This is a genomic window from Microbacterium barkeri, assembly GCF_027921765.1.
Lineage (GTDB): Bacteria > Actinomycetota > Actinomycetes > Actinomycetales > Microbacteriaceae > Microbacterium > Microbacterium barkeri.
Genome location: NZ_BSEJ01000005.1, coordinates 57,672 through 115,342, shown reverse-complemented (window position 1 = coordinate 115,342; position 57,671 = coordinate 57,672). Strand labels below are relative to the sequence as shown.

Annotated in this window: 48 protein-coding genes (2 of these 48 cut by a window edge); 34 read left to right on the top strand and 14 right to left on the bottom strand. The window is 72.4% G+C overall.

The features are described from left to right. From PKE79_RS06930 to PKE79_RS06920, 3 genes are all read left to right on the top strand, one after another. Positions 1–384 carry the final stretch of a thiolase family protein gene (locus tag PKE79_RS06930; protein WP_271172951.1) on the top strand. Its footprint begins 783 nt before the window's first position, so the window shows 384 of its 1,167 coding nt (coding positions 784–1,167); its start codon lies off the left edge, out of view; the stop codon is at positions 382–384. Positions 385–673: 289 nt separating this feature from the next. Further along, complete coding sequence (locus PKE79_RS06925; RefSeq protein WP_271172950.1) at positions 674–1,456, top strand: IclR family transcriptional regulator domain-containing protein; 783 nt, start codon at positions 674–676, stop codon at positions 1,454–1,456. Positions 1,457–1,557: 101 nt separating this feature from the next. Continuing rightward, complete coding sequence (locus PKE79_RS06920; RefSeq protein ID WP_271172949.1) at positions 1,558–2,499, top strand: alpha/beta hydrolase; 942 nt, start codon at positions 1,558–1,560, stop codon at positions 2,497–2,499. A 12-nt stretch (positions 2,500–2,511) separates the two neighbouring features. On the opposite strand, the gene PKE79_RS06915 is transcribed toward PKE79_RS06920, so the two are convergent. Beyond that, positions 2,512–3,945, bottom strand: coding sequence for an MFS transporter (locus PKE79_RS06915; RefSeq protein WP_271172948.1), 1,434 nt, complete (start codon positions 3,943–3,945; stop codon positions 2,512–2,514). Positions 3,946–3,997: 52 nt separating this feature from the next. Here PKE79_RS06915 and PKE79_RS06910 point away from each other — a divergent pair, with 52 nt between their 5' ends. Further along, complete coding sequence (locus tag PKE79_RS06910) at positions 3,998–4,405, top strand: hypothetical protein (RefSeq protein WP_271172947.1); 408 nt, start codon at positions 3,998–4,000, stop codon at positions 4,403–4,405. 28 nt (positions 4,406–4,433) lie between these two features. Here PKE79_RS06910 and PKE79_RS06905 read toward each other — a convergent pair whose 3' ends face one another. After that, a complete protein-coding gene (locus PKE79_RS06905; RefSeq protein ID WP_271172946.1) occupies positions 4,434–5,339 on the bottom strand; it encodes an LLM class flavin-dependent oxidoreductase in 906 nt (301 codons plus the stop codon). 9 nt (positions 5,340–5,348) lie between these two features. Here PKE79_RS06905 and PKE79_RS06900 point away from each other — a divergent pair, with 9 nt between their 5' ends. Continuing rightward, a complete protein-coding gene (locus PKE79_RS06900) occupies positions 5,349–6,017 on the top strand; it encodes a YdeI/OmpD-associated family protein (RefSeq protein ID WP_271172945.1) in 669 nt (222 codons plus the stop codon). A 12-nt stretch (positions 6,018–6,029) separates the two neighbouring features. On the opposite strand, the gene PKE79_RS06895 is transcribed toward PKE79_RS06900, so the two are convergent. Further along, the gene (locus PKE79_RS06895; protein WP_271172944.1) at positions 6,030–6,527 is read right to left on the bottom strand and encodes a DUF2306 domain-containing protein; all 498 of its coding nucleotides are present in this window, start codon (positions 6,525–6,527) and stop codon (positions 6,030–6,032) included. Between the two features lie 76 nt (positions 6,528–6,603). Here PKE79_RS06895 and PKE79_RS06890 point away from each other — a divergent pair, with 76 nt between their 5' ends. Then, positions 6,604–7,281: a MerR family transcriptional regulator gene (locus tag PKE79_RS06890; protein WP_271172943.1), complete on the top strand. Its 678-nt coding sequence runs from the start codon at positions 6,604–6,606 to the stop codon at positions 7,279–7,281. A 76-nt stretch (positions 7,282–7,357) separates the two neighbouring features. After that, positions 7,358–8,743, top strand: coding sequence for a glycine--tRNA ligase (locus tag PKE79_RS06885; RefSeq protein WP_271172942.1), 1,386 nt, complete (start codon positions 7,358–7,360; stop codon positions 8,741–8,743). 72 nt (positions 8,744–8,815) lie between these two features. Here PKE79_RS06885 and PKE79_RS06880 read toward each other — a convergent pair whose 3' ends face one another. Continuing rightward, positions 8,816–10,021, bottom strand: coding sequence for an MFS transporter (locus PKE79_RS06880; RefSeq protein WP_271172941.1), 1,206 nt, complete (start codon positions 10,019–10,021; stop codon positions 8,816–8,818). A 295-nt stretch (positions 10,022–10,316) separates the two neighbouring features. On the opposite strand from PKE79_RS06880, the gene PKE79_RS06875 reads away from it, so the two are divergent. Genes PKE79_RS06875 through PKE79_RS06860 form a run of 4 tightly spaced genes read left to right on the top strand, consistent with a single transcriptional unit; the run spans position 10,317 to position 14,342 of the window. Beyond that, positions 10,317–11,393: an ABC transporter substrate-binding protein gene (locus tag PKE79_RS06875; protein ID WP_271172940.1), complete on the top strand. Its 1,077-nt coding sequence runs from the start codon at positions 10,317–10,319 to the stop codon at positions 11,391–11,393. Next, on the top strand, positions 11,390–12,253 hold the full coding sequence (locus PKE79_RS06870; protein ID WP_271172939.1) for an ABC transporter permease: 864 nt from the start codon (positions 11,390–11,392) through the stop codon (positions 12,251–12,253). Before PKE79_RS06875 ends, PKE79_RS06870 begins: the two co-directional genes overlap by 4 nt. Continuing rightward, positions 12,229–12,990, top strand: coding sequence for an ABC transporter ATP-binding protein (locus PKE79_RS06865; protein WP_374727752.1), 762 nt, complete (start codon positions 12,229–12,231; stop codon positions 12,988–12,990). The genes PKE79_RS06870 and PKE79_RS06865 overlap by 25 nt, the downstream gene beginning before the upstream one ends. Continuing rightward, positions 12,987–14,342, top strand: coding sequence for an LLM class flavin-dependent oxidoreductase (locus tag PKE79_RS06860; RefSeq protein WP_271172938.1), 1,356 nt, complete (start codon positions 12,987–12,989; stop codon positions 14,340–14,342). The genes PKE79_RS06865 and PKE79_RS06860 overlap by 4 nt, the downstream gene beginning before the upstream one ends. On the opposite strand, the gene PKE79_RS06855 is transcribed toward PKE79_RS06860, so the two are convergent. The 3 genes from PKE79_RS06855 to PKE79_RS06845 all read right to left on the bottom strand — a co-directional run bounded on the left by PKE79_RS06855 (position 14,332) and on the right by PKE79_RS06845 (position 16,824). Next, the gene (locus PKE79_RS06855; RefSeq protein ID WP_271172937.1) at positions 14,332–14,757 is read right to left on the bottom strand and encodes a DUF1801 domain-containing protein; all 426 of its coding nucleotides are present in this window, start codon (positions 14,755–14,757) and stop codon (positions 14,332–14,334) included. The two genes, PKE79_RS06860 and PKE79_RS06855, sit on opposite strands and share 11 nt — an antisense overlap. Further along, positions 14,757–15,329 carry an HhH-GPD-type base excision DNA repair protein gene (locus PKE79_RS06850; RefSeq protein WP_271172936.1) on the bottom strand — a complete coding sequence of 191 codons (573 nt, stop codon included), beginning with the start codon at positions 15,327–15,329 and terminating at the stop codon, positions 14,757–14,759. The genes PKE79_RS06855 and PKE79_RS06850 overlap by 1 nt, the downstream gene beginning before the upstream one ends. A 199-nt stretch (positions 15,330–15,528) precedes the next feature. Beyond that, positions 15,529–16,824, bottom strand: a complete 1,296-nt coding sequence (locus tag PKE79_RS06845) for a glutamyl-tRNA reductase (protein WP_271172935.1) — start codon at positions 16,822–16,824, stop codon at positions 15,529–15,531. 111 nt (positions 16,825–16,935) lie between these two features. Here PKE79_RS06845 and hemE point away from each other — a divergent pair, with 111 nt between their 5' ends. The 11 genes from hemE to PKE79_RS06790 all read left to right on the top strand — a co-directional run bounded on the left by hemE (position 16,936) and on the right by PKE79_RS06790 (position 26,552). Beyond that, positions 16,936–17,970: a uroporphyrinogen decarboxylase gene (hemE, locus tag PKE79_RS06840; RefSeq protein WP_271172934.1), complete on the top strand. Its 1,035-nt coding sequence runs from the start codon at positions 16,936–16,938 to the stop codon at positions 17,968–17,970. Between the two features lie 19 nt (positions 17,971–17,989). Then, positions 17,990–19,483: a protoporphyrinogen/coproporphyrinogen oxidase gene (locus tag PKE79_RS06835; protein WP_271172933.1), complete on the top strand. Its 1,494-nt coding sequence runs from the start codon at positions 17,990–17,992 to the stop codon at positions 19,481–19,483. Between the two features lie 112 nt (positions 19,484–19,595). Beyond that, the gene (locus tag PKE79_RS06830; protein ID WP_271172932.1) at positions 19,596–19,925 is read left to right on the top strand and encodes a hypothetical protein; all 330 of its coding nucleotides are present in this window, start codon (positions 19,596–19,598) and stop codon (positions 19,923–19,925) included. Continuing rightward, positions 19,925–20,341, top strand: coding sequence for a phage holin family protein (locus PKE79_RS06825; protein ID WP_271172931.1), 417 nt, complete (start codon positions 19,925–19,927; stop codon positions 20,339–20,341). Before PKE79_RS06830 ends, PKE79_RS06825 begins: the two co-directional genes overlap by 1 nt. Beyond that, positions 20,331–20,618, top strand: coding sequence for a hypothetical protein (locus PKE79_RS06820; protein ID WP_271172930.1), 288 nt, complete (start codon positions 20,331–20,333; stop codon positions 20,616–20,618). The genes PKE79_RS06825 and PKE79_RS06820 overlap by 11 nt, the downstream gene beginning before the upstream one ends. Before the next feature lie 80 nt (positions 20,619–20,698). After that, complete coding sequence (gene hemQ, locus PKE79_RS06815) at positions 20,699–21,376, top strand: hydrogen peroxide-dependent heme synthase (RefSeq protein WP_271172929.1); 678 nt, start codon at positions 20,699–20,701, stop codon at positions 21,374–21,376. Continuing rightward, on the top strand, positions 21,373–22,365 hold the full coding sequence (gene hemC / locus PKE79_RS06810) for a hydroxymethylbilane synthase (protein ID WP_271172928.1): 993 nt from the start codon (positions 21,373–21,375) through the stop codon (positions 22,363–22,365). Before hemQ ends, hemC begins: the two co-directional genes overlap by 4 nt. Before the next feature lie 17 nt (positions 22,366–22,382). Continuing rightward, the gene (locus PKE79_RS06805) at positions 22,383–23,219 is read left to right on the top strand and encodes a uroporphyrinogen-III synthase (RefSeq protein WP_271172927.1); all 837 of its coding nucleotides are present in this window, start codon (positions 22,383–22,385) and stop codon (positions 23,217–23,219) included. Beyond that, positions 23,216–24,190, top strand: a complete 975-nt coding sequence (hemB, locus tag PKE79_RS06800; protein ID WP_271172926.1) for a porphobilinogen synthase — start codon at positions 23,216–23,218, stop codon at positions 24,188–24,190. The genes PKE79_RS06805 and hemB overlap by 4 nt, the downstream gene beginning before the upstream one ends. Positions 24,191–24,385: 195 nt before the next feature. Further along, positions 24,386–25,708 (top strand): glutamate-1-semialdehyde 2,1-aminomutase, encoded by a 1,323-nt coding sequence (hemL, locus tag PKE79_RS06795; protein WP_271172925.1) that lies wholly within the window; start codon positions 24,386–24,388, stop codon positions 25,706–25,708. Positions 25,709–25,829: 121 nt separating this feature from the next. Further along, positions 25,830–26,552, top strand: coding sequence for a DUF2786 domain-containing protein (locus tag PKE79_RS06790; protein ID WP_271172924.1), 723 nt, complete (start codon positions 25,830–25,832; stop codon positions 26,550–26,552). 24 nt (positions 26,553–26,576) lie between these two features. Here the strand turns inward: PKE79_RS06790 and cofC are convergent, their stop codons facing one another. From cofC to cofG, 4 genes are read right to left on the bottom strand one after another with little or no spacing between them, the layout of a single operon-like run. Further along, on the bottom strand, positions 26,577–27,230 hold the full coding sequence (gene cofC, locus PKE79_RS06785) for a 2-phospho-L-lactate guanylyltransferase (protein ID WP_271172923.1): 654 nt from the start codon (positions 27,228–27,230) through the stop codon (positions 26,577–26,579). Then, positions 27,227–28,240: a glucose-6-phosphate dehydrogenase (coenzyme-F420) gene (gene fgd / locus PKE79_RS06780; RefSeq protein ID WP_271172922.1), complete on the bottom strand. Its 1,014-nt coding sequence runs from the start codon at positions 28,238–28,240 to the stop codon at positions 27,227–27,229. The genes cofC and fgd overlap by 4 nt, the downstream gene beginning before the upstream one ends. Next, a complete protein-coding gene (locus PKE79_RS06775; protein ID WP_271172921.1) occupies positions 28,237–29,784 on the bottom strand; it encodes a flavin-containing monooxygenase in 1,548 nt (515 codons plus the stop codon). The genes fgd and PKE79_RS06775 overlap by 4 nt, the downstream gene beginning before the upstream one ends. Further along, positions 29,781–32,192 (bottom strand): 7,8-didemethyl-8-hydroxy-5-deazariboflavin synthase CofG, encoded by a 2,412-nt coding sequence (gene cofG / locus PKE79_RS06770; protein ID WP_271172920.1) that lies wholly within the window; start codon positions 32,190–32,192, stop codon positions 29,781–29,783. The genes PKE79_RS06775 and cofG overlap by 4 nt, the downstream gene beginning before the upstream one ends. Before the next feature lie 115 nt (positions 32,193–32,307). On the opposite strand from cofG, the gene PKE79_RS06765 reads away from it, so the two are divergent. Beyond that, positions 32,308–32,757, top strand: a complete 450-nt coding sequence (locus tag PKE79_RS06765) for a hypothetical protein (protein WP_271172919.1) — start codon at positions 32,308–32,310, stop codon at positions 32,755–32,757. Between the two features lie 16 nt (positions 32,758–32,773). On the opposite strand, the gene PKE79_RS06760 is transcribed toward PKE79_RS06765, so the two are convergent. Beyond that, the gene (locus PKE79_RS06760; protein ID WP_271172918.1) at positions 32,774–35,176 is read right to left on the bottom strand and encodes an ATP-binding cassette domain-containing protein; all 2,403 of its coding nucleotides are present in this window, start codon (positions 35,174–35,176) and stop codon (positions 32,774–32,776) included. A gap of 138 nt (positions 35,177–35,314) precedes the next feature. Between PKE79_RS06760 and PKE79_RS06755 the strand changes: the two genes are divergently transcribed. Together PKE79_RS06755 and PKE79_RS06750 are read left to right on the top strand one after the other, a co-directional pair. Further along, positions 35,315–36,412: an enoyl-CoA hydratase/isomerase family protein gene (locus PKE79_RS06755; protein ID WP_271172917.1), complete on the top strand. Its 1,098-nt coding sequence runs from the start codon at positions 35,315–35,317 to the stop codon at positions 36,410–36,412. Positions 36,413–36,414: 2 nt separating this feature from the next. Further along, positions 36,415–37,257: a TIGR03620 family F420-dependent LLM class oxidoreductase gene (locus tag PKE79_RS06750; RefSeq protein ID WP_271172916.1), complete on the top strand. Its 843-nt coding sequence runs from the start codon at positions 36,415–36,417 to the stop codon at positions 37,255–37,257. 31 nt (positions 37,258–37,288) lie between these two features. On the opposite strand, the gene PKE79_RS06745 is transcribed toward PKE79_RS06750, so the two are convergent. Together PKE79_RS06745 and PKE79_RS06740 are read right to left on the bottom strand one after the other, a co-directional pair. After that, entirely contained in the window at positions 37,289–38,380 is a 1,092-nt protein-coding gene (locus PKE79_RS06745) for a substrate-binding domain-containing protein (RefSeq protein ID WP_271172915.1), read from the bottom strand. Continuing rightward, positions 38,377–40,275 carry a heparinase II/III domain-containing protein gene (locus PKE79_RS06740; RefSeq protein ID WP_271172914.1) on the bottom strand — a complete coding sequence of 633 codons (1,899 nt, stop codon included), beginning with the start codon at positions 40,273–40,275 and terminating at the stop codon, positions 38,377–38,379. Before PKE79_RS06740 ends, PKE79_RS06745 begins: the two co-directional genes overlap by 4 nt. 143 nt (positions 40,276–40,418) lie before the next feature. On the opposite strand from PKE79_RS06740, the gene PKE79_RS06735 reads away from it, so the two are divergent. The 9 genes from PKE79_RS06735 to PKE79_RS06695 form a co-directional block, all read left to right on the top strand. After that, complete coding sequence (locus PKE79_RS06735) at positions 40,419–42,374, top strand: DUF2264 domain-containing protein (RefSeq protein ID WP_271172913.1); 1,956 nt, start codon at positions 40,419–40,421, stop codon at positions 42,372–42,374. A gap of 44 nt (positions 42,375–42,418) precedes the next feature. Next, positions 42,419–43,717, top strand: a complete 1,299-nt coding sequence (locus tag PKE79_RS06730; RefSeq protein ID WP_271172912.1) for an ABC transporter substrate-binding protein — start codon at positions 42,419–42,421, stop codon at positions 43,715–43,717. Between the two features lie 234 nt (positions 43,718–43,951). Next, positions 43,952–44,866: a carbohydrate ABC transporter permease gene (locus tag PKE79_RS06725; RefSeq protein WP_271172911.1), complete on the top strand. Its 915-nt coding sequence runs from the start codon at positions 43,952–43,954 to the stop codon at positions 44,864–44,866. Continuing rightward, the gene (locus PKE79_RS06720) at positions 44,866–45,780 is read left to right on the top strand and encodes a carbohydrate ABC transporter permease (protein ID WP_271172910.1); all 915 of its coding nucleotides are present in this window, start codon (positions 44,866–44,868) and stop codon (positions 45,778–45,780) included. The genes PKE79_RS06725 and PKE79_RS06720 overlap by 1 nt, the downstream gene beginning before the upstream one ends. Before the next feature lie 2 nt (positions 45,781–45,782). Further along, positions 45,783–46,445 carry a ferredoxin-NADPH reductase gene (locus PKE79_RS06715; protein ID WP_271172909.1) on the top strand — a complete coding sequence of 221 codons (663 nt, stop codon included), beginning with the start codon at positions 45,783–45,785 and terminating at the stop codon, positions 46,443–46,445. A gap of 27 nt (positions 46,446–46,472) precedes the next feature. Further along, positions 46,473–47,489: a hydroxyacid dehydrogenase gene (locus PKE79_RS06710; protein ID WP_271172908.1), complete on the top strand. Its 1,017-nt coding sequence runs from the start codon at positions 46,473–46,475 to the stop codon at positions 47,487–47,489. A gap of 82 nt (positions 47,490–47,571) precedes the next feature. Then, positions 47,572–51,543 (top strand): hypothetical protein, encoded by a 3,972-nt coding sequence (locus tag PKE79_RS06705; protein ID WP_271172907.1) that lies wholly within the window; start codon positions 47,572–47,574, stop codon positions 51,541–51,543. Positions 51,544–51,888: 345 nt separating this feature from the next. After that, positions 51,889–56,325: an Ig-like domain-containing protein gene (locus tag PKE79_RS06700; protein WP_271172906.1), complete on the top strand. Its 4,437-nt coding sequence runs from the start codon at positions 51,889–51,891 to the stop codon at positions 56,323–56,325. A 351-nt stretch (positions 56,326–56,676) separates the two neighbouring features. Next, positions 56,677–57,671 carry the start of a discoidin domain-containing protein gene (locus PKE79_RS06695; protein ID WP_271172905.1) on the top strand. It continues 1,798 nt past the right edge of the window, so only the first 995 of its 2,793 coding nucleotides appear in the window; the start codon lies at positions 56,677–56,679; its stop codon lies beyond the right edge, outside the window.

The following is a 57,671-nucleotide window of genomic DNA, read 5'->3' as shown; positions in this document are numbered from 1 at the left end:
GGGGCGATCGACGCCGAGCCGCTCGCGCGCATCGCCGGCCGAGGCGTCTTCGGAAACGAGCCGCACCTCTTCGGCGTCGCGCCGGTCGAGGCGGCGAACATCGCCCTCCGCCGAGCGGGGAAGACGTGGGCCGACGTCGACCTCGTCGAGCTCAACGAGGCGTTCGCCTCCCAGAGCCTCGCATGCATCCGCCAGTGGGATATCGACCCCGAGCGCGTGAACATCCACGGCGGTGCGATCGCGATCGGGCATCCGCTCGGCGCCTCGGGCGGACGCATCATCGGGCACGCCGCGCATGAGCTCAAGCGCCGGGGCGGGGGAGTGGCGGTCGCCGCTCTCTGCATCGGCGTCGGGCAGGGGCTGGCCGTCGTCCTCGAGCGCTGAGCCGCAGCCGTGCGTGCGCGGGACCGGGGGTCGTGCATGTCTCGGTTGGCGTGGGAATGGAGCCCGGATGGCCGCACCGCGTGAGACACGGAAGCCCCGCCACCGCCCCCATGTCTCATTCCACGCGGGTTTCGGGCCCGGATGGCCGCACCACGTGAGACACGGAGGTCCCCGGCACCGCACGGAAGCCCCGCCACCACCCCCATGTCTCATTCCACGCGGGTTTCGGGCCCGGATGGCCGCACCGCGTGAGACACGGGGTGGTCCGGAGGGCGATAGGGTCGCGAGGATGAGCACGAACGACGTCGAAGAGGGCCGCGGCGACTTCGTCCAGTCCTTCGCGCGCGGCCTCGCGGTCATCCGCTCGTTCGACGCGGAGCACCCGAGCCTCACCCTGAGCGAGGTCGCCGCCCGGACGGAGATGACCCGCGCAGCCGCCCGGCGGTTCCTGCTCACCCTCGAGACGCTCGGGTACGTCCGCAGCACGGGGCGGGAGTTCGCGCTCACCCCGCGCGTCCTCGAGCTCGGCTTCAGCTACCTCTCGGCGCTGTCGCTGCCCGAGATCGTCCAGCCCCACCTCGAGCGGCTCTCGCGCGAGGTCGACGAGAGCGTCTCGGCGGCCGTCCTCGACGGCGGCGATATCGTCTACGTCGCGCGCGTTCCGACGCGTCGGATCATGAGCGTCGCGATCACGATCGGCACCCGCTTCCCGGCCTACGCCACGAGCATGGGCCGCGTGCTGCTCGCGCACCTGCCGCAGGATGAGCGCGATGCCCTGCTCGCGGCATCCGCTCTCGAGCCCCTCACCGAGCGCACGATCACCGACCGATCGGCCCTCGCGCGCCGGCTCGACGAGGTCGCGGCCGCGGGATTCGCGATTACGGATGGCGAGCTCGAGTCGGGCGTGCGATCGGTCGCGGCTCCCGTGCGCGGCCGGGATGGCCGGGTCGTCGCGGCGGTGAACGTGTCCGCGAGCGCCGCGCGCGTTCCGATCGAGCGTCTCCGGGACGAGCACCTCCCGCGGCTGATCGCGGCGACGCAGGCGATCGAGGCAGATCTGCGTCTCGTGTGAGCCGTCGCCTCATGCGCATGCGGGAGAGGCGAATGGCGCCGATCGCGCGGTGACGCGATGCTGGAGACGCCGCACCCGCGGCATGACTGCGAAGGAGCACCATGAAGCACGAGCGCATCGCCCTCCACGACGGACGCGACGACGTGACCCTCACGACGTACGTCCTCGACGACTCCCCGGAGCTGCTCGACGGCCGCGCCCGCCCCGCCGTGCTGATCCTGCCCGGGGGAGCGTACATGGGCTGCTCCGATCGCGAGGCCGAGCCGGTCGCCCTCGCGTTCGCCGCGCTCGGGTATCACGCGTTCGTGCTGCGCTACTCGGTGTACGGAGCGGGCGGGCCGCTCGACTGGAACGTCGATGCGCGCGCGATGGAGCCCCGCGCGCACAGCGTCTTCCCGAACCCGCTCATCGACGTCGCCCTCGCGATGAAGCACATCCGGTCGCGGGCGGCGGAGTGGCTCGTCGACGCCGACCGCATCGCGGTCGCGGGGTTCTCCGCCGGCGGCCACAACGCCGGCATGTACGGCACGCGATGGCATGACGCCCTCGTCACCGAGGCGGTCGACGCGACGCCGGACGAGCTGCGGCCCGCCGCGCTCATCATGGGCTACGCGCTCAGCGACTACCGCTTCCAGCACGCCCGTCTGGATGCCATGCCGCCCGCGGAGCGCGCCGTCCGCGAGATGGCCGCCGTCGCGTACTTCGGCGAGATCGACCCGGCGCCTGAGCTGCTCGACGCGGCGAGCCCCGCGCTGCACGTGAGCGCACAGACCCCGCCGACCTTCCTGTGGCACACGGTCGCCGACGCGCTCGTGCCCGTCGAGCACTCCCTCCGGTTCGCGTCGGCATGCGCCGCGCACGGCGTGCCCTTCGAGCTCCACGCCTTCGAGGCGGGCCAGCACGGCCTCTCGCTCGCGACGCGCGCCACCGCGTCTGCCGAGCCGATGATCGACGACGATGCCGCGCACTGGGTGCCGCTGGCGGCCGCGTGGCTGGCCAAGCGCTTCTCCGTCGAGCTCCCCGCGGCGATGCCCTGGGACTGAGCCGGACGGCCGTCAGCTCGGCAGCGACGGATGGGCTGAGGTCGGGTGGCGCGGGATGAAGAGCGACAGCGCCACCGCGACCGCGGCCGCGATGATCGCGAGCCAGTAGCAGACGTCGAACGCCTCGCGCGTGGGGATGGTCGCGCCCCCGACCTCGACGCTCATGGCCGCGAGCACGCCGCCCATGACGGCGGACGCGCTCGACGTCCCCACCGAGCGGAAGAGCGCGTTGAGGCCGTTCGACGCCCCGGTCTCGTCGGCGGGAACGGCGCGCATGATGATCATCGGCATGGCGGCGAACGTGAACCCGATCCCGACGCCGATGAGGAGGTTCGCCACGAAGATGTGCCAGATCTCGCTCGACCACAGCAGCACGAACACGTAGGCCAGGACGATGAACGACGCGCCGCCCGTGAACAGCGGCCGCGGCCCGATCGTCCGCTCGAGCCATCCGGACAGCGGCGAGATCACCATCATCACGAGGCCCGCGGGCATGACGATGAGCGCGGCGCCGACCATGTCCATCCCGAAACCGGACCCGGTCTCCGTCGGCAGCTCGAGCATCTGCGGGAACGTCACGTTCGACGAGAACAGCGCGAAGCCCATCCCGATCGCGGCGATGTTCGTGAACAGCACCGCCGGACGAGCCGCGACGCGCAGGTCGAGGAGCGGGTCGCGCGTGCGCAGCTGGTACGCGCCCCACACGCCGAGCACCACGAGCCCGCCGATGACACTGGTGAGCGCGGCGGGCGACGTCCATCCCCATTCCGCGCCGCGGGAGACGAACAGCAGCAGCCCGGTGAGCCCGAGGGCGAGGCCGATCGCGCCCACCACGTCGAGGCGGCCCGGCGCTCGCAGGATGTCCTCCGGGACGTAGACCAGGACGAGCGCGAGCCCGACGACGCCGAGAGCGGCCGCGAGCCAGAACAGGGAGTGCCAGTCGGCGTTGAGCGCGAGGTACGCCGCGACCGGCATGCCGACGGCTCCGCCGACCCCCATCGTCGCGCTCATGAGCGCGACGGAGGTCCCGAGGCGGTCGGGAGGCAGAACATCGCGCATGATCGCGATGCCGAGCGGCACGACGCCGGTCACCGCTCCCTGCAGGGCACGGCCGATGATCACCCCGACGATCGAGCTCGAGAGGGCTGCGACGAGGGAGCCCACGATGAGCAGCGCGAGCAGGACGACGATCACCCGCCGCTTCCCGTACATGTCGCCGAGACGCCCGGAGATGGGCGTCGCGACGGCGGCGACGAGCAGGGTGATCGTGATGACCCACGACGTGTCCTCGCGCGACGCGTCGAGGAGCGTCGGCAGCTCGGCCTGGAGCGGCACGACGAGCGTGAACATGAACGCGGAGCACAGGCCCGCGAACGCGAGCACGGCGACCGTGAGCCAGCGCGGCGGGTGGGCGAGCCTGCTTCGGGGTCTGTCGTCGTCGCGCACCTTCTCCACCCTAGGCTCCGCTCCGGACACGGGCTCCGCCTAGGGTGAGGACATGATCACGCCCGACTGGATCCCGCACCGCCGCGCCTCGGACGGCGAGCTCGTGGGCTGGGTGCGTCCGGATGGCGACGGCTGGGTCGCCGTGTCGCTCTTCGGCGCCGATGTCACGAGCTCGGTCGACTGGCTCGAGGCGGAGGAGGCGCTCGAGCGCCAGGGTCTGTCGTGGATGGCGGATGTGTGGATGCTGCGCCGGCCGGATGGCCGCGACGTGCGCGTCCGCCTGGTCGAGTTCTCTCCCGATCGGCTCGAGGGCGGCGTCGTCGCTCCCGGACGCGTCGTCGTGAAGACCGACGACTTCGGCGCGATCGACGTGCCCTATGAGCTCATCGAGCTGCCGTGGCCGCCGCCGCGCGACCTCCGCCCGCTCACGACGGGCGAGGGCGGGAGCCCCTGGGACTGACCCGTGCGGCTCAGCCCGGGCGCGCGGCTCAGTCCGGGAGCGCGTCGAGCAGGGGCCTCGGGTCGGGCGCCTCATCCGTTCCCTGGAACGCGACGGCGTCGGCCCCGGCGTCGACGAGCTCGGCGATGCGGTCGGCGATGCGGTTCTCGAGCGCATCGGCGCGAGGGTCGATCTCCGTGTAGACGCGCACGCGGGCGCGGCCTCCGCGCCCCGAGGCCTCGCGTCCCTCGTCGATGATCGCCCGTGCGCGGCGGAGGCCTTCGACGTCGATCGAGGCGTCGAGCAGGACCGAGTCGCCGATCTCTCCGGCCAGGCGCAGGGTCTTCGGCCCGCTCCCTCCGATCGTGATCTCGGGCGCGGTGGCGGGCGGCCATCCGAGCGAGACGCCGTCGAGCTTCACGTACCGCCCGGCCACGTCGACGGTCTCCCCGTCGAGGAGCGAGCGCACGGCGCCGACGTACTCGCGCAGCAGCGTCAGGGGCGACGCGACCCTCGCGCCGACCTGGCCCATCCACGGGAGTACGCCGTGGCCGAAGCCGGCGATGAACCGGCCCGGCGCGAGTCGCTCGATCGTGGCGACCTCCATCGCCGCGAGTGCGGGGTTCCGCAGCGGCACGGGAAGCAGGCCGATGCCGACCTTCAGCCGCTCGGTCGCGACGAGCGCCGCGGTCGCGGTCGCGAGGCCGCCTTCGAGGAAGCAGTCCTCCCAGAGCCACAGCTCCGCGACGCCCGCGGCGTCGGCGGCACGCGCGACGGCGACGAGCTCCTCGGGCGGGGACTGGGGACGGAACACGATGCCGATCGGGGGAGAGGACGTCGCAGCCGCTGCCATGCCCCCATCGTGCCATCCGCCCCGGACATCGGCGCCCGCCATCCGCCCTCCATCGGCACCCGCCATCCGCACCGTCGCGTCGGTGTCGGCGCCGCGTGCCATCCTGTTCGCGTGAGCACTTCCCCCGAGCCCGGCACTCCGGGAGGGACCCCCGAGCGGCCCGCCGTGTTCTTCCGCGACGCCGCGGAGTTCCGCGCGTGGCTCGAGCGGAACCACGACACCGCGACCGAGCTGTGGATGGGCCTGCGGCTCGCGCATGTGCCCGACCGCGGGCTCACGTGGGGCGATGCCGTGATCGAGGCGCTGTGCTTCGGATGGATCGACTCGGTCTCGCAGAGGATCGACGACGACTCGAGGCGGCAGCGCTGGACCCCGCGCAAGCGCGGGAGCACCTGGTCGCGCGTCAACATCGCGCACGTCGAGCGGCTGCTCGCGGAGGGGCGGATGCACCCCGCCGGGATCGCGGCGTTCGAGCGCCGCACCGAGGCGCGCACCGGGACGTACTCGCACGAGAATCCCGAGGCCGAGCTCACGGCCCCGCTACAGGCGATCGTCGACGCCTCGCCGGGCGCGGTCGCCTTCCTCGCCGAGGCGACGCCGGGCTACCGCAAGGCCGTCCGCCATTGGATCATGTCGGCGAAGCAGGAGACCACGCGCGAACGCCGGGCGCGTCAGCTCGTCGAGGACTGCGAGGCGGGGCGGCTCGTGCCGCCGCAGCGGCCCGGCGCGACGCCCGCGTGGCTCGCGCGTGCCGCGGCAGCGGCGCAGGCGGCCCGGTGACGCCTCCCGCCGTCAGCGGATGAGCGCTGCCCGCGGCATGCGACGGCGGGCCGGGGCGCCGAAGCGCGCGAGCACGAACGCGACCCACGCCGTCGCGGCGATGACGATCGCGGCGACGGCTGACCAGAGCACCACGGGGTCCGACACGGCGAGCGTGGGGATGAAGCGGCCGGGGACGAATGCCGCGAACGCGCCGGCGGCGAGTGCGCCCAGCCAGGAGCCCACCATGTTGCCGATGTGCGAGCGCACATTGCCGCGGCGGATGGCGATCACGCCGAGGGTCGTGGTGGCGAACGTGAAGATCGCGAGCGCGTGGAAGACGGTGAAGCCGCCGATCGTGTAGATGAACATCCCCGAGACGCAGACGAGGTACATGGCGATGACCCACGTGCGGCCGAGGGCCTTGTGGGCGCGGTCCTTGCGACGACGGAGGATGTTGACCGGCGCGAGGAGGATGACGAGCGATGCCGCGATCGCGTGGATCGGGATGAGGAGCGCGTGCGGGTCCATGCTCACAAGATAGAGTCGCTATCCAATGCGGCGCATCCTGGATAGCGCTGGGCCGCCGCGCTATCCGAGGAGGGGCATGAAGCTCAGCGAACTGGCCGCGCGCACCCGCACATCGACCGCGACGCTCAAGTTCTGGATCCGGGAAGGGATCCTGCCGCCCGGCGAGCTCCGCAACCAGACCACCGCCGTCTACGGCGAGGGGCACGTCGAGCGGATCGCGCTCGTGCGCACGCTGCGGGAGGAGTTCGACCTGCCGATCGCGCGGATCCGGGCGCTCGTCGTGCGCATCGACGACCCCCGCGTCCCGCTCCTGGACATCATGGAGGAGTGCCAGCTCATCGCGACGGGGCTGCGCGCGGGTGACGCCGGGCAGGACGCGCGCGTGCCGAGGCTGCTCGCCGATGTCGGATGGCCCGACGCGACGAGCGTCGCGCGCGACGCGCTCTCCGCGGCCCTGCGCGATGCGGAGGCGGTCGGCGTCACGTTCGGGCGGGAGGCCCTCGCCCGGTACGCGCGGATGCTCGCCGAGTTCGCCCGTGAGGACATCGCGTCCATCCGCACGGACGGCACCCGGGATGCCGTCGCGCGGGCGCTGCTGCAGGGCGCGGCGGCGCAGACGCGCGTCCTCGTCGCCCTGAACCAGCTCGCGCACACGTCCGCTGCGATCTCGGACGCGCTCGCCCGCGCGCAGGCCGGCGGCACGGCGCTCGGCGCGGGTCCGGCGGAGGCCGACCCCGCCGGACCCGCGGACTAGGATTGAGGGGGTGCCCGGATCCCGTCGCGGAACCGCTCACGGCGCCCTCGCCCCCTTTCCGACCATTGGAGCCACCGTGGCCGAGCAGTCCCGCCTCGACAAAGTCATCGCCCTCGCCCGTCATCGCGGGTTCGTGTTCCAAGCGGGCGAGATCTACGGCGGTTCGAGGTCCGCGTGGGACTACGGCCCCCTCGGCACCGAGCTCAAGGAGAACATCCGCCGTCAGTGGTGGCAGACGTTCGTGCGCGGCCGCGGCGACATGGTGGGCCTCGACTCGTCGATCATCCTGCCGACCAAGGTCTGGCAGGCGTCCGGCCACGTCGCGACCTTCACCGACCCGCTCGTCGAGTGCCTGCAGTGCCACAAGCGCCACCGCGAGGACCACCTCATCGAGGCGTACGAGGCCAAGAAGGGCCGTGCCCCCGAGAACGGGATGGCCGACATCGTGTGCCCCGACTGCGGTACGCGCGGCCAGTGGACCGAGCCGCGCTCGTTCTCGGGCCTCATGAAGACCTACGTGGGCGTCGTCGACGACGAGTCGGGCCTGCACTACCTGCGCCCCGAGACGGCCCAGGGCATCTTCGTGAACTTCGCGAACGTCGTGACGGCCGCGCGCAAGAAGCCCCCGTTCGGCGTCGGCCAGGTCGGCAAGGCGTTCCGCAACGAGATCACGCCCGGCAACTTCATCTTCCGCACCCGCGAGTTCGAGCAGATGGAGATCGAGTTCTTCGTGCCCCCGGCCGAGGCCGGCGAGTGGTTCGAGCACTGGGTCGACGCATGCTGGAACTGGTTCGTTGACCTCGGCATCGACCCGGCGCACATGCGCAAGTTCGACGTCCCGGACGGCGAGCGCGCGCACTACTCCGACCGCACGATCGACGTCGAGTACGAGTTCGGCTTCGCGGGCAAGGGCTGGGGCGAGCTCATGGGCATCGCCAACCGCACCGACTTCGACCTGTCGAACCACATCGAGAACTCCGGCTCGAACCTCTCGTTCTTCGACCAGGCCTCGGGTGAGAAGTACGTGCCGTACGTCATCGAGCCGTCGTTCGGCCTCACCCGCTCGATGATGGCGTTCCTCGTCGACGCGTACCGCGAGGAGGAGGTGCCGAACGCGAAGGGCGGCACCGACACCCGCACCGTGCTGCGCCTCGACCCGCGCCTCGCCCCGGTCAAGGTCGCCGTCCTCCCGCTGTCGCGCAACGAGCGCCTCTCGCCGCTCGCCCGCGAGGTCGCCGATCAGCTGCGGGTCTCGTGGAACGTCGACTTCGACGACGCCGGTGCGATCGGCCGCCGCTACCGCCGTCAGGACGAGATCGGCACGCCGTTCTGCGTCACGGTCGACTTCGACTCGCTCGAGGACCGCGCGGTCACGGTCCGCGACCGCGACACGATGGGCCAGGAGCGCATCCCGCTCGAGGGCCTGCACGCCTACCTCGCCGAGCGCCTCCGCGGCGCCTGATCGGCGCAGAAGCGCCCCGTCCGGCCGAGCGGGTCACCCGGAGCCGGACGGGGCGCTTCTGCGTGTCCGCCCTCAGGGGCGGGCGCCGGGCCTCGGGATCTGCAGCACGGCGAGCACGGCCAGCACCGCGGCACCGGCGTAGAGGTAGAACGCCCCGGGGTAGGCGGTTCCGGCCGCGACCATGAGCCCGGTCGCCCAGGGGCCCGCGATCGCGCCGAAACGGCCGATGCCCGAGGTGAGCCCGATGCCGGTCGCGACGAGGGTGCGCGGATAGACGTGCCCCGCGAACGCGTACATGAGGGTCTGGGCGCTGAAGACGAAGACCCCCGTGACGAAGATCGCCGTCGTGAGCACGAGCTGCGAGTCGAACGGGATCGACAGCACGACGAGGAGCACCGCCGCGGCGCCGAACCAGATCATGCCGACGCCCTTGATGCCGCGGGCGTCGGCCGCGAAGGCGCTGATGACGAGCCCGGCGATGGCCCCGAGGTTCAGCACGAACAGCATGATGAGCGAGTCGGCGACCGGGTAGCCCGCTGCCCCCATGATCTTCGGCAGCCACGCGTTCAGGCCGTACACGAGCACGAGGCCCATGAACGTCGCGACCCAGAGTCCGATCGAGGAGCGCACGTAGCGCGGCTTCAGGACGTCGGCGATCGACGTGCGCTCGGCCTGCGCGCGCAGCTCGGCGGGGGCCGTCTCGGGCAGCCGCAGCCAGAGCACGGCGAAGAGGACGACGCCGAGCCCACCGCCCAGGTAGTAGAGGAGCGACCACTCCGCGCCGGCGAACCGCCCCGCGAGTGAGGCGAGCACCGCCCCGAGGTGGTAGCCGATCATGGGGATGTTGTTCGCGAGCGCGCGCCGCCCCGTCGGAGCGACCTCCTGCATCATCGCGAGGGCCACGGGCATGCAGCCGCCGAGCCCGAGGCCCGCGATGAGGCGGCTCGCGCCCATCCACACCGCATCGGGCATGAGCGGGAACGCGATCGTGAAGACGGAGAAGACGGCGACCGCGATGAGAAGCGGCGTGCGGCGGCCGAAGCGGTCTGCGATGCGCCCCATCATCGCCGCGCCGAGCCCGACCCCGACGAGCGAGACCGTGTTCACGAGGTTCATCTCGCCGACCGAGAAGCCCCCGATGGCGGGATCGGTCAGCACCGGGATCGTGGCGCCCAGGGCGACGATGTCGTACCCCTCGAACACCACGATGAGGAAGCAGAGGATGCCGATCCAGGTGCGGCTGCGGGTGCGCGCGGATGGCGCGGCGGTCTCGGTCATGACGTCGTCGTCTCCTCGGGTCGTCTCGCCGCGCCCCCGTGCGCGACGATGCACCGGGACATGCTGTCAGAGCCCCGCCGCGGAGCCGGGCCGTTCTCCCGGTGAGTGGGATTCAGCGCCGCCCGATGAGCGCTCGCCCGCCGTCGACGGGCCCCTCGGCAGCGCGTCACATGCCGCAATGCGCAGACACGCGACTTCATGAGGCGTCTCCCGACTTCACGGCATTGGACGGCGGCTGACGCGGCTTCCAGGATCTCTCCCAACGCACTCGACGACAGGCACGGGAAGGACAGCAATGAACGGGACACTCCGCACATCGACGATCAGCCGACGGGCGGTCGTGATGATGACCGCGGCGGCGCTCGTGGCCCTGACGGGCTGCGCGACGGCCAGCCAGGGGGCGACGGCCGGCGCCGAGCGCGACACGACCGCCCTGCCGTCCGGCGCGCCCGAAGCGGACACGACGCTGCGCGTCGCCGGCCGCACGACGCAGCTCCAGCTCGAGGCGGCGGGCGCCGACCTCGAGGGCCCCGCGTTCACGGTCGGCGAGTGGGTCAACGTCTCTGCCGGGCCCGACGTCATCCAGGCGTTCCGGGCGGGCGCCGCAGACATCGCGCAGAACGCCATCATCCCGCCGATCCAGGCGCACGCGATCGGGTTCGACGCGACGATCGTCGCGGTGCTCGAGCGCCCCGAGCCGTCGTACGTCTACGCGACGGCCGCCGGCTCCTCCATCGACGGCTTCGACGACTTCCGCGGCAAGAAGATCGCGTTCTCGCAGGGGCAGTCGCAGGGCGACACGGTGCTCCGCACTCTCCGGACAGCGGGGATCGCGAACGACGAGGTCGAGCTCGTCCCCCTCCCGAGCACGCAGTTCCTCACCGCGCTGCAGTCGGGGCAGGTCGACGTCGCGCCACTCAGCGAGCCGGCCGTCACGAAGTACATCGATCAGTACGGGGCGGATGGCGCCATCGCCATCCCCTCGGAGGAACCGGACCTGCTCAGCGTCCTCTGGGTGCCGACCGAGCTGCTCGCCGACGAGGAGAACGTGCGCGCGGTGCGCGACTACATCCGCGTCTGGGCGCAGGGCCAGGTCTGGGCTTGGGAGAACGCCGACGCGTGGAAGCAGTTCTACTACGTCGACACCGAGGGAGTGACGGCCGCGGACGCCGACCGCATCTGGGAGACGGCCAACCGCCCCCTGTTCCCCGAGGACTGGGATGTCGCCGTCGACTGGGCGCAGTCGTCGATCGATCTCCTCGCGGAGGGCGGTTTCGTCGAGACCTTCGACGCCGAGGTGCTGTTCGACCGCCGGTTCGAGGGCGACGCGGCCGCGGCCGTGGCCGCCGAGTACCGAGGAGGCGCACGATGACCACCATCGCCCGCCCCGTGGGGCGCATCGCGATCGCCCCCGCGCCCGTCGGCGCGGCGCCCGGGCTCGTCCGCCAGGGCCGTCGCCGTCGACTCGGTCGCCGCCCCGGCCTCCCCGGCGCGCGCCTGCTGGGGCCTCTGCTCGTGCTCATCGTCTGGCAGGCCGCCGCGTGGGCGGGCCTCCTCGATCCGCGTCTGCTGACCGGGCCGGATGCCGTGCTCCGCACCGCCGGCGAGCTCATCGCCGACGGCCGGCTGGGGGAGAGCATCGCCACCTCGCTGGGGCGCGCGCTGCTCGGTCTCGCGGTGGGGACCGTCACGGGCGTCGTGCTCGCCGTGCTCGCGGGTCTGAGCAGGCTCGGCGACTCCCTCATCGACGGGACGCTGCAGGTGAAGCGGGCGGTCCCGAACCTCGCGCTGATCCCGCTCCTCATCCTGTGGCTCGGCATCGGCGAGGAGTTCAAGGTCGTCGTCGTCGCGCTCGGGGTCCTCGTGCCGGTCTACATCAACACCTACAGCGGGCTGACCGGCATCGACCGGCGCTACATCGAGCTCGCGGAATCCCTCGGGCTGAGCCGACGCCAGTACGTGCGCTCGGTCCTCCTGCCGGGCGCCCTCCCCGGGTTCTTCGTCGGATTCCGGCTCGCCGTCGTCGGCTCGTGGACGGCGCTCATCGTCGTCGAGACCATCAACGCCACGTCGGGAATCGGCTACATGATGTCTCAGGCGCAGCTGTACGCGCAGTCCGACATCATCCTCGTCGGCCTCGTCGTGTACGGCGCATTCGGCTTCGCCTCGGATGCGCTCGTCCGCCTGCTCGAGAGGAGGGCGCTCTCGTGGCGACGCACCCTGGGCAGCTGACCGCGGCGGTCGAGATCTCGAGCCTGACGCGGAGGTTCGACGGCCGGACCGTCCTCGACGGCATCGACCTGCGAATCGGGCGGGGCGAGTTCGTCGCCCTCATCGGGCGCAGCGGGTCGGGGAAGAGCACCCTCCTGCGCGCCGTGGCCGGCCTCGACGACGGGGTGGACGGCGGCGGGGACGTCCTCGTCCCCGAGCGCGTCTCGCTCGTGTTCCAGGACTCCCGGCTGCTGCCGTGGCTCCGCGTGCTCGAGAACGTGACCCTCGGGCAGAGCGGGGCGGGCGCCGCCGAACGCGGACGCGGCGTCCTCGCCGAGGTCGGGCTGGCGGGGCGCGAGCGCGCCTGGCCGCATGAGCTGTCCGGCGGCGAGCAGCAGCGCGCGGCGCTCGCGCGGTCGCTCGTGAGCGAGCCGCAGCTGCTCCTCGCAGACGAGCCGTTCGGCGCGCTCGACGCGCTCACGCGCATCCGGATGCACGCCCTCCTGCGGAACCTCCTCGATGTCCACCATCCCGCGGTGCTCCTCGTCACGCACGACGTCGACGAGGCGGTCCTGCTCGCCGACCGCGTCCTCGTCATCGAGAAGGGCCGCTTCGCCCTCGACGTCCCGATCGAGCTCCCGCGCGACCGGAGTCCGCACGATCCTGCGTTCGCGCGCTACCGCGAGCAGCTGCTCGCGTCTCTGGGGGTCTCCCCGCAACCCGGTGCCGCCACCGCGGCCGACAAGGAGGAAAGATGACCACGCGACAGCTGCACCTGAACCTGTTCCTGCACGACACGGGGCACCACGAGGCGTCCTGGCGGCTGCCCGATGCGGATCCGCACGCGCTGCTCGACCTCGCCTATCACCAGCGGCTCGCCCGGATCGCGGAGGACGCGCGCTTCGACTCGCTGTTCCTCGCGGACTCGCCCGTGCTCTTCGGGGACGTCGGGCGCCGCCCGCAGGGGCGCATCGAGCCGACCGTCCTGCTCGCGGCCCTCGCCGTGACGACCTCGCGCATCGGGCTCATCGCGACGGCGTCGACGTCGTACAACGAGCCGTTCAATCTCGCCCGGCGCCTCTCGTCGGTCGACTGGATCTCGGATGGCCGGGCGGGATGGAACATCGTCACCACCGCGGGGGAGGCGGCCGCTCGGAACTTCGGCCTGGAGGACCAGCCGCTGCACCGCGACCGCTACGCGCGCGCCTCGGAGTTCCTCGAGGTCGCGACGAAGCTCTGGGACTCGTGGGAGGACGACGCGGTCGTGGCCGACAAGGCGGCGGGCGTCCACACGCTCGCCGACCGGGTCCGCGCGATCGACCATCGCGGTCCGCACTTCCGCGTGGACGGCCCGCTCAACGCGCCGCGGAGCCCCCAGGCGTACCCCGTGCTCGTCCAGGCCGGCTCGAGCGAGGACGGCAAGGCGTTCGCGGGGCGCTGGGCCGAGGCGGTCTTCACCGCCCAGCCCACGATCGAGGAGGCGCGGGCCTTCGCCGACGACGTCAAGCGGCGCGCCGTCGAGAACGGCCGCGACCCCGAGCACGTGAAGATCCTCCCGGGCATCGTCCCGATCCTCGGCGACACGGAGGAGGAGGCCCGCGAGCTGGAGGCCGAGCTCGATCGGCTCATCCGACCGGAGTATGCGCGCGAGCAGCTCGCGAGGACTCTCCGCGTCGACCCCGAGTCGCTCGCGTTCGACCGCCCGCTGCCCGACGACCTCCCTGACGAGGACGAGATCGAGGGGGCGAAGAGCCGCTATACGCTCATCGTCCAGCTCGCCCGGCGCGAGAGCCTGACCGTCCGCGAGCTGATCGGGCGACTGGGCGGGGGTCGCGGGCACCGGACCTTCACCGGCACCCCCGTTCAGGTCGCCGACACGATCCAGGAGTGGTTCGAGACCGGCGCGGCGGACGGGTTCAACATCATGCCCGCCGTGCTGCCGTCCGGGCTCGAGGCGTTCGCGGAGAAGGTCGTGCCGATCCTGCAGGAGCGCGGGCTGTTCCGCACGGAGTACACGGGGCGCACCCTGCGCGAGCACTACGGCCTGCCGCGCCCGGCGAACCGCCTCTCCGCCGAGGTCGCGTCGCGCGACGCGGTCCTCAGCTCGTGACCTCCAGGGCCATCCCCTCGCTCCCGCCCGCCTCGGCCCAGGCGAGTGAGCGCATGAGAATGCCCCGGAGGACATCGAGATCGGCGTCGGCCAGGCTCTTCAGATAGAGGCAGCCCGCGCCGGTCGTGTGCGGTCCGAGCTGGGCGAGCGCCTCCGTGTGGGCCGCGACGCCGTCGAGCAGGTAGACGGTCGTCGCGGCCCGCCGCGGCGCGAACGCGAGCAGCGCGGTCTCGCCCTCCGTCCCCGTCGCATAGCGGTAGCGGCACGATCCGAATCCGATGATCGTGCCCCAGCGCACGGGCTCGCGGCCGGACACCTCGCGCATGAGGTCGACGAGCGTGTGGGCATCGTCTCGGCGGCGAGCGGGGATGACCGCGGCGAGGAGCTCCTCGACGTCGCCGCCGGTCGGCTGCATCAGGCCTTCGCCTTCGCGGCGGCCTTCATCGCCCGCTTGTGCTCGCGCACCTTGGCGAGCGACTCGGGGCTCGTGATGTCGGCGACCGAGCGGAACGAGCCCTCCTCTCCGTACGCGCCCGCGGCCTCGCGCCATCCGGAGCCGTCGAAGCCGCACTGCTTGCCGAGGAGCGCGAGGAAGATGCGCGCCTTCTGGTCGCCGAATCCGGGCAGGGCCTTCAGCCGCTTCAGGACCTCGGCGCCCGAAGGGTCACCGCGGGTCCAGAGCTGCGCGGCGTCGCCGTCCCAGTCCTCGACGATCGCGCGGCACAGCTGCTGCACGCGCTCGGCCATCGAGCCGGGGTAGCGGTGCACGGCCGGCGTCTGGCGGAACGCCTCGACGAGCGCCTCGGGGTCATGCGACGCGATGGTCGCGGCGTCGACCGCGCCGATCCGCTCGCGGATCTTCTCGGGCCCCGCGAACGCCGTCTCCATCGCGACCTGCTGGTCGAGAAGCATGCCGATGAGGAGCGCGAGGGGGTTCTCGCTGAGAAGCGTGTCTGCGGCGTCGTCGCCCGTGATCGTGAGAGCCATGCTCCTATGGTCTCAGGCCGTGCCGCGACCGCGAGGACCGGACCGGGCGGGACAGAGCGCAGGAGAATTGAGCGGATGGCGGCAGCGCGTGCGCGGGATCGTGCGGATGGTCGACGGTGCGGCCCGCGGATCTCCTGCAATGTGTCCCGGGGGAGGGGTCAGGAAGTCCCGGGGGAGGGCCCGGAAGTCCCGGAAGGGGTCAGGAGGCCTGCGCGTCGCCCGTGAACGGGCAGACCGGCGCCTCGGCCGCGGCCGCAGCGGGGCGCGCGTCGATGCCGAACAGGGTCTCGAGCGCGTCGAAGACCTCGTCGGAGCGTCCCTCGGCCGCCAGCTGACCCGCACGCGCGGTCGGCGTGTGCAGCAGGACGCCCACGAGGTGGCGCAGCGCCTGCTCGACCTGCTCGCCGTCGCCGCGACGTCGGGCACGGTCGACCTCGGCCTGGGTGAGCTCGAACACGTGCTGGCGCAGCGCGACGATCGCGGGCTGCGCGCTCTGCTGGCGGCTCGCGAGGTGGAAGCGCGCCGCGGCGTCCTGCACGATCGCGCGCGCGGCCTCCGTCGCCTGGAGCTCCTCGAGCGGCGCGTGGAGGCGGATGGTCTCGAGGTCGAGCAGCGTGACGCCCGGCACGGTCGCGACGTCGGGGGCGACGTTGCGCGGCATGCCGAGGTCGATGATCATCGCGGCGCCGTCGAACCCGGCGCCCTGCAGGAGGGCCGCGTCGATGACCGGCTCCTCGCGCGACGTGCAGGTGATGACGAGGTCGGACGACGCGGCCACCGCGGCGAACTCGTCGCTCGCGACGCTGAGCAGGCCGTGCTTCGCGGCGAAGCGCGCGCCCCGGCCGGAGGGCGAGTGGACCGTGATGTCGGTCACGCCGTGGTCGCGCAGGGCGGCGAGCGTCGCGGCGGCGTAGGAGCCGGTTCCGACGAGCAGCGTGCGCTCGGTGGTCCAGTCGGCGATGCGGCTGCCCGCGAGGTCGAGCGCCAGCCGCACGAGCGAGCGGCCTGCTCGGCCGAGGGCGGTGCCGTTCTTGACGCCCTTCTGCGTCTCGGTCGCGCGCTGGAAGAGGCGCTCGAGCTCGCTCGAGGTGGTGCCGTGCTCGCGCGCCTCGTCGAGGGCGCGGCGTACCTGGCCGCCGATCTCGCCCTCGCCGACGATGACCGACTCGAGTCCCGAGGCGACGGAGAAGAGGTGCTCGGCGACCTTCGTGCCCGCGGTCACCTCGCAGGCGCCCTCGAGGTCTTCGGGCGTGACGCCCGTGGCCGTGCGGATGGCCTCGTGCGCGGCGGCGAGGCCGGCCTCGCGCGCGGCGCCGGACGGCACGTCGAGGTCGATGTACGCCTCGAAGCGGTTGCACGTCGAGAGCACGACGGTGCCCTTGACGTCCTCGCTGTGGCCCGCGATGAGCGGGGCGACGGCGGTCGTGTGCGTGCTCAGGCGCTCGAGGAGATCGAACGGCGCGGTCTTGTGACTCGCAGACAGGCAGAACAGCACGACAGCCATTCTACCCCGCGTAAAAGTCTCTTCTGAATGATTCATGAAAAGGAAGGGTTGCCTAACCGGCGCTTTCCGCGACTCCGAAGGCGCGGATGGGAGGATGGGGGCATGCCTTCCCCCGATGCGCCGCTGCTGCGCGCCCTGCGCGGCGAGCGCCCCGATACCGCTCCGATCTGGTTCATGCGACAGGCAGGCCGCTCGCTTCCCGAGTACCGCGAGCTCCGCGTCGGCACGCGCATGCTCGACGCGTGCCTCACGCCCGACCTCGCGGCGGAGATCACGCTGCAGCCCGTGCGGCGGCACGGGGTCGACGCGGGCATCTTCTTCAGCGACATCGTCGTGCCGCTCCGGCTCGCGGGCATCGAGGTCGAGATCGTCCCCGGGCGCGGGCCCGTCTTCGCCGACCCCGTGCGCACGCGCGCCGACGTCGACCGCGTGACGGCCATCGACCCCGCGGAGGTCGCGGCGGCCGCCGAGCCCGTGCGCGCCGCGGTGCGCGCCGTCGTCTCGGAGCTCGACGGCGCCCGCACGCCGCTCATCGGCTTCGCGGGGGCGCCCTTCACGCTCGCGGCCTATCTCGTCGAGGGCGGTCCGTCGAAGGAGCACCTGCGCGCCCGTGCCCTGATGCACGCCGACCCCGGCGCGTGGCACGCGCTCGCCGGATGGCTCGCGCAGGTCTCGCGCGCGTTCCTCCAGGCGCAGATCGAGTCGGGGGCTGCGGCCGTGCAGCTGTTCGACTCGTGGGCGGGCTCGCTCGCGCCATCCGATCTGCGCGCGTTCGTGCTCCCGCACTCGACGGCCGCCGTTCAGGGCCTCGACGTGCCGGTCATCCACTTCGGCGTCGGCACGGGCCCCGTGCTCGCCGACATGCGCCTCGGGGGCATCGCGTCCGCGGTCGGCGTCGACTGGCGCGTGCCGCTCGACGAGGCCGCGCGCACCGTCGGCGGCGAGACGACCCTGCAGGGCAACATCGACCCCGCCCTGCTCGCCGCGCCCTGGGAGGTGCTCGAGGCGCACGTCCGCGACGTGCTCGAACGCGGGCGCGCTGCCCGTGCGCACATCGTCAACCTCGGCCACGGCGTCCCGCCGGAGACCGACCCGACGGTGCTGACGCGCATCGTCGAGCTCGTCCACTCGGTCTGATCGTCGGAGGAGGCACACCGTGACGGAGCAGCTCGACGAGCTCTACGCCCACGCTCATGAGAAGCACGTCGTCGTCGTGGGCGGCGGCGTCGCGGGCCTGATCGCCGCGTGGGAGTGCGCCAAGGTGGGCATGCGCGTGACCGTGCTCGAGGCCGGCGAGCGCCCGGGCGGCGTGCTGCGCTCGGCCGAGGTGGGCGGCGTCGTCCTCGATCTCGGAGCGGAGAGCTTCGCGACCCGCGGCGGCCACGTCCGCGCGCTGATCGACGAGCTCGGGCTGTCGGACGACGTCGTGGCGCCGGGCACGGGCGCTGGGGGCGCGTGGGTCGCCGGCGTGCCCGGCGTGGGGGCGGCCCCGCTGCCGAAGGGCGGCGTGCTCGGCATCCCCGCCAACCCCTTCGCGGAGGACGTCCGACGGATCCTCGGCTGGGGCGGCGCCTGGCGCGCCTACCTCGACCGGCTGAAGCCCGTGCTCACGATCGGCCACGAGCACAGCCTGGGGCGCCTCGTGCGGTCGCGGCTCGGCGAGAAGGCCCTCGATCGGCTCGTCGCGCCCGTCACGACCGGGGTGTACTCGGCGCATCCCGACGACATCGACCCCGACGTCGCGGCGCCGGGGCTCAACGCGGCGCTCACCCGCACCGGATCGCTCACCGGCGCCGTCGCCGACCTCGCGGGCGCGCGCACGTCCGCTCCGGGAGGTGCCGTGCTCGGTCTGCGCGGCGGGATGGCGCGGCTCGCGGACGCGCTCGTCGAGCGTCTGGAGGTGCTCGGCGCCGAGGTCAGGACCCGCGCCGCCGTCGACGGGCTCGAGCGCGCGGGCGCGACCTGGACCATCCGCCTCGCGGCCCGCGAGGAGCGCGACGAGGACGACGCCGTGAGCGGTCCCGCTGTCGACGTCGGGCCGCTCGAGGCGGACGTGGTCGTCGTCGCGATCGGTGAGGCGGGTGCACGTCGCCTCCTCGCGCCGCACGTGACCGGCCTCGCCGCCGAGCCGGCACGCCCCGGCCCGGTCGTCGAGATCGTCACGCTCGTCCTCGACGCCCCGGAGCTCGACGCGAAGCCGCGGGGGACGGGCGTGCTCACCGTTCCGGGATCGCACCGTGCGAAGGCCCTCACCCACGCGACCGCGAAATGGCAGTGGGTCGCGGAGGCCGCCGGCGCGCACCGTCACGTCGTCCGGGTCTCGTTCGGCACCCAGAACGAGGAGCCGGCCACCGCGGGCCTCGACGACGACGAGGCGGCGGCCCTCGCGCTGGAGGAGGCGAGCGCCCTGCTCGGCGTCGCACTCGCACCGCATCAGCTCGCAGGCGCCCGGCGTGAGCGCTTCCTCCAGGCGCAGCCGGCCGCGACCGTCGGACTCAAGGCGGCGACCGCGCAGGCGCGCGCGGCCATCCAGACCGCTCCTGGCATCGGCGCCGTCGGCGCCTGGCTCGCAGGGACGGGACTCGCTCAGGTCGTGCCCGACGCGATCGCGGAGGCGGAGCGGGTGCGACGCCGCGCGCTCTTCTCGTGACCTGACCCGAGTACACCCGCGGGCGCTCTCGCGCAAGGCGGATGCCGAAAGCGGCATACACGGTTACTGTGGGACACCAGGGCAGCACCCGAAACGACGTGAGGAGAACCCGATGCGGGGGAAGCTGGGACTCGTGATCGGCCTCGGAGTGGGCTACGTGCTCGGCACGCGAGCCGGCCGCGAGCGCTACGAGCAGATCAAGGAGAAGGCGCAGGAGGTGTGGGAGCTCCCCATCGTCCAGGCGCAGGCCGAGAAGGCGACGAAGCTCGCCAAGTCGAGCGCGCTCGCGATCCCCCGCGCCGCCTGGAACGGCGCGATCAAGGTCGTCAAGGCGGCCACGACGCCCGGCACCCCGGGGCAGCGTCTCGATGCGGCGCTCGGCGAGGCGGAGGACGCCGCCGACGACGTCAAGCAGGAGGCGCAGCGGAAGGCTGCCGGCTGATGGCGCAGCTTCCGCCGTCGCCGGTGCGGGACCGCGCCGACGACAGTCTCTTCTCGCTGATCGGCGACCTGCCGGAGCTCGTCCGCAACCTCGTCGTCGCCGAGGTCAACGCGGCGAAGAAGTGGGCGATCGCCGCCGCGAAGGACGCGGGCTTCGGCACCGGCTGGATGATCGTCGCGCTGTTCTTCGTGTTCTGGGCGATCCCGGCCTTCCTCGCGTTCGTCATCGCGCTCCTGTCGCTGTGGCTGCCGGTGTGGGCGTCGGCCCTCATCGTGTTCGGCGTCGGCCTCGTGCTCGCTGCGGTGTTCGCGCTGCTCGGCCTGCTCCGGTTCAAGCACCTCGCGAAGAGCGAGAACCCCGCCCGCGCCGTGCAGACGGACGTCGCCATCGTCAAGGAGGTCGCAGATGAGTTCTGACCGTGCACGCGCCGAGGAGCGGCTCGCGAAGACGGTCGTGCCCAGCGGGATCTCCGACCCGGTCGAGCTCGCGCGGGCGGAGCTCAAGGCCGCGCTCGCCGCGATCGAGGTCAAGGGCAACCTGCCGCGTCGAGCGGCCGAGGCCAGCCAGCGCGGCGCGGTGAAGGCGCGGGCGTTCGCGCAGCGCAGCCCCGTGGCGGCAGCGGCCGCCGCGGCGGGCGTCGCCGCGGCCGTCGGGCTCGCGATCTGGGGCGTCGCGCGGATCATCGCGCGCTGATCGGTGGCGAGGCCCTCCGCTCCCGTCAAGGGGGAGGGCCTCGTTTTCGCCTTCTCGCGACGCGGGAGCATGATGGAGTCATGTCTGCAGCACCCGAGACGACCGGCGACAACTACAGCCTCTGGGCGGTGTGGCGGCGGAACCCCGACCGCCCCGTGACGGAGCCCGACGCGACCGAGCTCGAGGACATCGTCGCCCTGCTCGAGGGCGAGGGCGTGACGATCCGCGGCTTCTACGACGTCAGCGGCCTGCGCGCCGACGCCGACCTCATGGTCTGGCTGCACGGCGCCGTCGCCGAGGACCTGCAGCGGGCCGTGCGCCGGCTGCGCCGCACCGAGCTGCTCAAGGACCTCCTGCCGACGTGGAACGCGATGGCCGTCCACCGCGACGCGGAGTTCAACAAGCGGCACATCCCCGGCTACCTCCGCGGCATCCCCGCGAAGGGCTGGCTCACGGTGTACCCGTTCGTGCGCAGCCACGAGTGGTACCTGCTGCCCGAGGACGAGCGCCGCACGATGCTCGCCGACCACGGCCGCAAGGGCGCCGCGTTCTCGGGAGTCGTCGCGAACACGATGGCGTCGTTCGCCCTGGGCGACTACGAGTGGATGCTCCCGATGGAGTCGGACGAGCTCAACGAGCTCGTCGACATGATGCGCGAGCTGCGCTACACCGAGGCCCGTCGCCACGTGCGCGAGGAGGTGCCGTTCTTCACGGGTCGACGCATCCCCGCGTCGGCCGTGCCCGAGGTGCTCCAGTGACCAGGCCCATCCGTCTCGGCACGCGCCGGAGCGCTCTCGCGACGGCGCAGTCGTCACAGATCGCCCGCGCTCTCGAGCAGCAGGCGGGGCGGCCCGTCGAGCTCGTGCCGATCGTCTCGGAGGGCGACACATCGCGCGCGTCGCTGTCGCAGCTCGGCGGGACGGGCGTCTTCGCGACGCGCCTGCGCGAGGCGCTGCTGCGCGACGAATGCGATCTCCTCGTGCACTCCCTGAAGGACCTCCCGACCGCCGACGCCCCCGGCCTCGTCATCGCGGCGACCCCCGCGCGGGCGGACGCGCGCGACGTCGTGCTCACGCGCGACGGCGTGCGGCTGGGCGACCTCGCCCCCGGTGCGCGGATCGGCACGGGCTCGCCTCGCCGCATCGCGCAGGTCCGGCGCGCGAACGCGGGTGTCGAGCTCCACGACATCCGCGGCAACGTCGACTCCCGCATGCAGCGCGTGCGCGACGGCGAGCTCGACGCGATCGTGCTGGCCGCGGCGGGCCTGTCGCGCCTCGGAGCCGACATCGACCTCGCTCTCGAGCCGCAGGACCTGAGCGGATGGCCGACGGCCGCGGGGCAGGGAGCTCTCGCCGTCGAGACCCGCAGCGACATCGACGAGGACCTCTTCGCGGCCATCCGCGCCCTCGACGACCCCGCGACCCGCTTCGCCGTGACGGTCGAACGGGCGATCCTCGCGGGCGTCGAAGCCGGGTGCCATGCGCCCCTCGGGATCCACGCCGTCCTCCGGGGCGAGCAGCTCTCGGTCACGGCGGTCGCGTACGGCCGCGAGCCGGGCGAGGAGATCGCCGTCGAGCACGCCGAGGCCGTGGCGCAGGAGTATATTCGTCCTGAGGGCGGAAGCGACGGTGCGGACTCCGCCCGGCGCGTCGTCCCCCGACGAGCGAGCGAGATCGGCACCGCTGTCGCCGGTCGGCTTCTCGACCGAGGGGCGTCCGACCTCGTCTCCCCCTCGACCACACCATGACGAAGCCAGTGGAACACATGACCGGAAAGCCTCTCGCCGGATGGCGGGTGCTCGTGCCTCGCGGCGGCCCGTGGGGCGATGGCGTCGCGGCGCGTCTGCGTGCCGACGGCGCGACGCCGGTCATCGCGCCGCTCATCAACTTCGCCCCGACGGAGGACAAGGCCGCCCTCGAGCAGGCGCTGCGCGACCTCGCCGACGGCATGTTCGACTGGCTCACCGTGACGAGCGCGACGACCGTCGACGTCCTCTACTCCTACGGCGCGACCATCCCCGAGAGCACGAAGGTCGCGGCGGTCGGCGAGACGACCGCGACCGCGCTGCAGGCCGTCGGGTACGGCGTGGACCTCGTGCCCGACACCGACAACTCCGCAGCCGGACTCGCAAGGCAGCTCCTCGCCCGGGAGTCTGAGCCCCGCCGCATCCTGACCCTGCGCAGCGAGATCGCCAAGCCCGTTCTCACCGACGCCCTCATCGCCGCGGGGCACGACGTGCACAGCGTCGTCGCGTACCGCACGGTGGGCGTGCCCGCCCCGGAGCGCGCGCACCGCGACGTGCTCAACGGCCGCATCAACGCCATCCTCGTGACGAGCGGCTCGGTCGCCGAGCAGGTGCGCGAGCAGTTCCCCGACATCCCCGATCAGACGATCATCGCTGCGATCGGCCCCCGCACCGCGCGCGACGCCGACGCCGTCGGGCTGCCGATCCACCTCGTCGCACCGCGGCAGACCATCGAGTCGCTCATCGACTCCCTCGCGAAGATCCCGGTGCCCGAGCCGACCGAGGAGGCCAGGGCCATCCCGCCCACGACGCCGACCGACGTCGTCCGGATCCCCGGGATGAAGGCGCGCCGATGACCTTCCCCGTGCACCGGCCGCGGCGCCTCCGCCAGTCGCCGGCCGTCCGCCGGCTCATGCGCGAGACGCACCTCGCGCCATCCCAGCTCGTGCTGCCCGCCTTCGTGCGGGAGGGCATCGCCGAGCCCGTCGAGATCTCGTCGATGCCCGGCGTGCGCCAGCACACGCTCGACTCCCTCCGCCGGGCCGCCGTCGAGGCGGCGGAGGCCGGAGTCGGCGGCATCATGCTCTTCGGCGTGCCGGCCGTGCGCGACGCGGTGGGATCGGGAGCCGACGATCCCGAGGGCATCCTCAACGTCGCCGTGTCGGCGCTCGCATCGGAGGTCGGCGACGCCCTCGTCGTGCAGGCCGACCTGTGCCTCGACGAGTTCACCGACCACGGGCACTGCGGCGTGCTGACGCCCGACGGCGGTGTCGACAACGACGCGACGCTCGAGCGATACGCCGCGATGGCCCTCGCTCAGGCGCGCGCGGGTGCGACGCTGCTCGGACTCTCGGGCATGATGGATGGCCAGGTTGCGGCCGTCCGCGAGGCGCTCGAGTCCGAGGGCTTCGTCGACGCGATCGTGATGGCGTACTCGGCGAAGTACGCGGGCGCGTTCTACGGGCCGTTCCGCGAGGCGGTCGACTCGCAGCTGAAGGGCGACCGGCGCACCTACCAGATGGACCCCGGCAACGCGCGCGAGGGAGTTCGCGAGGCGGTGATCGACGTCGAGGAGGGCGCCGACATCGTCATGGTCAAGCCCGCGCTGCCGTACCTCGACGTGCTCGCCGACGTGCGTGCGGCCGTCGACGTGCCCGTCTGGGCGTACCAGGTGTCGGGCGAGTACGCGATGATCGAGGCCGCGAGCGCGAACGGCTGGATCGACCGCCGCGGCGCGATCGAGGAGTCGCTCCTCGGCATCCGCCGCGCCGGCGCCGACGCCATCCTCACGTACTGGGCCGTCGAGGCCGCGCGCTGGCTCCGCTGATCTGGTAGGCGCGGCGTCGTCCGGGCGCGGCGGGTTCGCCGCGTTTCGGGGCGGACGGGGGCGGGTTCGCCGCGTTTCGGGGAAGCACGCCGTGAGCGCTGCCGCGAATCGCGTCCATTCGGCCCGGGTTCGCCGCGTTTCGCGGCGGACGTCCTCGCACGCTTCGCCCATCCGCGGCGCGGGAGAATGGGACGCATGACCGATCGCAACGACGTCCTGTTCGAGCACGCCCGCGAAGTGATCCCGGGCGGCGTGAACTCGCCCGTGCGGGCGTACGGCTCGGTCGGCGGGACGCCCCGGTTCCTCGCGTCGGCGCGCGGGGCATACGTGACGGATGCCGCTGGCCGCGAGTACGTCGACCTGGTCGCCTCGTGGGGCCCGGCTCTGCTCGGTCATGCGCATCCTGAGGTCGTCGCCGCGGTGCAGGAGGCGGCGGCGCGCGGTCTGTCATTCGGCGCTCCGACCGAGGGCGAGGTCGAGCTGGCCGATCTCATCGTCGACCGGGTGCAGGCCGGCGGCCTCCGTCCGGTCGAGCAGGTGCGCCTCGTCTCGACGGGCACCGAGGCGACCATGACCGCCATCCGCCTCGCGCGCGGCGTCACGGGCCGCGACCTCGTGCTCAAGTTCGACGGCAACTACCACGGGCACTCCGACGGGCTCCTCGCGGCGGCGGGCTCCGGCGTCGCGACGCTCGCCCTCCCCGGCACGGCGGGGGTGCCCGCGCCGATCGCGGCGCAGACGCTCGTCGCCCCGTACGGCGACCTCGACGCGGTGCGCGAGATCTTCGCGGTCCGCGGCGACGAGATCGCCGCGATCATCGTGGAGGCCGCGCCCGCCAACATGGGGGTCGTGCGGCCGGCGCCCGGCTACAACGCGGCGCTCGCGCAGATCGCGCACGACGCGGGAGCGCTGCTCATCCTCGACGAGGTGCTCACGGGCTTCCGCGTGCACCCGGCGGGGCACTGGGGGCTCCAGGTCGAGGCGGGCGAGGCCTTCGAGCCCGACATCATCACGTTCGGCAAGGTCGTGGGCGGCGGCATGCCTCTCGCAGCGCTCGGCGGCAAGCGCGCCGTCATGGACCAGCTCGCTCCCGTCGGCCCCGTCTACCAGGCCGGCACCCTCTCGGGGAACCCGCTGTCCGTCGCCGCCGGCATCGCGACGCTGCGTCTGGCCACTCCCGAGGTCTACGCGGCCGTCGACGCCGCCGCGGCCACGGTCGCCGACGCGCTGGCCGCCGCGCTCTCGGCGGAGGGCGTCGTCCACGCGATCCCGCGCGCCGGCAACCTCTTCGGGCTCGCGTTCCTGCCCGAGGCGCCCGCCGACTACGCGACCGCGAAGACACAGGAGGCGTTCCGCTACACGCCGTTCTTCCACGCGATGCTGGAGGCGGGCGTCGCGCTGCCCCCGAGCGTGTTCGAGGCGTGGTTCCTCACGGTGGCGCACGACGACGAGGCGCTCGCTCGCATCGTCGACGCGCTGCCCGCAGCCGCGCGGGCCGCCGCGGCCGCGACCTCCTGAGCCGCGACGCCCTCTGCACAGGCGGCTCCCGCCGGCGCGCCCTCCCCAGGCGAACCGTGTGCGCGCCGCCGACGGGGGTGGTCCCTCCGAGGATGTGACGCATCCGACCGAGGAGGAGACCATGACCGACGCCAAGCTCGACCTCATCGCGAAGCTGCTCGCGAAGGCCGAGAGCACGACACCCGAAGAGGCTGAGGCGCTCACCGAGCACGCCGAGCGCCTCATGGTGAAGTACGGGATCGGGCAGGCGCTGCTCGATGAGAGACGTGCTCGACAGGGCGAGACGCAGGACCCCGTCGTCGAGGAGCAGATGCTCTTCACGGGCGCCTACGCGCGCGACCTCCGAGAGCTCGGCGGCGGGGTCGCGCGCGCCCTCGGCACGATCCGGCCGCTCATCGCCGACTCCGCTCGCGGATCGGTGCTGTATCTCGTCGGGTTCGCGTCCGACGTGCAGCAGGCGCGCGTTCTCATCGCGAGCCTGCGCGTCCAGGCGCTCGTGGCGATGCGCGCATGGTGGCTCATCGAGCGAGCGTCGTATGACTGGTGCTTGGACAGCGACCGCCGTCGCGCGCGCAGCGGGTTCGTCCGCGGATTCGGGGCCGGCGCCGCGGCGCGGATCGCCGAGAACCGCCGCGCGATCATCGAGGAGGCGGGGAGCGGAACCGACCTCGTCCTCGCGTCACGTCGAAGCCGGGTCGATGCCTACGTCGACGCGCTCTCCCCGAGGAGAGGGCGCCGGCGCCAGGGGGCCGACGCGGGCGCGTTCGCGTCGGGGCACCGCTCCGGCCGTCAGGCGAACACGGGCGAGGCCGCGATCGGCGCGAGAAGGGGCCTCCCGCGATGAGGCACCGCGGTGGCGCGACGCTGTTCAGCCCAGCAGCGTCGCGGTCCGCGAGCCGAGGCCGAGTGCGGCGGCGGCGCGCAGCTGCTCGACGGTGTCGACGTCGCGGCGCAGCGTCGATTCCTGCGCCACCCCGAGGTCGACGTGCCCCGCCGCCCGGTGCGCCGCGGCCGAGTCCGCTCCGAAGGCCGGCACGAGTGCGGTGCCCGCGCGCGCCGTGATGAGGGTGGATCCCGTGCCCTCGGCGTCCGCGACGAGCCCGAGCCGCGCCGCGCCGGCGAGCGCGAGCGCGGCATCGAGGTCTGCCGGTCGGAGCGCGGGCAGGTCGCCCAGGAGCACCGCCCGCGGGAGGACGCGGTCGATCGTCGCGAGCCCGCGGCGGATGGCGGCGTTCAGCCCCGCGGGCTCGGACTCGCGGACGATGCGGATGGGGGCGGATGGCCGTGCGCGCGCGGGCGGGGGTGTGCTGTCTGCGAGGCCCTCCGGCCATCCGGAGGCCGCCGTGACGACGACGACCTCGGCGACCCGCGAGGCGCGCGCGACCGCGTCGACCGTGTCACGCGCGATCGCGTCGGCGAGCGCCGCGCGATCGACGCCGGGCGCCTCGAGCCGCGACTTCCCCCGTGCGGGCGGCTTCACGGGGATGACGACGTGCCAGGCGAAGCCCGCGTCGCCGTTCACGCCCCGTACTCGGCGCGGAGCCGAGGCAGCACCTCCTCGCCGTAGAGGCGCAGGAAGGTCTCCTGGTCGTGACCGGGGTCGTGGAATACGAGGTGCCGGAAGCCCAGGTCGATCCAGGTGCGGATCGCCGCGAGGTGCTCGTCGACGTCGTCCGACACGATGAATCGCGAGGCGGCGCGCTCGGTGGGCAGCTGCTCGGCGAGGCGCTGCATCTCGAGCGGGTCGTCCACGCCCATCTTCTCCTCGGGGCTCAGGGCGAGCGGGGCCCAGAAGCGCGTGTTCTCGAGCGCCTGGGCGCGGTCGTGGCGGAAGGAGACCTTGACCTCGAGAAGCGTGTCGACGTCTGACCGGTCGCGGCCCGCCTTGGCGAGCCCTTCGTCGAATGCCGGCAGGAGCTTCTCACGGTACAGCTCGGGAGCCTTGCCGCTCGTCGTGATGTAGCCGTCGGCGATCCGACCGGCGAGCCGCGTCGCCGCGGGGCCCGAGGCGCCGATGTAGATGGGCACGAGCTCGTCCGGGCGGTCGTAGATCGTGGCGTTGCGCACCGAGTAGTACGTGCCGTCGAAGGTCACGCGATCGTCGGTCCACAGCCGGCGGATGAGCGTGATCGCCTCCTTCATGCGCTGGAACCGCTCGGGCGACTCGGGCCAGTCGAGTCCGAGGGTGACCTCGTTGAGCGCCTCGCCCGTGCCGACGCCGAGGATCATCCGCCCGGGGTGCATGGCGCCGAGTGTGCCGAACGCCTGGGCCACGACGCCGGGGTGGTAGCGGAAGGTCGGCGTGAGCACTGACGTGCCGAGCAGCACGCGCGAGGTGCGCTCGGCCGCGGCGCCGAGCCAGGGCAGCGCGGCGGGCGCGTGGCCTCCCTCGTGCATCCACGGCTGAAGGTGGTCGCTGAGGAACACCGAGTCGAACCCGACCTCCTCGGCGAGGATCGCGTAGTCGAGCAGCTCGCGCGGCCCGAACTGCTCGGACGAGGCCTTGTAGCCGAACCGGAAGGGGATGGTCATGACAGGGCTCCTTCGGAGGTGAGGACGGCGGATGGCTCGAGCAGGTCGCGCGCGACGCGCGCGAGACGCTCGCGGAAGGCGGCGACGGTCCCCGGCCAGAGGAGCGTGAGCCGGCCGCTGCGGGAGTCGACGTACCAGCTCTCGCAGCCGCCCGACACCCACGGGGTCCCGGTCGAGCGCTCGACGATCTCCCGCGTGTAGGCGGCCTCGTCCTGCGCGCTCACGCGCACGTCGAGTCCCCGGGTGATGAGAGCCGCGGCGAAGGCGGCCTGCTCCTCGAGGATGAGCACGGCCGAGTTGTGGCCGAGCGCCGCGTTCGGCCCGCCGAGGATGAAGAGGTTCGGGAAGCCGTGCACGAGGGTCGAGCCGACCGAGCGCATGCCGTCGGACCAGTGCGCATCGAGGGATCGACCGTGCTCTCCGGTCACGAGGGGAGCGTAGGGCTGGCGGGTGGAGGCGAAGCCCGTGGCGAGGACGACCGCGTCGGCCGCGTGCCGCGTGCCGTCGGCCGCGACGAGCGCGCCGTTCTCCACGGCGGCCAGGGCCGACGGCACGAGACGCACGGCATCCGAGGCGACGGCCGGGTAGAACGCGTCGCTCAGGAGCACGCGCTTGCAGCCGAACGCGTAATCCGGGGTGAGAGCGGCGCGCAGGGCCGGGTCCGCCACCTGCGAGGCGAGGTGGGCGCGCGCGACGGCCTCGGCTTCGGCGGCCGCCGCGCGGTCGCCGGAGCGCGACGCGAAGCGCGCCTCGCCCTCGCGGAGCAGCTCGTCGCGCAGGTGCGCGGCGGCCGACGGCTCGCGCAGGGCGGCGCGCTCCTCGGGGCCGTACACCCGGTCGCCCTTGGGGACGATCCACGCGGGCGTGCGCTGGAAGAGCACGACCTCGGCGCCCGCATCGACGAGGGCGGGCACGAGCTGCACCGCGCTCGCCCCTGCGCCGACGACCGCGATCCGGCGCCCCGCGACGTCCTGGGTGTGATCCCACCGTGCGGAGTGGAAGAGCGGGCTGGGGAAGGTCTCGAGCCCCACGACGTCAGGGATCCGCGGCTCGGTGAGCCGCCCGCACGCGAGGACGAGATGTCGCGCCCGGATCTCCTCGGGACACGACGCAGGATCCTCTCGGCCCGCCGCACCGGGAATCCGGTTCCCGCGCGCGGAGCCGCTCGGAGGTCCTGCGATGTGTCCCGGGCCGGTGCGCACGGCCCACTCGTCGCCGTCCCACCGTGCGTCGATCAGCGCGGTGCCGAAGCGGATCCGCGTGTCGAGCCCCTCGTCGCGCGCGATCCGCTCGAGGTACTCCCGGATCTCCGCGCCGGGAGCGAACACGCGCGTCCAGTCGGGGGACGGATGGCTCGCGAGCCCGTACAGATGAGAGGGCACGTCGCACGCGACGCCGGGGTAGGTGTTGTCGCGCCACGTGCCGCCGACTCCGTCGGCGCGCTCGATGATCGCGAAGTCGTCGACGCCCTGGGCTCGGAGGGCGAGCGCGGCCGCGAGGCCTGCGAAGCCGGCGCCGACGATGAGCGTGCCGACGCGGATCATCCGCCGCTCCGCTGGACGTCTCCGTAGGTCGTCGTCCGCTGCCGGAACGGCCGGAACAGCCGCTTCGCGATGCCGCGCGCCGTGTCGAGCGGCAGCTCGAGGCCGGCCTCGACCCCCGCGCGAGGCGCGACGCGTCCGTCGAGCAGCGTTCCGCCGAGGTCGTCGCCGCCCGCGCGCAGGAGGTCGGCCGACAGCTCGAGGCCGTGACGCGTCCACGGGATCTGCACGTGCGCGATGGCGCCCGACAGCATGAGGCGAGACACCGCGACCATGGCACGGTGCTCATCGCGCGGGCTGCGGCCGTCGACGAGCGGCCGGCCCCAGCCCGGCATCGGGATCGGCACGAACTCGGAGAACCCTCCGGTCTCGCGCTGGATGGCCAGGAGCCTGCGGAGGTGGGCGATGCGCTCCGCGGCGGTCTCGACGTGCCCGTAGAACAGGACGGATGTCGAGCGGAAGCCCGCGCGGTGGGCGGCCGTGATGGTCTCGATCCAGCGGTCGATCTCGAGGTCGCCGGGCGCGACCTCGGCGCGCACGCGCTCGCTCAGGATCTTGACTCCCGTTCCCGGCACCGTGTCGACTCCCGCCTCGCGCAGCGCGGCGAGAGCGCCGTCGACCCCGAGCCCCGCGCGGTCGGCGAGGTCGGCGACATCCTGCGGGCGGAAGGCGTGGAGATGGATGGCCGGGGCCGCGCGCTTCACGGCGCGAGCGATCTCGAGGTACGCCTCGGGCTCCTCGCCCGGCGCGAGGAGGCCCTGCACGCAGATCTCCGTGAGACCGAGGTCGACCGCGTCGCGCGCGGCGTCCTCGAGGAGCGGGAGGTCGAACTCGTCATCCGCCCGGCCGCCTCGCGCGCGGAAGCCGGTCGAGGCGATGTTGCGGTTCGCGACGATGCTCACGGTCTCGCCGACGGTGTACCGGCGCACGTCGTCGGCCGTCTGCACGAGGGCCTCGAGCTCGTCGCCGGTCGCGGTGAGGAGGCGCTCCCACTCCGCGTCGTCGAGCGCTCCAGGGTCCTGCGCGGCGCGCTCGATGACGGCGGCGATGAGCCCGCCGGGCGACCACAGTGCAGGAGTCTCGACCGCGCCCGCATCGGGGGAGCGGTCTCCCGGCTCCTGCGGGCGCGGAACTCCTGCGTCGTGTCCCGCTCGGGGCGAGCGCGCCTCGGGGCGCACGATGCCGCCATCCGCCGCGCGTCGCGCGAGCCCGCTCTCGTCGGCGAGGGCGCGCGTCGCACCGCGGATGGCCGCGTCGACCCAGGCGTCCGCGTGCACGTACTCGGGGTGGGCCGTGAGGCGCTCGCGCAGCGTGAAGCCGAGCTCGGCCGTGCGCGCCGCGAGATCGTCGAGGTGCGGCCACGGGCGCTCGGGGTTCACGTGGTCGGCGGTGAGCGGTGAGACGCCGCCCCAGTCGTCGGCGCCCGCGCGGAGGAGGAGCGCGAACTCCTGCGGGTCGGACAGGTTCGGCGGCACCTGCACGCGCATGCGCGGCCCCAGGACGAGCCGCGTCACGGCGACGGCCATCGCGTGCTCGTGGAGGGCGGCGTCGGGCGCGTCCTGCATCGCGGTCCGCGGCTTCGCGCGGAAGTTCTGGACGATGACCTCCTGCACGTGCCCGTGGCGCTCGTGCACGTCGCGGAGGGCGATCATCGACTCCGCGCGGTCGCGGAGCGTCTCGCCGATCCCGACGAGGATGCCCGAGGTGAAGGGGATGCGGGCGCGGCCGGCGTTCTCGAGCAGCTCGAGCCGGACGAGGGGGTCCTTGTCGGGCGAGCCGTGGTGCACGCGCCCCGGCTCCGTGAAGAGCGCGCGCGAGGTCGTCTCGAGCATGACGCCCATCGAGGGGGCGAACGGGCGCAGCGCCGCGAGCTCGTCGGGGCTCATCACGCCGGGGTTCAGGTGGGGGAGGAGACCCGTCTCGTCGACGATCAGCTCGGCCATCGCGCCGACGTACTCGAGAGTCGACGCGTAGCCGTGCTCGTCGAGCCAGGCGCGCGCCTCGGGCCACCGGTCCTCGGGGCGATCGCCGAGCGTGAGCAGCGCCTCCTTGCAGCCGAGCGCCTGCCCCTGTCGGGCGACGGCGAGCACCTGCTCGGGCGACATGTACGCGGGCTTCGCCTTCTTGAGCAGCTGGCCGGGGGTGTCGACGAAGACGCAGTAGTGGCAGCGGTCGCGGCACAGCGTCGTGAGGGGGATGAACACCTTGCGCGAGTACGTCACGACACCGGGTCGGCCCGCGAGGGCGAGCCCCTCGTCGCGCGTGCGCGCGGCGAGATCGAACACGCACTCGGCATCGGGGCCCGTCGCCTCGAGGAGCGCGAGCGCGTCGTCGGCGTCGAGGCGCTCCCCGCGCTCGGCCTTTCGCAGAGCGGCGGCGAGAGCCGGAGCGTTCGCGCTGAGCAGGGTCACCGATCCAGTCTCGCACCGTGCGCGGCGACGGGCGCCGCCGCGGACAGCGCGGCCGCGGCGAAGCTGTGCGAACTCACCAGCCTCTCGGGAGGAGTCCGCTGGCAGGATGGATGCCATGGTCACCCTGCTCCTCGATCACGCGCAGCTCGAGATCTCGCTGTCGGCCACCGAGCGCGCCCTCGCGTTCCGCCGCACGAGCATCCGCGTCGAGCGCTCGTCGATCGTCAAGGTGCAGCTCACGGACGACCCGTGGACCTGGCTGCGCGGCGTGCGCGCCCGCGGCACGTTCCTGCCCGGCTTCACGGCGCTCGGCACGTGGCGGACGGAGACCGGAGACGACTTCGTCGCGGTGCGCGGCCGCCGTCTGCCCGGTGTCGTGATCGATCTGGATGGCGAGGGCGAGTTCGAGCGTCTCGTCATCTCGACACGTCACGGCCTCGCGCTCACGCGAGCGCTGCGCCTCAACCTCGACGAGGCCGCCGAGGCCGTCGAGCTGGGCGCGGAGCCTGCGAAGGAGCCGCAGCGCACACCGCGCCCCGCCTCGCGCCCCGCTCCCGCGATCTGAGCCGGCGGCGCCGTCGTCAGTCGGCGTCGTCCTCGGTGGGCTGCTCGGTGCCCTCGTAGGTCACCGGGTCGACGCCCGCTCCGCGCAGGATGTCGTCGAACGAGAACCCTTCCTCGTTCTCACCCTCGACGACGGCCGCGTCCTCCTCCTCGGTGGACTCCTCGGCGCCGATCATCGGCACGGCCACGGTCTCCGTCGAGAGGTGGTCGATGGTCGGGATGGCGATGGTCGGCTCGCCCGGCTCGTGCTCATCGGCGTCGTGGCCCAGGAACGCGGCCGCGCCGCCGACCGGCTCGTCGCCGCCGGCCAGGAGGTTCGCCAGACGCGCCGACCCCGGCAGGCCGCCCGCGAACGGAGCCGCCTCGGCGTCCTCGGCGTCCTCGCCACCGTCGAACTCGACGACCGCATCGGGCTCCTCGAGCACGTCGGGGCTGTCGGCGTCGTCGCGAGGAGCATCCTCGTCGCCCTCGTGCCGATCGTGGGGAGCCTCCGACGGGTCGGAATCGGCCGCGAAGGCGTCGGCCGGGGCGTCGGCGTCGTCGGCCTCTGGCGTCCAGTCCTCGTGGCTCTCGGCGACGTGCTCGGGAGCTGCGGGAGCCTCGTCGTCCCACGCGTGCGCGGCGCCGGGGTCGCCGTCCATGGCCGGAGCCTGGAGGAAGGCGTCGGCCTCGGCGACCTCGCGCTCGAAGTCGGCGTCGGTGGTCGGCGCAGGAGCGGCGGGGATGTGCCACGTGGGCACCGGCGCCGGCGCGTCGGCGACGAACGGCGCGTCTTCGATCGGCGCGTCCTCGGGGGCGGTGTGCTCGGGCGCTTCCGCGGCAGCGTCGTCGCCTTCGGCGTCGTCCTCATCGCCCGCGGCCTCGTACTCCGCCGGCGCGTAGTCCTCGGTCTCGTCGGAGGCCGGCTCGTCGGAGGCCGGCTCGTCCGAGGTCGGCTCGCCGGAGGCCGTCTCGTCGGAGGCTGGCTCGTCCGAGTTCGGCTCGCCGGAGGCCGTCTCGTCGGCGTCCGTCTCGCCCTCTGCGTCCGCAGCGCCCTGGGGTGCGGCGTCTTCCGCGTCCGCCTCGGCGTCTTCCGCGTTCTCACCGGCGTCGGCGTCGGCCGGCTGCTCGTCGGTCGCGTCCGTCACGATGGCGGCCACGCCGACTCCGGCAGCGGCGCCCGCGGCCGCAGTCACGCCGACCTCGGCGGGGGAGAGACCCGCGTCCTCGGAGTTCGACTCCGCGTCCTCGCGGCGGTCGGCCTCGGCGTCCACGGTCGTCGCGTCCGCCTCATCTGAGACATCCGCAGCCGCGCCATCTGAGACATCCGCAGCCGCGCCATCCGAGACATCCGCAGCTGCGACATCCGAGACATCCGCAGCTGCGACATCCGAGACATCCGCAGCTGCGACATCCGAGACATCCGCAGGCGCCGCGTCCGCGTCACCTGAGACATCCGCGTCCGCGTCCGCGTCACGCGAGACATCCGCGACCGCGCCGTCCGCGGCACCCGCCGTCGGCGGCAGCGCCGCGGTCATCGGCGGCACGTACTCGCCGCTCACGAGCTGGATGAAGACGTCCTCGAGGCTGGGGCTGCGCTGCTGCAGCGTGGTGAGCGCGACACCGGCCTGCGCGGCGAGTGCGCCGATCTCCGCGGCCGAGGCGCCCTGCACGTTGATGCCCGAGCGCAGCAGCTCGACCTCGTAGCCCGCGTCGCGCAGGGCGCGCGAGAGCGCGGCGCGGTCGAGCGAGTCGACGGCGACCGTCTGCGACGACGCGTCCTCGAGGTCCTCGATGGCACCCGCGAAGACGAGCGAGCCGTTCGAGATGACGAGGAGCCGGTCCGCGACCTGCTGGATCTCGCTGAGCAGGTGCGATGACACGAGCACCGTGCGGCCCTCATCGGCGAGGCGGCGCATGAGGAGGCGCATCCACCGGATGCCCTCGGGGTCGAGTCCGTTCGCGGGCTCGTCGAGGACGAGCACGCCGGGGTCGCCGATCATCGCCTCCGCGACCGCGAGTCGCTGCGTCATGCCGAGGGAGTAGCCCGAGATGCGCATGTCGGCGACCTCGGAGAGGCCCACGAGCGCGAGCACCTCGGCCACGCGCGACGAAGGCACACCGGCCTGACGTGCGACCGTGCTCAGGTGCTTGACCGCCGTTCGGCGCGCCCGGAACGTCGGCGACTCCGACACCCAGCCCACGACGCGGCGCGGGCTGGAGAGCTGCGCGAACGTCTTGCCGCCGATCGTCGCGGTGCCCGCGTTGGCGCGCAGCTGCCCGAGGAGGATCCGCAGCGTCGTCGTCTTGCCCGCCCCGTTGGGGCCGAGGAACGCGGTCACGAAGCCGGGGTCCACGCGGGCGGTGAAGTCCGAGACAGCGGCGATCCCGTCGAAGGTCTTCGTGACGCCCGTGAACTCGAGCACCTTGCCGTCGGTCATGGTGACCCCTTCATCTGCATGCATGTTCCCCCTATCTTGTCGGAATCCCGCTGAGAACCGTGGCACATCGGCGCAAACCCCTGCGTGGGCACCCCGCGGCCGGGGCCAGGACGCGCGCCGGGTAACGTGGCACGCGTGATGGACACGACGCCTTCGGCCAGAGTCGCCGCGAAGATGCAGAGCGGGGTGGGGCGCATCACGCTCGACCGCCCCGAGGCCATCAACGCCCTCTCGCTCGAGATGCTCCAGGCCGTGGGCGAGATCCTGGACGGATGGCGGGATGAGCCGGATGTCGCGATCGTGCTGCTCGAGGGCGCCGGCGACCGCGGGTTCTCGGCGGGCGGCGACATCCGCGCCCTGTACGCGAGCATGCTCGACGGCGGTGAGCCGGCCGCCGAGCCGTTCTTCCGCGTCGAGTACCGCGTCGACGCCGAGGTCGCCGCGTATCCCAAGCCCATCGTCGCGATCGCCGACGGCGTCACCATGGGCGGCGGGATCGGGCTCGCCGGCAACGCGCACGTCCGCATCGTGACCGAGCGCTCGCGCCTCGCGATGCCCGAGACGCGCATCGGATTCTCGCCCGACGCCGGCGGATCGTGGCTCCTCGCGCACGCGCCAGGCCGTCTCGGCGAGTACCTCGCGCTCACGAGCGACACGATGGACGCCGCCGACGCCATCCACTGCGGCTTCGCCGACCACTACGTCCCGAGCGACCGCATCCCGTCGGTCGTGGACGCCCTCGAGATGCGCGCGGACCCGGCCACGCCGACCGAGCTCGTCATGCTCTTCGACGAGACGCCGGAGCCGAGCCGGATCCAGCGCGCGCAGCCGTGGATCGACCGCGCCTTCTCGGCCGACACGCTCCCCGAGATCCGCGAGCGGCTCGAGCAGCTGGTCGCGGAGGGCGTCGCCGCCGACGAGAACCCGTCGCCGGCCACGGCCCTCGCGGCCCTCGACGAGCGGTCGCCGACCGCGCTCGTCGTCACGCTCGGGGCCATCCGCTCGGCTCGCGCGCTGCCGTCGCAGCGCCACGCGCTCGAGCAGGAGTACCACCTCATGTGCTGGTACCTCGCGACGCAGCCCGACCTCGTCGAGGGGATCAGGGCGCAGGTGATCGACAAGGACCGGCAGCCGCGCTGGAACCCGGCTACGGTGGCGGATGTGCACCCCGACACGGTGGGCACGGCCTTCGCGCACCGCGCGGAGCGGATGCTGTTCCCCGACCTGGAGAGGTGAGCATGACCGACAAGGCGGAGTTCGGCTTCTACGGCGTGTGGCGCCCCGCGGCGCGCCTCGACGGCGCCTTCGCCCAGGGCGTCGAGCAGCTCGGATACGGAACGCTGTGGGTGGGCGGGTCGCCCGCGCAGGACCTCGTGATCGTCGAGGAGCTCCTCGACGCGACGACGTCGATCATCGTCGCGACCGGCATCGTCAACATCTGGCAGGCCGACGCCGAGAGCGTGGCTCGAGCGTTCCATCGGATCGAGGACGCGCATCCCGGTCGGCTCGTCCTCGGCATCGGCTCGGGGCACCGCGAGGCCACGCCGCACCGGGAGAAGCCGCTCGCCGCGCTCAACGCGTACCTCGACGTGCTCGACGCGGAGGGCGTCCGCCCCGATCAGCGCGTGCTCGCGGCGCTCGGGGACCGCACGCTCGCGCTCGCCGCGGAGCGCACGCTCGGCGCCCATCCGTACCTCACCGTCCCCGCGCACACCGCGCATGCGCGCGAGGTGCTCGGCGACGCGCTCCTCGCGCCGGAGATGAAGGTCGCGCTCGCCGACTCGGCCGAGGCCGCACGCGCGACGGCCAGGGCCTACCTCGAGCGCTACTTCCGGCTGTCGAACTACGTCGACGCGCTCAAGCGCTTCGGCGCGAGAGACGAGGACTTCGCCGACGGCGGGTCGGACGAGCTCATCGACGCCGTCGCGGCGAACCCCGACCCCGAGGCCGCGGCCGCCGCGCTGCGCACGCACCTCGGCGCGGGCGCCGACCACGTGGCGCTGCAGCCGCTCGGAGACGACCCGCTCGGGTCGCTCGAGCGGCTCGCGCCGGCGCTCGGCCTCGAGCCCCTGCGGCACTGACCCGGCCGCGCCGCCGACGCGGAGCCGGCCGCTACGCCGGTGCCCCCGTCGACGCGCGCACGTTGAGCGCGGGGCTCAGCGTCACGCGGTGCACGGGACGCGACGGGTCGGCGATGCGCGCGAAGAGGAGCTCGAGCGCCGCGCGCCCGATCGCCGCACGCGGGGGAGCGACGCCCGTGAGGGCGGGCGTGAAGAGCTCGGCGAACTCGTCGTCGTAGGCGACGACGGAGAGGTCGCCCGGCACCGACAGGCCGCGCGAGAGCACGAGGTCGACGATCGCCATGGCCTCGCGGTCGGAGTGGACGAGCAGAGCGGTCACACCGGCCTTCAGCACGCTGTCGAGCATCTCGTCGACGCCCTTCGAGAAGCCGGGGGCGCCCCGGTCGGGCAGGATCCGCTCCACGTGCTCCGCGGGGGTGAGCTCGAGCTCACGGCACGCGGCCGTCCATCCGGCGATGATCTTGCGCGAGGTCGGCGAGTTGCGCGAGATGAGGAGACCGACCTTGCGGTGGCCCAGCTGCGCGAGGTGACGCGCCGCGAGCACCGCGCCGAGCGCGTGGTCGGTTGTGACGGACTCGACCGGGGCCCCGTCGGGGCGCGACACCGCCTCGCGCTCGGCGAGCACGAACGGGATCCCCGACGAGGTGAGCCACGCGATGACGTCCTGCGCGTACTCGGTGTCGGTGTTGGGCGCGACGACCAGCCCGGCGAGATCGCCTGCCTCGACCATCCGCTCGAGGACGGGGCGCTCGTCCTGCATGTCGTACGAGGTGCCGCGCAGGAGGATCGACGCGCCGTGCTCGCGGGCGGCGCCCTCGAGCGAGCGCACGACCTGCGGCCAGTAGAAGTCGAGCGACGGCACGAGCACGCCGATGCTCGCGGCCGACGCGCGGTCGGGGGAGGGGCGCCGGGCGACCACGCCTCCCGGCGGCGGCACGGCGCCGCCGTGCACGCGCATGAGCAGGCCCTCCTCCTCGAGCTGCTGGAGGTCGCGGCGCAGCGTCACGGCCGCCACGCCCAGGTCCTCGGTGAGCTGCGACACGCGGACGGCGCCCGCGCGCGCCAGCGCGTCGAGGATGAGGTCGCGGCGCGAGGCCGCGAGCGGCGCGCTCTGATCGGTCATCGTCCCTCCTCGGTCGATCCATCCTGGCGCACGGTGACCGTGAGCTCGGCGAGGCCCGACACGTCGATGTCGATGCGGACGAGGCGCTCGCCCCACACATGGGTGAGCATGGGGTCGGTGAGCGGCTGCTCGACGAGCCGTGCCGGGGCCGCGGGGTCCCACGAGAGCACGACGGGCCGCGCCCCGTCGAGCGGGACGATCCGCGCGGCGCCCGCCGCGAGGCTGACGTCGCCGGCCGCGAGCAGGCGGATCTCGGTCGCGCCGTCCCCGGGGGCGAGACGCCACGCGTCGGCGATCGCGACCGTGCGTCGCGCGCGGTCGAGGCGGATGGCGCGGCGCCAGCTCTCGAGCTCGGGCACATCGTAGGCGTCCGCGAGCTCGAGGACGAGCTCGGCGTCGCCGACGTCGACGAGGCGCGCGGCGCGCTCGCGCCCCTCCGACTGCCCCCGTCCGCGGATGAACGGGACGCTGTGCCACGCGCTCTGCATGGGCCAGAGCTCGTACCGCGCGTCGCTGAACGTCCGCGCCTCGTACGTCGGCCGGCCCGCATCCACGAGGACGGGCACTCCGTCGGACGCGACGATGACGCTCCCGACGTCGTCGTGGTTGTGGCTCTCGGCGTTGTGCCCTCCCTTGCCGACCACGGTCAGGCCGCGCGGCTCGCCCTCGCGCTCGCGGACGACGAGCATCTCGGTCGACGGGAGCCACACGCGGGCGGGCAGCGGATCGGAGCCCGGGGCGGCCGCGAGCCACGCGGGATCGGTCAGCCCGCGGAGCACCCGGCCGAGACCCTCCGGCTCGGCGACGGCGGGGCGCGACGGATCGCGGTGGAGCGCGGCGAAGGCGGCCGCCGCGTCGTCGCCGACGCGTCGCGCCGCGCGGTGGAGCGCGTGCCACGGCTGCGGCCCGGTCTGACGCGCCTGCGCGTCGGCGGCGTTCACGAACCACGGCCCGCCGAGGTGCATGCGATGCGGAAAGGCGATCGTCTCGCGCAGCGACGGGACGTCGCCGGTCACGTCGAGGCCGGTCGCGTGCGCGAGCACGTCGAGCGCCTCGAGCAGGCGGCACGCGCCGTTCCACCAGTAGGCGTAGCCCTCGTCGATCGCGCCGTCGAGGGGCAGCGCGGCGACGTAGCGGTCGAGGCCCTCGACGACGAGGGCGACGACGCGCGCCCGCTCGTCGCGCTGCTCGGGGGCGTCAAGCAGCCGCAGCGCGGCGACGAGCACGTTGCCGTGGATCCAGGGGTTCCAGTTGTGGACGTGTCCGTCGAGCCCGATCCACCGCCAGTCGCGGCGGCGGAGGAACGGCTCGAAGATCCGCACGTGCGCCTCGTGCCGCACGCGCGCCCGGATGCCGGGGAAGCGGGCCTCGAGCCGCTCGCCGACCGCGTGGTCGAGCCAGGCGAGCTGCGACACGACCTCGCCCGCGCCGAGATCGACATAGGGGTCGGTCACGGTCGCGAGGACGGCGCCGTGCCGATCGCGCGTGTCATCGTGCGCGGGCCAGCACCACGAGCTCTGCTCGCAGAGCATCACGACGCCGTCTAGCGTCTCGTCGAGCCACGTCGCCTCGCCCCCGGCGCCCGCGAGGACCGCGACGCGCGTGAGGCGCTCCTGGCGGGCGAAGGCGGGCGCCTCCCAGGCGACGCGGTCGCCGTCGCCGTGGAATCGGGCCGCGTCGTGCGCGCGGGGCTGCGGCCAGGGCTCCGGCAGCTCGCGCTCGGCACGCGCGCGGAAGGCGGCGATGGCAGCGGGGTCTGCGCGCCGCAGATCGGCGGGTGGAAGAGCGGCGTCGGGCTCAGCGAGTCGCTCGGCGAGGGCCCGGTCGAGGTTGTCCAGCTCGACGCCGGCTGCGCGCGCGAGCGCGTCTGCGAGCGGTCCACGGAAAGGGGTCATCGTCGATCTCCTCCTGCCCTCGGCGACATCCGCCGAAGTGATCAGAAACGATCATGCCCGTTCAAGATTGTGTTTGCAAGAGCGGATCTGATTGATACGCTCCTCAACGTCAGCGCGCCCGCACGCCGTTCGAAGGGGAACCCGTGACACCCGCACCCGCCCGCGCAGCGCACTCGTCCGAGTGGACGCGCGCCGACTGGACGGCCTACGCCGACCGCCTCCTGGAGGGCGCGATGGCGCACGGCTCCGCCGACCGCGGGCGCATCCTCATCCCCGGCGCCGAGGGCGGCTATGGACGCGACGTCGACGGCCTCGAGGGCTTCGCGCGCACCTTCCTCATCGCGGGCTTCCGCATCGCGGGAGAGCGCGGCCGCGGCGTCGACCACCTCATCGACTTCTTCTCGCAGGGCATCCGCGCGGGCGTCGATCCCGACGCGCCCGACCGCTGGGTGCGGATGGAGGAGCATGCGCAGGCGAAGGTCGAGGCCGCGTCGATCGCGCTCATCCTCGATCTGACCCGCCCCTGGATCTGGGATCGCCTCGACGCGCTCACGCAGCAGCGCGTGATCGACTACCTGGCTCCCGCGGTCGGCGACGACACCTATCCGCCGATCAACTGGCTGTGGTTCCGCGTCGTCGTGCAGACCTTCCTGCGCTCGGTGGGCGGCCCCTGGTCTGCCGACGACATCGCCGCGGATCTCGCGCTGCACGACACGTTCGCGCGCGGCGAGGGGTGGATGGCCGACGGCGCGGCGCGCTCGTACGACCACTACGTCGGCTGGGCGCTGCACCTCTACCCCGTGCTCTGGGCGCGCATGGCGGGCGCCGCCGATCTCGCCGGCGACCGCATCGCGGCAGACCGGGCGTCGCTCGACCGCTTCCTGCAGGACGCCGTGCACCTCGTCGGCGCCGACGGCTCGCCCCTCATCCAGGGCCGCAGCCTCATCTACCGCTTCGCGGCGGCCGCGCCGTTCTGGGCAGGCGTCGTCGCCGACGTGCCTTCGGTCTCCGCGGGCGCGCTGCGTCATGCGGCCGCACGGATCGTGTCGCACTTCGCCGACCGGGGCATCCCCGACGACCGCGGCGTGCTGACGATGGGCTGGCACGGCGAATGGCGCCAGCTCGCGCAGTCGTACTCGGGGCCGGGCTCGCCCTACTGGGCCGCCAAGGGCCTGCTCGGGATCATGCTCCCGGCCGACCATCCGGTCTGGGATGCTCCCGCAGAGCCGCTCCCGGTCGAGCGCGGCGACTTCGTGCGCGCGATCGCGGCGCCGGGGTGGATCGTCTCGGGCACGGCCACGGACGGCATCGTGCGCGTCGCGAACCACGGCACGGACCACGAGGTCGAGGGGGCGCTCGTCGCCGACTCGCCGCTGTACGCGCGGCTCGGATACTCGACCGCCACGAGCCCGCTGCTCGACGCGCGCGGATGGCGCGAGCCGCTCGAGCAGTCCGTCTCGCTCGTCGACCCGACCGGCGCCGCGACCCACCGCGCCGGGATGTCCTGCCACGGCGTGCGCGCCGGCGACGGCGTCGGCGTCGGCGCATCGACCGCGGTCGCGCACACCTTCTCGGCCGATGCCGACCAGGTCGCGCACGGCTCGGGCCTGCGCGGCACGGCAGAGGCGGTCGCGCGGCTGTCGGTCGTGTCGATCGTCCGCGGCGCGCACGAGGTGCGCCTCGCGCGAGTCGACGACCCCGAGAGCAGCCTCGCCGGATGGCGGCTGCGCTGGGGCGGATGGCCCGCCGCGGGCGCCCGGGTCGACGCGCGCGTCGAGACCGCACCCGACGCGATCGCGATCGCGTCGGTCGAGGGCACGACCAGCGCCATCCGCGCGCTCGGGCACGTCGCGAGCGCCCGGGTCGAGCAGCGACGCGACGCGAGCCCGCTCGGCGAGACCGCCGCCGTCCCCGTTCTCGAGAGCGCGGTCGTCGTCGGCGAGTGGCGCGCGGTCGAGCTCGCCCTCTCGGGCGCCGAGGAGCTGCCGCACGTGCAGCTCCGTCTCGACGGCGACAGCGCGCACATCACCTGGCCCGACGGCGTCGAGACGACGACGGCCCTCTCAGACCTCCGCCTCGCGCAGCCCGCGCAGCGGTGACCCCCGAACACCCGAAAATCCTGCAGCAAAGGAGCAGCACTCCCATGAAGAAGCGCATCATCGCCGCATCGGCCGGCCTCGCGGCCTCGGCCATCGCCCTCGCCGGATGCGGCGGCGGCACGCCGGCGGCCGATCCCGACGGGCCGGTCACGCTGACCCTCTCCGGCTGGAGCGTCGAGACGACGCCCGAGTTCCAGCTCCTCGCCGACCTGTTCGAGGACGCCCACCCCGACGTGACGGTCGAGATCGTGGACTACGACCCGGCCGAGTACAACACCCTCGTGACGACCGACCTCGCGGCGGGCAAGGGCCCCGACATCATCACCCAGAAGGAGGTCAAGTACGTCACGACCTTCCAGGAGGGCGGGCAGCTGCTCGATGTGTCCGACGTCGAGCTGCCCGAGGGGATCGGCGGCGCCGCGTCGTACGAGGTCGACGGCACGGCGTACGCGGTGCCGTACCGCCAGGACTCGTGGGTCCTCTTCTACAACGAGGCGCTCTTCGACGAGGCGGGCGTCGCCCAGCCCGACGGATCGTGGACCTGGGACGACTACGAGGCGGCCGCCGAGGAGCTCACGACCAAGCTCGGCGAGGCGGGATCGACCGCGAAGGGCGCGTACCAGCACGGCTGGCAGTCGACCGTGCAGGGCTTCGCGACCGCGCAGACCGAGGGAGCGGACCTGCTGAGCGGCGACTACGACTACTTCGCCCCGTACTACGAGCGCGTCCTCGCGCTGCAGGAGGCCGGCGCCCAGGAGGCGTACAACACCGTCACGGCGAACCAGCTCACCTACCAGGGCGAGTTCGGCAAGCAGAAGGCCGCCATGCTGCCCATGGGCACGTGGTTCGTCGCGACCCTCATCGCGCAGCAGGCCTCGGGTGAGGCCGACGACTTCGAGTGGGGCATCGCGCCGATCCCGCAGCAGGACGCTTCCACGACCGGTCTCGACGCGACGCCGGTCACGTTCGGCGACCCGACGGGTCTCGCGATCAACGCCAACATCGACCAGAGCAAGGTCGAGATCGCGAAGGACTTCCTCGCCTTCGCCGCGAGCGAGGAGGCCGCGACGGCACTCGCCGGCATCGGCATCTCGCCCGCGCTTCTGACCGACCCGGTCGTCGAGGCGTACTTCGGCGTCGAGGGCGCTCCGCAGGACGAGCTGTCGGCGTTCGCCGTGCAGACCCACGAGACGAAGGCCGAGAGCCCGACCTCGAGCAAGACCGCCGCGGTGCAGAACATCCTCGCCGACATGCACTCGGCCATCCTGTCCGCCTCGGCTGACGTCGACGCCGCGATCGCAGAGGCCGAGGAGCGCGTCGCCAACGAGGTCGGCACCGAGTAGCACTCAGCGAGCCAGCGAGCCGCTTCCCGGTCGTTGAGCGAGCGCAGCGAGTCGTAGCACTCAGCGAGCGCAGCGACCCGCTTCCCGGTCGTTGAGCGAGCGCAGCGAGTCGAAACGTCGCAAGCCGACCTCGAGACGAGGCACCGCGTTTCGACTCGCTCGTTCCTCGCTCGCTCAACGATCGGAGTGAACGACACCGCGAGTGAGACATCAGGACCAGGACCTAGGAGCATCATGACCACCACCGCGACGGCGCCGCCTGCACGGCGTCGCCCATCCCGCCTGCGGATGCGCAACACCCTCATCGGGTGGAGCTTCATCCTGCCGAACTTCCTCGGGTTCGCCGTCCTCACGCTCGTGCCCGTGGTCGTCCTGTTCTACATGTCCCTCACGAACTGGAACATCTTCGGATCGTCGCAGTTCGTCGGGCTGCAGAACTTCCAGCGCCTGCTCGGCGACGGGAGCTTCCGGACCGCGTTCGTCAACACGCTGTACTACTCGGTCCTGCACATCCCGCTCACGATCGTCGTGTCGCTGGGGCTCGCGCTCCTGCTCAACAACAAGCTGCGCGGCGTCGCGTTCTTCCGCACCGCCGCGTTCTTCCCCTACATCACGTCGATCGTCGCGATCGCGCTCGTGTGGAACCTCCTGTTCAGCCCGCAGTACGGCCCGATCAACGAGATCCTCCGCTTCATCGGGATCGCCGAGCCGCCCGGATGGCTCACCTCGGCCGAGTGGGCGATGCCCGCGGTCGTGATCATCAGCACCTGGCGCGACATGGGCTACTACATGGTGCTCTTCCTCGCGGCGCTGCAGACGGTGCCGCGCGAGCTGCACGAGGCGGCCCGGATGGATGGCGCGAACGTCTTCGAGCGGTTCTGGAACGTCACGATCCCGATGCTGCGGCCGACGATGTTCTTCGTCACGGTCATGCTCACGATCAACTCGTTCAAGATCTTCGACCTCATCCTCGTGCTCACCAACGGCGGCCCCGGCCAGTCGACGACCGTGATCTCGCAGTTCATCTACCGCAAGGGCTTCGAGGAGAACCAGTTCGGCTACGCGTCCGCCGCGGCCGTCGTGCTCTTCCTCCTGTGCATCGTCGTGACGATCGCGCAGTTCCTGTGGAACAAGCGGAAGGACTCGTGATGAGCGAGACCATGACCCTCGTCGCCCCCGAGCCGACCCGTCGCCGGCTCTCGATCGACCCGAAGCCCCGCCCGCGCGGCGCGGGAGGGAAGGCGCACCCGATCGCCCGCGCGCTCCTCTACGTCGCGCTCATCGCGGCGGCGGCCGCCATGCTCACTCCGTTCTTCTGGATGATCATGAGCTCGCTCAAGGAGGCCAACGCGGTCTTCTCGGTGCCGATCCGCTGGATCCCCGAGGTGTTCGTGTGGGACAACTACGTGGAGATCTGGACGCGCTCCGACATCGTCACGTGGATCCGCAACACGCTCGTCCTCTCGGTCACGGTCACGGCCCTGCAGGTGCTGACCGGCTCGTTCGCGGCGTACGGGTTCTCTCGGATCCGCTTCCCCGGCCGCGACGCGCTGTTCCTCCTCTACGTCGCGACGATCGCCGTCCCGTGGCAGTCGTACATGATCCCGCAGTTCATCCTGCTGTCGGACGCGGGCCTCGCGAACACGCTGTGGTCGATCATCCTGCTCCAGGCGTTCGGCGCGTTCGGCGTGTTCCTCATGAAGCAGTTCTACGAGACCGTCCCCGAGGACCTGTCCGAGGCGGCGCGCCTCGACGGGCTCAGCGAGTACGGCATCTGGCGCCGGATCATGCTCCCGCTGTCGGTGCCGGCGATCGCGAGCCTGTCACTCCTCACCTTCGTGAACACGTGGAACGACTACCTCGGACCGCTCATCTACCTGCGCGACCCGAGCCTGTGGACGATGCAGCTGGGTCTCAAGAACTTCGTCTCGAGCCTCTACGACGTGGACTACGGCGTGCTCTTCGCGGGCCTCGTGATCTCGATCCTGCCGATCGCGATCGTCTTCCTCCTCGGCCAGCGGTTCTTCGTCGAGGGCATCGCGACGAGCGGCATGAAGGGCTGATCATGAAGCGCATCCCGCACAGCGTGTACGCGACGCTCTTCGGCGTCGTGCACCTCGCACTCGGCGTGAACCTCGCGCTCGCCGCGGTCGCTCTGCCGTTCATCGCGCTGCTCCTGACAACCGACCCCTCCCTCTCGTGGCCCGCGCTCGCGCTCGCCGCGGTGCTCGCGGGGCCGGGCGTCGCCGCCGCGTTCGGCACGTTCCGGGCGCACGCCGACGGCGAGACCGGCGTCCTGCGCGCCTTCGCCCGTTCGCTGCGTGCGACCTGGCGCCGCGCCCTCTGGCTCTCCGCGCTCGTCGGCGCCGTCGTGACCGTCGCCCTCGTCGACGTGTTCGTGCTCGTGCCGACCGCCGCCGGCGCGGTCGTCGCCCCGCTGCTCATCGTCGTCGCCCTGCTCGCGATCGCGATGGGGATGGTCGGGATGGTCGCGGTCGCGGAGGATCCGGACGCGCGGCTGCGCGACGTGCTGCGCGCGGGCCTCGTGCTCGCCGTGCGGCGCTGGCCGCTCACCGTCGCCTCGTTCGCCGTCGTCGCCGTGCAGGCAGCGGTCGTCGTCGCCGCGCCCGCGCTCGGGATCGGGCTCACGGCAGCCGCGTGCCTCTACGTGGTGTGGGCAGGCGGGCGCTACACCCTGCAGCCCGTGCTCGCGCCCGCGGAGTCCTGACCCTCCCCTCTCTCCCGAAGGACCACCATGAACCCGCCCGCCATCGCCATCCGCCCGCGCATCGTGAGCGCCGTCGGCTCCGGCGCGTTCGCTCCCGAGTCGGAGACGCACCTCGCTCGGGAGCTGGCCGCCCACGGCGAGCTGCTCGCGACCGTGGACGCGTTCGACACCCCCGAGGCGCTCGCCGCGCTCGCCGAGGCCGACGTGCTCATCACCGGCTGGCGCACGCCGCGCGTCGACGCGGCCGTGCTCGATCGCGCGCCTCGGCTGCGCTGGATCCTGCACGTCGCCGGATCCGTGAAGGACCAGCTCGACCCCGTCGTGTGGGAGCGCGGCATCCAGGTGAGCTCGGCCGTCGATGCGAACGCCGTGCCCGTCGCCGAGTTCACCCTCGCGGCCATCCTCATGTCGAACAAGCGCATCGTGCAGATCGCGCGCGAGTACCGCGAGCGCCGCGAGCTCATCGACCAGGCCGGGCTCGGCGTCGTCGGCAACTACCGGCGCGTCGTCGGCATCGTCGGCGCGTCGCGCATCGGCCGCCGCGTCGTCGAGCTCCTGCGCCCGTTCGACCTCGACGTGCTCCTGTTCGACCCCACGCTGTCCGACGAGGCGGTGACCGCACTCGGCGCGCGGCCGGTCACGCTCGCCGAGCTGTGCGCCGAGAGCGATGTCGTGTCGGTGCACGCGCCTTCGCTGCCGTCGACGCGCGGTCTCATCTCCGCCCCGCTCATCGCGTCGATGCGCCCCGGGGCGACGTTCATCAACACGGCCCGCGGCGAGATCGTCGACCAGGAGGCGCTCACCGAGCGGATCCTCGTCGGAGACCTGCACGCGGTGCTCGACGTGACCGTCCCGTGGGCGCTCCCGCCCGACCATCCGCTCTACGACCACCCGAACGTGCTGCTCACGCCGCACATCGCGGGGTCCGTCGGCACCGAGGTCGATCGCATGATCGACACCGAGATCGCCGAGCTCCGCCGCGTCGCCGCGGGGGAGCCGCTCGCCCACCCCGTCCTGCTCGAATCGCTCGTCATCGCCGCCTGAGGCACTCCGCCTGAGGCGCTCCGTCCGAGAGGCACCTGCCTCGAGAGGCACACCCCCATCCGCAAGACGAAGGAGTCTTCGCATGCCCTCACCCGCCCGCACCGCGGGAGCCGCCGCCGTCGCGCTCGCCGCGCTCACGGCATCCGCCCTCGTCGCACCCGCCGCCCAGGCGGCCGACGAGACCGTCCCGATCGCCGTCGACGGCGGCGACATCCGCCCCGACAACACGGCGGGCCTGCCCTTCAAGGGGCTCGGCGTGCTCAGCGCCAACTCCACGAGCAACCTGCTCATGGACTACAAGGCCGAGCACCCCGATGCGTACTGGCAGCTCATCGATGTGCTGTTCGGCGGCGAGTACCCGCTGATCAGCCACGTGAAGATCGAGATGGGCTCCGACACGAACAACTCGACGGGGGCGGACGCGGCCACGATGCGCACTCCCGACGAGCTCGCGGACGCGTCGCGCTCGCCCGGATGGCAGCTGGCCGCCGACGCGAAGACGGCGAACCCCGACGTGAAGGTGTCGATCCTGCGCTGGACGATGCCGCAGTGGGTGCAGACCGCCTGGAGCGCCGGCACCGGCCAGGACGAGATGTACACCTGGTACAAGGAGACCATCCTCGACGCGTACGAGAAGTACGGCTTCATCGTCGACTACGTGAACCCCGACACCAACGAGACGACGAACCCCGACATCGCGTTCGTGAAGTGGTACGCGGACCGCGTCGCGAACGACACCGACTTCGCCGACCCCCGCTACGGGATCCCCGCCGACGAGCAGGAGGCTGTCGGCGAGGCGTACCGGTCCATTCGGATCGTCGCGTCCGATGAGAACCAGACGAAGAAGATCGGCCCCGCGCTGCTCGACGACCCCGAGCTGTTCGACATCGTCGACGCCGTCGGCTACCACTACAACACGGACGACCGGCTCGACGGCGACCCGACGAGCAGCACCTACCAGCCGTACACGAAGCTCGCGACGGGACAGACGCCCACGGGCGAGGATCGCGAGGTCTGGTACTCGGAGGGCGTGGGCTCGTTCGGCTACACCGACTACCGCGTGAACAACACGGATGGCCCGGGCGGCGCGTCGACGGGGATCGGCGGCGTGCAGAGCGCGCTCGATCTCGCGAACCGCGTCGTCAAGGGGTACGCGAACTCCAAGCGCACGCACTACATCTTCCAGCCCGCGATCGGCTCGTTCTACGAGGGGGCGCAGTACAGCCACAAGGAGCTGCTGAGCGCCCGCGACCCGTGGACGGGATCCATCCACTACGACGCGGCGACGTACGTGATGCGCCACTTCACGTCGTTCGCGAAGACCGGGTGGGAGAACGCCGACAACACCGCCGGCATCTGGCGGACCATCCCCGAGGCGAGCGCGAGCGGCGTCCTGGGCACGGAGAACCTCGACGGGTCGAACGGGGCGCCGAGCTACATGACGCTCGCGGCGCCCGACGCCTCGGACTTCTCGACCGTGGTCGTGAACGACAGCGACCAGACGAAGACCTACCGCATCGCGCCATCCGCCCTCGCGCTCGGCGACGACCTCACGGCGGAGCTCTGGGAGACCCGCGCAGCCGACGCCGGCGAGGCCTACGACGCGAACATGCTGCACCTCGCCCAGGAGCTGCAGCCCGCATCCGACGGCTCGTACACCTTCGCGGTCGCGCCGAGGTCGATCATCACCTTCACGACGCTCGATCGCTCGGGTGACGCCGACCTCGCCGAGCGCCTTCCGGAGCAGGCCGAGCGCGCCGTGCTCGACACCGACGAGACCGGCGGCGCTCTCGACGCATCGGACGAGGTGCTCTACGCCGACGACTTCGAGTACGACGAGGAGGGACCGGTGCGCGTCGGCGTCGACAACGGCGCGCGGACGGAGGAGCAGGACTACCTGACCTCGCGCGGCCACCAGCCCCGCTACATGGTCGACCAGACCGGGGCGTGGGAGGTCGGCGACGACGGCACCGGAGACCGCGTGCTCTTCCAGCGGATGGATCAGTCCATGAAGGACACGCGCGCCTGGAACGTGCGCCAGCCGAACACGCTCGTCGGCGACTTCCGCTGGCAGAACTACCGGGCGTCCGTCGACGTGTCGTTCGTCGACGAGGCGGGCGGGCTCGCGCGCCTGGGCGTGCGGCAGCAGAAGGGGATGGGCGCGGGCGACGCCGCGTACAGCATCCGCATCACGAAGGCGGGCGCGTGGACGCTCGCGCGCCACGACACGACGGTCGCGAGCGGCTCGGTCGCCGCAGCGGATGGCTACGGTCTCGCGATCGAGGCCAAGGGCGCGCAGATCACGGCATGGGTCGACGGCGAGCAGGTGGCGACGTGGACCGACCCCAACCCGGAGTACGCCGGTCGCGTGAACCTCGGCACGGAGTTCCACGAGGTCGCGTTCGACGACCTGCGCGTGGAGAAGGTGGACGGCTACACCGCCTACGCCTCGGAGCTCGTGGACAACATGGACTCCCGCGTGGCGTACACCGGGGCGTGGGCGCACAAGGCCACGGCCGGCAGCGCCGACGACTGGTACCGCTCGACGTCGACCACGTCGGCCGCGGGCGCGACGGCGACGATCGCGTTCTCGGGCACGGGCGTCGACCTCATCGGCGGGAACGCCGCGGGTGCGCGCATCCGCGTCTCGGTCGACGGGCAGCCCGTCGAGGGCGCGACGCTGCGCGCGACCTCGAAGCGCGAGGCGGCGTACTCCCTGCGCGGTCTGCCCGACGGCGAGCACAGGGTCGCGATCGAGGTGGTCTCGGGAACGGTCGTCATCGACGGCTACTCCGTCATCTCGGGCGTCGTCGACGGAACCGTCGACACCGACGAGATCCGCGACGCACTCGACGACACCGCCGGCTACGAGCAGGGAGACTACTCGGAGACCTCGTGGGCCGCGTTCGCCGCCGCGCGCGCGGCAGCCGAGGCGGCGGTCGACGGCCAGGCCGGTCTCGACGCGATCGGCGCCGCCCAGCTCGCCGCGCGGCTGGAGTCCGCGGCCAACGGGCTGCGGCCGGCGGACGTGACGGACGAGGTGCGCGATCTCGGCCTGGCCGGGGCGGTCTCGGTCGGCGGCGACCTCCCGGCATCGGTCGTCATCGACGGCGTCGAGCGTGCGGTGCAGTGGGCGCCAGGGAGCGACGAGGCCGAGCGTCGGCCCTACGCGGCGGTGACCGTGCTCGGCTGGACGACGGAGCCGATCGCCGACGGCCGGAAGCAGCAGATCTCCGCGCGCTTCCAGGTCGTGCCCGACGGCATCCGGTACTTCATCGACTCGGGCGTGCCGAGCGGCCAGGCGTCACCCGCGTTCGATGCGGTGTCGCGCACGTTCGATCTCGCGAACGACGCCGTCGACCGGGCCTCGGCCGACGCGGCCTCGTGGGGCTTCGTCAACGACGGGCTCAACGTGAAGGGCGGGACGGATGTGAACGACATCTTCTCCACCGGTCTGTGGGCGGGCGCGGGCAAGACGGTGCGCTACCGGCTGCCTCTCGATGCCGGCGAGTACACCCTGACGGCCGGGTTCGCGGAGTGGTGGGGGCAGAACCGCCCCATGGCGACCGAGGTGTCGTTCACGGACTCGACGGGGACGCACACCGTCGCCGGGGCGCCGGTCTCCCTCTCGAGCAGCACGACGCGGGTGACGAGCGACGTGACGTTCACGCTGACCGAGCCGACGACCGTCACCTACACCGTGCGGAAGACCGGTTCGCAGGACCCCGTGATCAGCTGGCTCGCGGTCGCACAGGCGGACGAGCCCTCGTTCGAGGCGTCGGCGACTGCGTCGCTGCGGTGCGTCGGAGGCAAGGCGGTCGCGGTCGTCGAGGTCCGAAACGGCGCCGTCGCGGACGGGTCGTTCGAGATCACCACGCCTTTCGGGGCGAAGACCCTGCAGGTCGACGCGGAGAAGAAACGGTCGGCGAGCTTCTCGACCCGCGAGGCGTCGGTGCCGGAAGGCGAGGCGTCGGTCGAGATCACCGGCGAGATCGACGGCGAGGCGGTGACGGAGACGCTCACGGCCGCGTACGGCCCGCTCTCCTGCGGCTGAGGGGAGGCGGACCCGCGTGACAGCGGGACACAGCACAGGAGATCCGAGTGGATCGAGGGGCGGGAACCGGGTTCCCGCCCCTTTCCGCGTCGGAACTCCTGCATGGTGTCCCGGCGCCGCCATCCGCCGTGCGCGCGCTGTCCGCGCCATCCCGGACATCCGCTCTTCCTCGTATCGAAAGTTTTCGAAAAGGCTTGCGGTCGCTCCTGCGCCGTCCCTAGGGTGACGAGCGTGCGCCGAAGCTCGGCGAGAAAGGGAGCAGACACAGTGGTCTGGTCAATGAAGGAGAGATCCCGTCGGCCCGCGAGGGCATGGATCGCCGTCGGGGTCGCATGCACGCTGGCTGTGGGACTGTCGGCTTCGCCGGCGTTCGCAGCCAACAGCGATCTCGGCTACCCGGTCTTCTCGGGAAGCGAGAACCCCGTTCCTGACACGGGAACGGGATACACCGTCGGCAATCAGCTGCAGGCCATCTTCGATGCGGATCTTGCTGCGGGAGCGGGCGCCAGCACCGAAAAGGATTTCTGGTTCGATCGGATGCTCACGCGAACCGGGACCGCGGGAAGCTTCGGCGACGAGAACCAGTGGCTGTTCAGCCGAGGGCGCGCCGCCTTCATGAAGGTGCACGACCCGGCGAAGCTCGGATTCGGCGGCCAGCTGGCTTACTGGGAAGCGGTCGACGGCCGCGACGCCTACACGGTCACCGCGAGCGTGGGCGGCGAGCAGATCACGCTCACCGAGGACGCGGCCGCGCGCAAGCAGACGCCCAGCTACTGGCGCAGCGTGCACCGCAACGCCGACGCGGGGGTCGAGATCGTCCAGACGAAGTTCATCACCGACGCCAACGTCCTCGTGACCGAACTCGAGGTGCGAGCCACTGGAGCGGCCGTCGAAGTTGGGCTCCGCGCCGTGTCGCCGTACGCGACGGTGGCCGAGGAGAACGAGCTCACGGGAACGTTCGACGCCCTCAACGACATCACCAGGGTCCATCCGCGATTCTCCGGCGACGGGTTCGCGCCGGTCGACGGCGGTCTCGAGACGACACTCTCGATCGGCGCGGGGGAGAGCGCCGTCACCAAGCTGCAGCTGGGCCTCGTCACCGAGGAGATCGCGGAGTCGCGCCCCGCGTACGACGCGATCGCCGCCGCTTCGCCCTCCGACGCGTACACGGAGCACGTCACGGCGTACAACCGCTGGTGGGCCGACAACGTGCCGTACCTCGACACCCCCGAGGACGACATCGACAAGACGCTCTTCTACCGCTGGTGGCTCCTGCGGTTCAACTACCTCGATGCGAATGCGCCCGGCAACGCGTACCAGTTCCCGACCGCCGTCGAGGGCGCGCTCGGCTACAACAACGCGATCGACCTCACGGTCGGCATGTTCATCGACGACCTCAAGTACTTCCGCAACCCGATCTACTCGTACGGCGGATGGGTGTCGACCGGCGAGACGTCGAAGGGCGGGCGCTTCGTCGACAACCCGGGTGACCCGGCGAACTGGAACGCGAGCCACACGCAGTACATCGCAGAGGCCGCCTGGAAGTCGTACCAGGTGCACGGTGGCCCGCTCGGGATCGTCGAGAACCTCGCGCGCTACGCGGAGGGCGATGCGAAGGGACAGCTCAGCTCGTACGACTCCAACGGCAATGGCCTGCTCGAGACGAACTGGAATGCGTGGACCGGCAACGACGCCGACGCCGTGTCGTTCGACTACTTCCGGCGCGCGAATGAGCGGGCCGAGTCCGCCTACGTGTACAGCGGCGCCCGTGCGGCGTCGGCCGCCTACGGGCTGCTCGGCCGCGACGACAAGTCGGCGGAGATGGACGCGATCGCCGAGAAGGTGAAGACCGGCGTCCTCGAGAACCTCTGGGACGCCGAGGAGAACCTCATCAAGCACCGCGATCTCCAGACGGGCGAGCTGATCCCCTGGAAGGAGATCAACAACTACTACCCGTTCTCGGTCGGCCTCATGCCGAAGCCGGGCGACGAGGACTACGCCGACGACTACGTGGACGCCCTCCGCCTGTTCGCCGATGACGCCGAGTACCCGATCTTCCCCTTCACGACAGCGAACCAGGCCGACAAGGCCGAAGCGGCGGCCGCGGGACACCCCGGCACGAACAACTTCTCGATCATCAACTCCACCGTCACGTTCCGGATGGTCGCAACGGCGCTCCGCGAGTACCCGAGCGATGCCATCGACGCCGAGTGGTACAAGAAGCTCCTCTACTGGAACGCGTGGGCGCACTATCAGAACGGGGGCGACAACCGCCTTCCTGACGCGAACGAGTTCTGGGCCGACGGGGACGCCGATCCGCAGAGCATCGGGTACCGCTCGTGGATCCACCACACGATCCTCGGGACGACGAACTTCACGATGATCGAGGACGCGATGGGGTTGCAGCCCCGCACGGACGACAGGATCGAGCTCTACCCGATCGACATCGACTGGCCGCACTTCACCGTGAACAACGTCTCCTATCACGGCAGCGATCTCACGATCACGTGGGATGAGCCCGGAGACGGCGAGCGCCCGTACGGCGACTCGGTGCCCGAGGGCTACTCCGTGTTCGTGGACGGCGAGCGCGCGTTCACGGTCGACTCCCTCACGCATGTCGTGTACGACCCCGCGACGGGCGAGGTGTCCTTCGAGGAGGACGTCGTGAACGGCGTGTCCGAGCCGAAGGTCGTCGACGCGGCTCCGGTTGCGCTCCGGTCGCCGCAGGACGTGGTGTACGCGGACGACTCCCGTGTCGTCGACCTGTTCGCGAAGGCCGGACAGGACATCTCCTCGCACGCGGCGGAGAATCTGGCTAAGGGGCGCCCGGTGACGGCGTCGTTCTCGGCGGACGGCCGCCCCGCGGATGCCGCGGTCAACGGCACGACGATCAACGAGCCCTTCTGGGGCGCGGCCGGATCGCCGAACGCCACCGACTGGCTCGAGATCGACCTGGGATCGCCGCAGGCCGTGGACACGGTGCGCGCGTACTTCTACGACACGTCTTCGAGCGCGACGGCGTCCGGCTACGCCGAGCCCTCGCGGTACGGCATCGAGTACTGGGACGGCGCGGGATGGACAGCCGTGCCCGGTGCCGTCGAGGCGCCGACCGTGCCGCAGCCGAACCTCAACGAGGCGCGGTTCCCCGAGATCACGACGCAGCGCATCCGCATCTCCGTGGCGCACGCAGAGGGGTACAGGACCGGGCTCAAGGAGCTCGAGGTGCTCCGGACCGGGGAGCCGGTCGGAGCGGCGGAGAACGCCGCCCCGAGCGTCCTCGCCTACACGCAGGCGGGAGCGGTGAGCGCCGGACGAGCCGAGCTCACGGGCATCGTGAAGGACGACGGCGCTCCCTCCGATCCGCTCACCGTCTCGTGGAGCGTCGTGTCCGCACCCGAGGGCGGCGATGCGTTCATCGAGCACGCCGACCGCGCGAACACGATCGTGCGCTTCACGGTCGCGGGCGAGTACCGCCTTCGGCTCACTGCGACAGATGGCGAGCACTCGGTCTCGGACGACGTCGTCATCCGCGGCGAGGCTGCAGACGGCGGTACGGACATCGGACCGTCGGCTACCCCGACCGCCTCGTACACGGCCGGATGGAACCGCGTCACGGCTGTGAACGACGGCAGCGGTGTGAACGAGGGCGGCGATCAGGCCCAGATCTGGGGCACCTGGTCCGGGGATCGTCCCGCCTCCCAATGGCTGCAGTACACGTGGGAGGAGCCGGTGCGCGTCGCCGGGTCGGAGATCATGTTCTGGACGGACTCCGCGGCCGGAACGGGCGAGGGCGTCGCGGTGCCGGCGTCGTGGAAGATCCAGTACCTCGACGCCGAGGGAGCGTGGGTCGACGTCCCGAACGCATCCGGGTACGGGACCGAGCGCACCGGCACCAACGCGACGACCTTCGACATGGTGACGACGACGGCGCTGCGTGCGACCTTCGAAGCCTCTCCGAACGCGACCGGGACGTCGTACTCGGCCGTCGGCGTCAGCGAATGGGACGTCTTCTCTGCGGCCCCCGCGGCGATCGACGAGACCCACGTCCGCACGGATGTGGGTGCGCTGCCGACCCTGCCGCAGCAGGTCGGCGTCACGTATGCCGACGACAGCCGCGCGCTCGCTGCGGTCACGTGGGCGCCGGTGACGGAGGACCAGGTCGCGGCCGAGGGCAGCTTCGAGGTGCGGGGCATCGTCGAGGGTGCCTCGGCGACCGCGAAGGCGACGGTCTGGGTGCGCTCGACGCACGAGCTGACGATCAACCAGGTCGACACGGTCTCCGTCCACACCGCCGTCGGCGTCGCACCTGCGCTGCCGGAGAGCACGTCGGTGCTGTACAACGACGGCTCGAAGGAGACGCTTCCGGTGGTCTGGGACGAGATCGATCCTGCCCAGTACGCCTCGGATGGCGAGTTCGCGGTGGCGGGAACGGTCCAGAGCGACCATGCCGGCGACAAGACGGCGACCGCCTCGGTCATCGTCGGGGCAGGCGGCGGTGAGAACCCCGTCTCGGTCGCCGTGTCGGTGGACGGCCGCTGCGTGGGCGCGAAGGGCGTGATCGCGGTGAAGGCGACCAACGACGGAACCGAGGTCGCGGACATCGAGATCCGCTCTCCCTACGGGAAGAAGACGTTCGCGGGCGTCGAGCCCGGAGACAGCGTCTCGATCGCGTTCAAGACCCGTGAGAAGGAGGTTCCGGCGGGCGCGGTCGACGCCACCGCGACCGCCGGCGAGGAGACGGGGACCTCCTCGGCGGAGTACGTCGCCTTCACCTGCCGGTGACGGGAGGGCGGCGGCCACGAGCCGCCCCCCTCCTCACCGTCCCGGGCTGAGCGCCGACGCCGCCGGTGCTCAGCGGGACACAGCGCAGGAGATCCGAGCGGATCGAGGGGCGGGAACCGGGTTCCCGCCCCTTTCCGCGTCCTGCATCGTGTCCCGGCGCGCCCGCGCCACCCGTTCGCCCGCGCCATCCGTTCGCCCGCGCGCCATCCGCCCGCGGGCCATCCCGGCCACCCGCATGATCGATTGCGATCGCTTCCACGAAGGCATGGTTGCCGCGCGATGCGGACTCCCGCTTGACTGATGTTCACGCAAACATCCGCGAGGCGGCGTCGCCTCGCTCACGAGGGAGTGATGTTGAAGAGAACCATGACGGCCGCGGCGGGGCTGACTCTCGCCGCCGCCCTGACGATGTCCCTGGCGGGGCCGGCGACCGCCGAGGTCCCGGTCGGCGAGCCGACGACGTACACGTCGTATCCGGCCATCCAGGATCCGGGCAGCAGCGCGCCCGACTACTTCCAGCCGCTGTGGCTCGACGACAACGGCGCGCACATCCAGGCGCACGGCGGCCAGATCGTGACCGCCGAGGAGGACGGCCGCACCGTCTACTACTGGTACGGCGAAGACCGCAGCAACGGCTACTACGGCAGCCCCGGCGTGCACGCCTACAAGTCGTACGACACCGTGAACTGGGTCGACCAGGGCGTCGTGCTGCGCTCGGTGTCCGACGCCTCCGAACTCGAGACGGAGTACTTCGACGCCCTCTACGACACGGTCGACGACGCGGGTCAGCCGCGCACGGAGCGCGTCGCCGAGCTGAACTACCAGCTCAACACGAACGACGCGGCCGAGTACACGACGATCTTCGAGCGGCCCAAGGTGCTCTTCAACGAGAGCACGGGCAAGTGGGTGCTGTGGTGGCATTCGGATGGCCAGACGAGCCCGGGCGGGAGCATGTACGCCCGCTCGATGGCGGGCGTGGCCGTCTCGGACAGCCCGACCGGGCCCTTCAAGATGACCGGCGTCTACCGGATGCCGAACCGCACCGACTACAAGGCGTGCATCTCGGCGGCCGTTCCCGGCCAGGCCCGCGACATGACCGTGTTCCAGGACGACGACGGCACGGCGTACATCGTCTACTCCTCGGAGGAGAACCGCTCGCTCTACATCGCGGAGCTCGACGCGTCGTACACGAACGTCACCCACACGACCGACACCGACATGGCTGACGCGGGGCAGTACTCGGAGGACGGCCGATTCCCCTATCTCTTCGCGGACGGGACTCCGGAGGCGCCCGTGCGCGGGGAGGACTTCCAGATCGTCAAGGAGTGCGGCATGCTCGAGGCGCC

Coding starts and splice junctions, on each gene's coding strand:
- PKE79_RS06855 (WP_271172937.1), bottom strand. CDS start 14,757: ATGCAGCCGACCGGCGGCGACGTCGAGGAGCTCCTCGCCGCGGTCATC.
- PKE79_RS06750 (WP_271172916.1), top strand. CDS start 36,415: ATGACCGACAAGGCGGAGTTCGGCTTCTACGGCGTGTGGCGCCCCGCG.
- PKE79_RS06925 (WP_271172950.1), top strand. CDS start 674: ATGAGCACGAACGACGTCGAAGAGGGCCGCGGCGACTTCGTCCAGTCC.
- PKE79_RS06870 (WP_271172939.1), top strand. CDS start 11,390: ATGACCACCATCGCCCGCCCCGTGGGGCGCATCGCGATCGCCCCCGCG.
- PKE79_RS06850 (WP_271172936.1), bottom strand. CDS start 15,329: ATGGCTCTCACGATCACGGGCGACGACGCCGCAGACACGCTTCTCAGC.
- PKE79_RS06890 (WP_271172943.1), top strand. CDS start 6,604: ATGAAGCTCAGCGAACTGGCCGCGCGCACCCGCACATCGACCGCGACG.
- PKE79_RS06725 (WP_271172911.1), top strand. CDS start 43,952: ATGACCACCACCGCGACGGCGCCGCCTGCACGGCGTCGCCCATCCCGC.
- PKE79_RS06760 (WP_271172918.1), bottom strand. CDS start 35,176: ATGACCGACGGCAAGGTGCTCGAGTTCACGGGCGTCACGAAGACCTTC.
- PKE79_RS06710 (WP_271172908.1), top strand. CDS start 46,473: ATGAACCCGCCCGCCATCGCCATCCGCCCGCGCATCGTGAGCGCCGTC.
- PKE79_RS06705 (WP_271172907.1), top strand. CDS start 47,572: ATGCCCTCACCCGCCCGCACCGCGGGAGCCGCCGCCGTCGCGCTCGCC.
- PKE79_RS06765 (WP_271172919.1), top strand. CDS start 32,308: ATGGTCACCCTGCTCCTCGATCACGCGCAGCTCGAGATCTCGCTGTCG.
- PKE79_RS06790 (WP_271172924.1), top strand. CDS start 25,830: ATGACCGACGCCAAGCTCGACCTCATCGCGAAGCTGCTCGCGAAGGCC.
- hemL (WP_271172925.1), top strand. CDS start 24,386: ATGACCGATCGCAACGACGTCCTGTTCGAGCACGCCCGCGAAGTGATC.
- PKE79_RS06715 (WP_271172909.1), top strand. CDS start 45,783: ATGAAGCGCATCCCGCACAGCGTGTACGCGACGCTCTTCGGCGTCGTG.
- PKE79_RS06730 (WP_271172912.1), top strand. CDS start 42,419: ATGAAGAAGCGCATCATCGCCGCATCGGCCGGCCTCGCGGCCTCGGCC.
- PKE79_RS06910 (WP_271172947.1), top strand. CDS start 3,998: ATGATCACGCCCGACTGGATCCCGCACCGCCGCGCCTCGGACGGCGAG.
- PKE79_RS06880 (WP_271172941.1), bottom strand. CDS start 10,021: ATGACCGAGACCGCCGCGCCATCCGCGCGCACCCGCAGCCGCACCTGG.
- PKE79_RS06830 (WP_271172932.1), top strand. CDS start 19,596: ATGCGGGGGAAGCTGGGACTCGTGATCGGCCTCGGAGTGGGCTACGTG.
- hemB (WP_271172926.1), top strand. CDS start 23,216: ATGACCTTCCCCGTGCACCGGCCGCGGCGCCTCCGCCAGTCGCCGGCC.
- PKE79_RS06755 (WP_271172917.1), top strand. CDS start 35,315: ATGGACACGACGCCTTCGGCCAGAGTCGCCGCGAAGATGCAGAGCGGG.
- PKE79_RS06720 (WP_271172910.1), top strand. CDS start 44,866: ATGAGCGAGACCATGACCCTCGTCGCCCCCGAGCCGACCCGTCGCCGG.
- PKE79_RS06820 (WP_271172930.1), top strand. CDS start 20,331: ATGAGTTCTGACCGTGCACGCGCCGAGGAGCGGCTCGCGAAGACGGTC.
- PKE79_RS06875 (WP_271172940.1), top strand. CDS start 10,317: ATGAACGGGACACTCCGCACATCGACGATCAGCCGACGGGCGGTCGTG.
- PKE79_RS06905 (WP_271172946.1), bottom strand. CDS start 5,339: ATGGCACGCGGCGCCGACACCGACGCGACGGTGCGGATGGCGGGTGCC.
- PKE79_RS06920 (WP_271172949.1), top strand. CDS start 1,558: ATGAAGCACGAGCGCATCGCCCTCCACGACGGACGCGACGACGTGACC.
- PKE79_RS06825 (WP_271172931.1), top strand. CDS start 19,925: ATGGCGCAGCTTCCGCCGTCGCCGGTGCGGGACCGCGCCGACGACAGT.
- fgd (WP_271172922.1), bottom strand. CDS start 28,240: ATGACCATCCCCTTCCGGTTCGGCTACAAGGCCTCGTCCGAGCAGTTC.
- PKE79_RS06745 (WP_271172915.1), bottom strand. CDS start 38,380: ATGACCGATCAGAGCGCGCCGCTCGCGGCCTCGCGCCGCGACCTCATC.
- hemE (WP_271172934.1), top strand. CDS start 16,936: ATGCCTTCCCCCGATGCGCCGCTGCTGCGCGCCCTGCGCGGCGAGCGC.
- PKE79_RS06775 (WP_271172921.1), bottom strand. CDS start 29,784: ATGATCCGCGTCGGCACGCTCATCGTCGGCGCCGGCTTCGCAGGCCTC.
- PKE79_RS06740 (WP_271172914.1), bottom strand. CDS start 40,275: ATGACCCCTTTCCGTGGACCGCTCGCAGACGCGCTCGCGCGCGCAGCC.
- PKE79_RS06860 (WP_271172938.1), top strand. CDS start 12,987: ATGACCACGCGACAGCTGCACCTGAACCTGTTCCTGCACGACACGGGG.
- hemQ (WP_271172929.1), top strand. CDS start 20,699: ATGTCTGCAGCACCCGAGACGACCGGCGACAACTACAGCCTCTGGGCG.
- PKE79_RS06805 (WP_271172927.1), top strand. CDS start 22,383: ATGACCGGAAAGCCTCTCGCCGGATGGCGGGTGCTCGTGCCTCGCGGC.
- PKE79_RS06895 (WP_271172944.1), bottom strand. CDS start 6,527: ATGGACCCGCACGCGCTCCTCATCCCGATCCACGCGATCGCGGCATCG.